Below are 56913 nucleotides of genomic sequence, written 5' to 3' on the forward strand. Positions count from 1 at the left end.
CGGGATCGCTGCACGAACGGATAAGACTGCCCGGAACTTCCACGCTGGGCTCTGCCTCGCAGCGACTCTGCAATGGGTTTAGCAACACGCCCTAGGGGGGGCAACGCCGACGTCACGAGTGCAGAGTCTCCGGCGACAGTGCCGTTCGCGCGCTCCCATGTCGGTGCCTGTCGTGGGGGAGTCCAGCATGGGCAGGTGCCAACTTGTGGGTGCGATCGGTCGTGCTCGTCGAGAGCTTGATCACGCGGGTGACGGCCCGTACTATCGAGTCACTAACGCATCTTGCGGGCCATGACTGATCGGAGTTCCCATGTCAGGCGCGACGTTCCCACGTTCCGACGATCACCTGCTCACCCCGGAGAACAGTGCACTGGTCCTGATCGACTATCAGCCCGAGCAGATCAACACGGTGGCGTCTGTCGACCACGATTCTCTCATGCTGAACGCTGAAACGATCGCACGTGCGGCGCGTGCGTTCGAATTGCCCGTAGTCCTCAGCACAGTGGGTGTTGAGATGGGCGTGAACCGGGGTACCGACGAGCGCCTGCTCGATGCTCTCCCGGAAACGGACGAGATCGACCGCACGACGTTGAATTCGTGGGAGGACGCAGACTTCCGCGCGGCCGTGGAGTCCACAGGCCGGCGCAAGATTCTCATGACGGGATTGTGGACGGAAGTCTGCGTCGCATTTCCGACGCTTGACATGATTCGCCAGGGTTACGAGATCTACCCGGTGGTCGACGCGATCGGCGGCGTCAGCGCCATGGCACACGACAGTGCGATGGACCGCATGATCCAGGCAGGGGCCCACCCGGTGACTGCCGTCTCTGCCGTGGCGGAGCTGCAGCGTGACTGGGGACGGGACGGAGCCGATCGTCTGCGGTCCATCTTGCAATGGTACTTCGGCCGGCGGCAGGACGGGTGAGGTCGTTCGTCTGAGCCACGTGTTGGCTGGGAACACCTTCGACGCCAGCCGACGCCAGAGGTGACTGTGGCCGGGCGCCGCAGTCAAGGCATACCGAGAAGTTGGACCGTGCCCCGAGGAGACGTAGTGGAGCCATTCGCCCTCATTCCTGTCGAGCAGCTCTCCCGCGAGGAGCCCGTGGGCCGTCTGGTCGAAGGTGTCGACCTCGTGGCCCTTCGGGACGTCACCGACAGCCCTCGGTTCTACTACGGCCGATGCCAGCACCGAGGGGCGTTGCTCGCGGACGGGCATTTGGAGGGTCAGCACCTCGTGTGTACACTCCACGGTTCGACCTATGACTCCGAGACGGGTCGCAATGTGCGGTTCAAGGGTGCCGATCTCCAGTCCTTCACCTCTTGGGTGGAGGGTGGGACGCTGTACGTCGACGCCTCCGAGGTCCGGAGCTGGCGACAGGAGAACCCTCAGCCCTTCGACCGCAGTCGATACCAGGGGACATACGCGCCGACCAAGGGCATCGATGCAGAACCTCACGTGGCGAGCATTCAGTCTTTGGCGGAAAGGGGTCTCGATGGCGTCGGGCACCATGGCGAGGTTGCCGCCATGGGAGTCCCGCGCCAGGACCTGCCGCAGTGGGACGATATCCAGCTGCTGACTGCGCAGCTGGACAGACCGCCGTTGCTCGACGATGCTCCCGTGACCACGGATGTCGTCATCGGCCCGGGTGCAGCACGGCCTTTGGACCTTGCTGGACCCCTGCTGGTGTCAGACATGAGTTTCGGCGCGCTGTCAGCAGAATCGAAAGTTGCCATGGCCCGCGGGGCGGAGCGAGCGGGCACCGGCATCTGCTCAGGCGAGGGCGGTGTCCATCCGGAGGAGCACGCCGAGAACAGTCGATATCTCTATGAGTTGGCGTCGGGCAGGTTCGGGTTCTCTCAGGAACGAGTCTCGGCCAGCCGGGCTTTCCACTTCAAGCTGGGTCAGGCCGCCAAGACCGGCACGGGCGGCCACCTACCTGGACATAAGGTGACGCCGGAGATCGCCGAGGTGAGAGGGCTGGTCCCCGGTCAGGATGCGATATCCCCCTCGCGTTTCGTGGACCTCACGACGCCGGCCGACTTTGCTGAGGTCGCTGCCGAGATTCGGGAGTTCACCGGAGGCATCCCGGTCGGAGTGAAGCTGTCTGCGCAGCACATCGAACAGGATCTCGACGCTGCGTTGGCCATTGGGGTGGATTACGTGATCCTGGATGGCCGGGGCGGGGGAACGGGTGCTGCCCCTCTGCTCTTCCGTGACAACATCTCAATGCCCACGATTCCTGCGCTCAGCCGAGCTCGTCGGCACTTGGACGCGTCCGGCGCCGATGACGTCAGTCTGATCATCACCGGTGGACTGCGAGTCCCGGCTGACTTCATCAAGGCTTTGGCGCTGGGTGCGGACGCGGTGGCCCTGGCCAATTCCGCCATGCAGGCCATCGGTTGTGTGGGTATGCGGGCTTGTCACACGAATAGCTGTCCCGTCGGAATCGCCACCCAGAAGCCGCATCTGCGGTCTCGGTTGCCCGTTGAGGAGGCATCTCAGCGGCTGGCGCGGTTCATCACTTCCTCCGTCCATCTGATGACGGTGATGGCTCGGGCATGTGGGCACGACTCCCTGCGATCTTTCACTCCGGATGATCTGACCTCGTGGAATCCGACGACCGCTGCATTGGCCGGCATCGATTTCGCAGGGCCGGACCCCGATCGGTCAGGTCCGCAGAAGTCGGCCTGATCTTGTTCGACGGCACGAGAACCGACCACACCATGTGAGGTGACACGAGACGATGCAGACCCCCGTACCGGATTACCTCCAGGAGCTCCTGGAGGACATCATGTCCGACCGACGTGGCCACGTGGCCGACTACATCCCGGTGCTGGCTGAAGCAGAGCCTGACCAGTGCGCGGTCGCCCTGTCGACGGTCCATGGGAGCACGTATTCGGTCGGTGACGACGACGTCCAGTTCTCGGTCCAATCGATTTCGAAGCCGTTCGTGTATGCCGCGGCGCTCGAGGCGATGGGGGGCGATGCCGTAGATGGGAAGGTCGGTGTGGAGCCCTCTGGCGAGGCGTTCAACGAACTGTCCCTTGAGACCGGGACCCACCGGCCGAAGAATGCGATGATCAATGCGGGCGCCATCACGGTTCACAGCCTCTTCACCGCTGCGTCGGGCGATCACTCCGAGCGCGCCGCTGCCGTGACTCGGTTCCTTTCCCGCCTTGCCGGTCGCGATCTGTGTCTCGACGAGGAGGTCTTCCACTCGGAGCTGCAGACGGCGCATCGGAACCTCGCCATTGCGCATATGCTTCGGACGTATGACGTCTTGGCAGAGGACCCCCATGACGTCGTCCGTGGGTACACCGCGCAGTGCTCTGTCGCCGTGACCGTGAAGGATCTCTCTATGATGGCGGCTACCCTCGCCAACAGGGGGCGTCAGCCCAGGACGGGAGAGCAGGTTGTCAGCCCATGGGTAGCGCGTCGCACCCTGAGCGTCATGGCCGCCGCAGGGATGTACGACGGTGCCGGATCCTGGCTGACGTCGGTCGGCATCCCTGCTAAGAGCGGCGTGTCGGGTGGGCTGATCGGAGCCCTGCCTGGACAGGTCGGTGCAGCGGTCTTCTCGCCACGACTGGACGTCCAGGGCAACAGTTCTCGTGGGATTCGAGCCTTCTCGCGCCTTTCCGCTGACATGGGGATGCACCTGTTCGAATCTGAGGTACGCACCGACTCGGTGATCCATGGATGGTCCCAGGACTCTGACGGGGCGACGGTTCGACTGCAGGACGAGCTGCGCTTCACCGGAGCGGAAGTCTTGTTGAACCGACTGGAGGGGATACCGGCGGGCTCAGCACCCGTCCTGTTCGATCTCTCGAATCTCCATGCTGTGACGGATGTCGGGCGTCGGATGCTGCTGGAAGGTATGCGTAGACTCCGACTTGACGGGCACTCTATTCACCTGCATGACCCCCAGGGCCGACTGCCAGAACCTGATATGGGAGACGGGACCTTCCCCGAGCTCGTCGAGGAGCGGTGACCCATCTGTGCCAGGTCATAGAAGGCGCGCCAGAACCGTTCCTCCATCCGTTCCCAGGATCATCGATGGTGGGGGCACCGACGCTGTCCCGGAGGGAACTCCCCATCAACCCAGCCGACAAGGAGCTGAATCCATGAACACGAACGACGACTCTCACCGGGTCTTCCGCGATGATTCGAAGGGCCGATTTGAGATCACTGTGGAGGGAAAGACGGCGGGCTTCACCTACTTCGTCACAGCAGGCTCCCCAGGGGTCGCCGAGCGCGTCTTCTATCATACCGAGATCGCTGACTCCTATTCAGGCCAGGGCCTGGCGTCGAAACTCGTTGCGGAGGCCATGGACGATTCGGCGCAAGCTGGGACGAGCGTGGTGGCGGTCTGTCCGTATGTGAAGCGCTGGTTGGACTCGCATCCTGAGCACCCGGTGGGCCGGACATCGGCTACGCCTGCGCATCTGAGTCTGATCCCCCGAGCCTGATGGGGCGACCGCACGGCCACCTCCGTGCATGCACGTCGCGCTGTGTGCCACCATCGCAGAAAGGACCCGTGTGAAGCTGGCAAGGTCACTGGTGCGACGATTCGTCCACGCGTTGAGAGCCCTCGTCCCCATCCTCTGCGTGGTGGTCCTCTTTCAAGCGGCCGTCTTCCGTCAGATTCCAGACGGCTGGTACTCGATCGTGGTCGGCCTTCTCATTGTGGCCGCCGGGATCGCCTTCTTCCTCGAAGGGCTCGAGCGCAGCGTGTTTCCGGTCGGGAAGTCCATCACGAATAAGCTTGTGAAATCTGCCTCGATGTGGAAGTTGCTTCCCTTCTGCTTCGCCATTGGAGTGGCGGCCGTCATTGCGGAGCCGGCCCTGATCTCTGTTGCGGATCAGGCAGAACTCGTCAGCGAGGGTCGCCTCGACAGCCTCGTGCTGAGAGTGGTGATCGCGCTGAGTGTGGGTGCCGTGATGGTCCTCGGCGCCCTACGAGTGTTCCTGGGGTGGCCGCTGCACAGAATATTGATCATCGGCTACGGCGCTGTGATCGCACTGACCATCGCCGCACCTCCGGAGGTGGCGAGTCTCGCCTATGACTCGGGAGGGGTCACGACCAACATCGTGACCGTGCCGCTCATCGCTGCGATCGGGATCGGTATGGCCGCGTCGATCAGCGGTCGCAGCAGACTCCGTGACGGCTTCGGGCTCGTGGCGCTGTGCGTCATGGTTCCTATGATCAGCGTGCAGCTCTATGGCATTCTCGTCTACCAGTTCGGCGGGGCGGACACCGTGAGAGTCGATGAAGCGCAGGACTCGGGCGTCTGGTGGTTGGAGCTGCTGGTGGGCTTGGGGACCGTGGTGCGTGACGTGCTTCCGGTCATCCTCGTGGTGCTCGTCTTCCAGTTCGTCATCCTGCGCCGCCGACTGGGGAACCCTGTCCAGGCGACCGTAGGCTTCGGCATGGTCATTCTCGGGCTCTATGGGTTCATCGTCGGACTCGAGATCGGACTGCTGCCGATGGGTCGTCGAATGGCCGAGCAGCTCATCGACACGGATGTCCAGCTGCTCATCGTCGCGTTCGGTGTCCTGATCGGATTCGCCACCACCATGGCTGAACCCGCACTCATCGCCATCGCAGACGAGGCCGAAGAGATCTCTGAGAAGCGGTTGCGCGCGGGGACGCTCCGAATCCTCGTGGCCTGTGGCGTGTCCGCAGGAATAGGGATCGGGGTGCTTCGGATCCTGACGGGGGCACCGTTCGTCATGCTGATCGCCGGACTGTACCTGCTAGCGATCGTCCTGCTGATGCTGGCTCCGAAGGAACATGTCCCACTGGCGTTCGATCTCGGTGGAGTCACCACCAGCGAGATCACCGTTCCTCTCATCACCGCTCTAGGCATCGGGTTGGCTTCTGCGGTTCCCGGCAGAGACATGCTTATGGACGGATTCGGCCTGATAGCTTTCGCATCAGTCGGACCGGTCCTTGCGGTGCTCAGCTACGCTGTCATCGTTCGACTCACGGCGCGCACCGCCTCGCGCCCGACGATCCCTGTCACTTCGAAGGAGGCATGATGTCCCAGAAGGCCGTATTCGTCATCATTCCCGACGACCAGGAGGAGAAAGCCATCTCTCTCGTGGAGGACGCCGGAGCCACTGGTGTCACCGCCCTGTCTGCGCGGGGAGTCGGACGACAATCACGGAAGACGTTCTTCGGGGCGCGATTCGCCGGTGCGCAGACCGCGCTGGTGATGCTCCTCCCGGAGGACAAAGTGAAGCCGATCATGTCCTGCCTGGACGAGGTCATCTATGACGGCGACGACTCCCATGGGATCTGCTTCGCTGTGCCTGTCGAGCAGATTTCTCTGTCGCAGCTGGGCGGCGACGCGTCCTGAGGGATTCGCCGCGGGTGATCCGCGCGTGGATACCCCGGTGGGCTTTCTCCGACGAGGGCTGCCGCCACAGGAGAAGTGCTGTGCCCGTCGATGCCCTCTGAACGCACAGGACTGACACCCTGTGCGTTCAGAGGGCATCTGCTCCTGACTCAGCACAGCGTCTTGAGCCGGTCCCAGCAGCGACTTCCGCTCATGCGGCTCCTCCCGTGGCCAGCCGCATCATGTCGGTGTCGAGTCTGATCTCGGTCTCCTTTCCGCCCGCGCTGCCAAAGGAATGCTGGTACTTGTCCCAGGACGATTCCCGCAGCCGATGCTCGAAGCCGATGCTCATCTGGAGGAATAGCTCTCGGCCCGCCCGCTCGATGCGTGCGGAGAGAGCGCTGTCGTTCCAGTCCTCGGTAGACGCGAACAGGGAGGTCGGCGCCGTCATCGTCCGCAGGTAGGCGAAGAAGGGGCGCATCTGGTCATCGACGACCAGAGCATGGCGGGCTGTGCCGGCAGTGGCTGCGAGGGCAACGGGCTTGGCGATGAGCAGGTCGTTGTCCAAGATCTGAAAGAAGCTGGAGAACAGGCCGCTGGGTGCGGCCTTGTACACGGGGGTGCTGACGACGATCCCGTCAGCGTCCCTCAAGATGGCGATCGCGCGTTGCAGCCCTTCACCGAGGAATTGCGAGGTGATGGCGACCATGACTTCCTCAGCGAGGTTCCGCAGCTCAATGACGTCTGTCCGCACGGCGGTTCCCTCAGCCCGTGCCGACTCCGAGACGGCGGCGGCCGTACGATCGGCGAGCATCCGAGTCGATGACGGGTCGCCGGCTCCGGCGCTGACCACCGCCAGGCGCAGGGCATCGGAGACTCCTTGGGGCGTTGAGTTGTGGTCGCCGTCTGGTTTCTGTTCCACAGGGGTCATGGATTCGTCCCTTCTGAGAGTTTGCGGCACAGCCGTTCCAACTGCGCGATCTCGTCGCGGTCCAAGCGCGCACGCATGGCACCCGCGACGTCGACGGCGTGCCTGCGGCCGACGCGCCTCTGGACCTTCCTGCCTTCATCGGTGAGAGACAGTCTGGTGGCTCTCCGATCCTCTGGGTCAGGTCGCCGGGCGAGCAGACCCCGCGTGACCAGTCGGTCCACCAGCCGTGAGAGTGCAGGCTGGCTGAGCAGTACGTGCTGATGCAGCTCGCTCAGTCGCTGCGGGGCCTCACATTTCGACAACGAGTAGAGCACGTCGTACTCCTTAATGGAGATCTCGTCCCAGGCATCAGCGGCTGTCAGCTGCTTCATCAGCGCTGAATGGGCGCCAAGTAGTGCTTCCCAGGCATCATTCGCTCGGCGTGCCCAGGCGGTTTCCTGTGCGCTCGCCATGCTCAATGTGCTCCAGTCAGAGAGCCGTCGGTGTCCTGGTAGGGGGAGCCGCCGGTGACGTTGTCGCCGCGGTTGGCGTTGGGGCGGGGTTGGCGGGGCGCCGTGTCGCCGTACTTGGTCTTCACCCGGGCAGCGTGGGTCGGCGCTTCCGGCACGCCTGGGGCGCGTTTGGCGGCAAGCTCCTTGCGCAACACCGGGACCACCTCGGAGCCCAACATCTCGATCTGGTCCAGCACGGTCCCCAGTGGAAGGCCGGCGTGGTCGATGAGCCACATCTGGCGCTGATAGTCACCGAAGTGTTCACGGAAGGTCAGGGTCTTGTCGATGACCTCCTGCGGAGAACCCACCGAGAGCGGGGTCTGCTCAGCGAAGTCCTCCAGCCGGGGCCCGTGGCCGTAGACCGGCGCCTCGTTGAAGTAGGGGCGGAACTGCTTGAAGGCGTCTTGGGAGTTCTTGGCGATGAACGCCTGGCCACCCAGTCCCACGATGGCCTGTTCCTGAGTGCCATGACCGTGAGCCTCGTACCGTTGGCGGTAGAAGTTGATGAGTTGGATGTAGTGCTCCTTGGGCCAGAAGATGTGGTTGGCGAAGAATCCGTCACCGTAATACGCAGCCTGCTCAGCGATCTCGGGGGTTCGGATGGAGCCGTGCCAGACGAACGGGGCGACGTCGTCGAGCGGTCGAGGGGTAGACGTGAACCCCTGGAGGGACGTGCGGAACTTCCCTTCCCAATCGACGACGTCGTTGTGCCACAGCTCGTGCAGCAGGTTGTAGCTTTCCAACCCCAGTGGTAGGGACTGACGGATGTCGTGACCGAACCACGGGTAGACGGGAGCAGTGTTGCCGCGGCCCAGCATCAGGTCCATGCGGCCATCGGCCAGGTGCTGGAGCATCGCATACTCCTCGGCGATGCGCACTGGATCGTTGGTGGTGATGAGTGTGGTCGAGGTGGACAGGACCAGGTTCTTCGTCCTTGCCGCGATGTGGGAAAGCAAGGTCGCTGGTGATGACGAGAAGAACGGCGGGTTGTGGTGCTCGCCGATGGCGAACACGTCCAGCCCGACCTCTTCGGCCTTCTCGGCGATTGCGACGGCAGATTTGATGCGCTCAGCTTCACTGGGGGTGTAGCCGGTCGTGGGATCGCGGGTGATGTCGCTGACGGAGAAGAGTCCGAACTGCACGGCACTATCCTTTCGTTTGCATATATTGCGTATGCATTCAACAACATGAGGTGGGTTCTGGCTATTCCCGCCATGGGGTGGTCCGACGAGACGGCGGGGTCGAGCCGACGGTGGACGGATGTCGTCGGACGTGTGTCAGCGGGGTGACTGCGGTCGGATGAGAGTTTCTCCGAGCCTGCGAATCGATGGCACGGCTCGGGCTCCGTTGGCGCGGACGCGGGCGTCTGCCACGTCCTGCCGCGAGGCCACTCCGGGGAGGCCCCTGCCGTGCTCGGTGGTGAGCGTGACGATGATGCTCACCAGGACGAACGTCGACGCGGCAGCGGTCCCCGGGCTGGGCATCACCATCAGCAGGCCGAAGCCCACCGCGCCAGCGGTCGCGCGGAGCGCTCTGGCCAGCGGCTCGTGAAGATCGGAGCCCGTGTAGCGCAGCTGCACGGCGACGTCGCCCACCGACCTGCCGGTGCCCAGGATGAGCAGCAGCCAGACAGCGCAGGCGGACAGCATGCCAAGCGTCGTCGGGGTCTCGCCGAGGGCCGCCTCGCGGTCGTCCAGGACGTACAGGAGGCCAGCCCGCAGAGCAATCGTCACGGCGGCCGCGAAGAGGACACCGAGGCCGTCGCAGAGCATCGCCAGCAGGCGCCGGCCCCGTGTGACCTCGCGGGGCATCACGGCCTCCACGTGGGCCCGGATGCCGCGGCGTTCGCGGGGGATGAGCACCGCGATGACGGATCCGCAGACGGCGCCCAGAGTGTTCATCAGCAGATCATCGACGTCGAAGACCCGGTAGGCACACGGGTAGAGGCCCCAGACGCCGGTCAGCTGAGTGGTCTCGATGACTGCGGACACACACAGACCCACCACTGCCGCCGTGGGGATCCCCCGGTTCCCCAGGAGCCGGATGAAGAAGCCCAGCGGCACGAACAGCAGCACGTTCAGCGCCAGCTGAAGCACGGCGGGGTCGGTGAGCGTGGCGCGCGGCGGGCCCAGCGCGCCTCGGACATCATCGACGAAGCGCAGCGGATCCAGATTGGTCCCTGCGCAGGTGATCGTCTCAGGCGAGGGCAGGGGCAGCAACGTATAGGACCAGATGGCCCAGAAATAGACCAGTGCGGCGAACCAGACGAACAGACGCGTCGCGCTCAGCCGCCCCCGCACCCGATAGCTGACTACGACGAACGGCACGAACAGCGCGACCGCGGCGGCGAAGCCGACGCCGATGGCCAGCGCCCCGAGGATGACCTGCTGCTCCACGGGGGAAGCCTATCGCCGGCATGCGGGCCACGAGCTCCGCAGGATCCGCGCGAACCGTTCGCCGATGAGCGCGTGTGTGGCAGTGTCCGGGTGGAGAGCGTCCGGCAGGGGAAGCCGTTCCGCGTCTCGGGGCCCATAGAGGGACAGCCCGTCGACCAGATGCAGATGGGGATCGTCCTGGGCGCGTTCGCCCACGATCCGGGCCAGCTCCGCACGGACGACCGTCAACGTCAGGCGACCCTGCTCGACCTCAGCAGGGTCTCCGGCGGCGTGGAAGACGCGGCGCACGACGCCGTCAGGCCCCGCGTGATCAGTGGCGACCACGGGCCCGGGAGTGTGCTCCTGGATGCCGCACCACAACGGGGTCACCACATGCAGCGGGGTGGTCGGATGGCCGTCACGGATCGTGTCCAGGAAGCCATGGACCGCAGGGGAGAAGCTGCGCAGCCGGAACACATCGCCGTTGACCACGTTGATGCCCAGCTTCAGCGTGATCACATCCGCCGGCAGGTCCCGGATGGTCCGCGCGGTGAACTGGTCGAGCATCGCGTTGCCGGCCAGCCCCAGGTTCACCAGGTCGAGGCCTGCGGCCTGCGCCGCCACCGCCGGCCAAGTCCGTGACGGTCCCTCGGCGTCGGATCCGTGACTGATGGAGCTGCCGTGGTGCACCCACCGCGGACCGTCGGAGGGGGCCGGCGCCACTGGAGCATCCGCATGGATGTCCACCAGCTCCGCCGGCTCCTCATACGGCAGCCAGATCTCCACCAGCTTGTCGCCCGCGGGGAGCAGTCCGTCCGGGGCCGATCCGGAGACGTCCACCTGCCACAGCCCGGGATCCTCTGCCGTCCGGACTGGCTCCGACCCACGCTGCTCGAGCGGCTGAGCGACAGGACAGCTCAGCAGGGAGCCGTCGACCAGTACGTCATGCAGCGGAGCCGGGCGAGTGGGATCATCCCGGGCCCCCAGGTCGGTGGGCAGCACGGTGACCATCAGCCGCCGGGCCGCCGTGCGCAGCCGCAGCCGCACTCCTGCCGGCGCGGCGGCCACAGCCGCTGTGCCCGGGTCATGGATCTGCCGCCGGGCCGGCGTCGGAAGCCGGTGCGGGACCACTCCGCGGAGACCCGGGGCGAGCTCCACCGCGCCGTGGACGTGAAGGGCTTCGATCGGACACGTCAGCGCAGAATCACAGGACACGTCGGTCATGGATCGACAGTCTACTGAGCCCTGCGGCGTGGACGGGTCCGGCTCCGCTCGACGGACGGATCAGCGGGAGCGGCCTCGCACCGGCTCACGGTCAGAGCGTGTCAGCAGCGACCGCAGGCCGCCGGCGGCCAGTCCGGTCACCGCACCGACTGCCACACCGGTGAACAGGCTGGACACCGTGGCGGCCCCGCGGGTGATGAGGACATGCGCCGCCGGCGGCAGATCCTCGAAGTTCCCGCCCAGCCGCACATCGGCACCCGCCACGTTGAGGTCCCAGAGGACCAGGTGCAGGACGGCGAGCAGCACGCCGTACACCGCGCCCACCGCGAGCAGAGCCAGGAACGGACGGCGCAGACGCATCACGACGGCGACCGCCACCCACACCAGCGGCGGCCCCACGGCCAGAGCAGCATTGAGGACCGAGCCCGGCGTGATCAGGTGCAGGTCATGCAGTACCACACGGGGCACGGCCAGGAGGGCCAGGGCGACGGCGCCGTACCAGGGCAGCGACGGGCCGGTGCGCCCAGCCAGCCCGTCGGGCGGAGGGCGATGCGGCGATGCGGGGTTCTGCGAGGTGTCCATGGGAACCAGCATCGCCTCGGGGAGAGGCCGGCCGAATCCGTCTTCAGGCGAGAGACCGGATCGCCGCCAGGCGACACCCCAGACCTCCTGGGGCGATCACCTCTGGCCCAGGCCCGGCCTACACTGGGCCCATGGCACAGGCGGACCCCGAGGACGAGCGACGGGGCGTCGGCATGACCAGGCCGCAGGGCCTGGACATCGCGATGGCGCTCGCGGTCACCGCCACCCTGTCGATCATGATCTCAGCGGACCAGGCGGGGGACCGTGCCCCGGACGTTCTCGCCTACCTCTGGGCCGCCGGGCTCGGTGCGCTGATGCTCGTGCGCCGCAGCCACCCGCTGCTGGTGCTCTGGCTCACCGTGCTCGGCCTGTTCGCCTACTACAGCATCGGCTATCCGGTGGTGGGACTCAGCGTGCCCACCGCTGCGGCCCTGTTCTCCGCCGCCGAGCAGCGTGGTCCCCGCTGGCCGGCGCTCGCCGCCGTCGTGCTGCTGCTGGTCAGCTACACGGCGCGGCTCCTGCAGGGCCAGGATCCGGTCCAGATCCTCGGCTACGAGGCGGCGGGACATGTGGCGCTGATGGCCGCAGCGATCGCTCTGGGCGATGCCCTGAGGACACGCCGCCGTCTCCAGCGCCGCACCGACGAGCTGGTGGAGACCAGCGTGCGCCTGGAACGCAGCCGAGCCGCCCGTCAGCGCAGTGACGACCGCACGGCGCTGGCTCGGGAGCTGCATGATTCGCTCGGACATCAGATCTCCGTGATCACCCTGCATGCCGATCTGGCCCGAGAGGCCGCCGAGGACGATCCCGGCGCCGCACAGGAGGCCATGGACGTCGTGGCTCGCACCGGCCGCACCATGCTCGATGAGCTGCGCAGCACGGTCCGCCAGCTCCGGAAGGAGGCCGATGGGGACGATGCGGAGGACCCTGACCACGCCGCTGTCGCCGTGAGCGCCCCGTCCAGAGTGCCGCCCACGCTCCACGGCCTTCGGCGATCCGTCATCCCGGCGCTCCCGCTGCGCATCAGCTGTCACATCGAGGTCCCGGTGGCGCTGCCGCCGGCCCGGGAGGCGGCGGCCCATCGGATCGCCCAGGAGGCGCTGACCAACATCGTCCGGCATTCCCGGGCCGAGGAGGCTCGGCTGTGGATCGGGCTGACGGACGGCGGACTGGGGGTCGAGGTCGAGGATCCCGGGCCGCGGCGGGATCCTGCCGCCGCGCACCACGGAAGCCGCCCGGCGGCCGGTCATGGGCTGCAAGGCATGCGGGAGCGCGCGGAGGCCTGCGGCGGATCGCTCGACGCGAGACCACAGGCCGACGGCTTCTTGGTGCGGGCCCTGCTGCCGCTGTCTTCGGACCCCGAGGAGCATCGCCGCCCGCCTGCTGCCCCAGGGAGGACACCGTGACCATCCATGTCGTGCTCGCCGATGATCAGGACCTCGTCCGGGCGGGGATCCGGGCGCTGCTGGCCCGCGGAGCGCAGGAGGGCGGCGCCTCCGGGACTCTGGGCGACGAGCCCCTGGAGGTCGTAGGGGAGGCCGTCGACGGCGACGACGCGCTGCGCGTGGTCCGTCGGACCCGCCCTGATGTGGTCCTGATGGACCTGCGCATGCCCGGCACCGACGGAGTCGCCGCCACGCGAGCGATCCGCGCCGACCCGCAGCTGGACGGTGTGCGCGTGCTCATCCTGACCACCTTCGACGACGACGCCGACGTCCTCGACGCCGTCCGCGCCGGAGCGGCCGGATACCTGCTCAAGGACACGCCCGCCGAGCAGCTGAGGGGCGCGGTGAGGACCGCTGCCGAGGGCGGAAACCTGCTCTCTCCGCAGATCGCACCCCGCCTCATGGAGCACGTGGCAGCGCTGCCGAGCCCTGCCGGCGACTCAGATGACGGCGCCGGACTCGATCTCAGCGAGCTGACCGACCGCGAGCATGAGGTGCTGCGCGCGGTGGCCCAGGGCCTGACCAATGCCGAGATCGGTGCCACCCTGCATCTGAGCCCGGCCACGGCGCGCACCTACGTGAGTCGGATCCTGCACAAGCTCCATGCCCGAGACCGCACCGAGCTGGCCATCCTCGCCCATCGGGCGGGACTGGGGCCTCCCGAGCCCCGGGGCTGAACCGGATCCCGTGCCTGATCCCCGTGCCCGAGCCCTTACCTGCTGCGTTTCCCCGCCGTTCACCTGCTCACGTCAGTCTGGAGTCCTGTGACCCCTTCTTCACCGTCCCACGGCCCCGCCCGTGCTCATGACGGCAGTGTCCTCGAGGTCTTCCTCGTCTTCCTCCGTCTCGGGCTGACGTCCTTCGGCGGCCCTGTGGCTCACCTCGCCTACTTCCGCGAGGCCTTCGTGGAACGCCGTCGATGGCTCAGCGAGAAGGCGTATGCGGACCTCGTCGCCCTGTGCCAGTTCCTGCCCGGCCCGGCCTCCAGCCAGGTGGGCATGGCCCTGGGGCTCCAGCGGGCCGGCTGGGGCGGCATGGCCGCGGCCTGGTTCGCCTTCACGATGCCGTCGGTGGTCCTGCTGGTCGTCGTCGCCTACGGGGTCTCCGCCGTCGGTGACGTCTCCGACGCCGGGTGGATCCATGGGCTGAAGGCCGCGGCTGTGGCGGTCGTCGCCCACGCGGTGCTGGGGATGGCCCGGACGCTGACCCCGGACGCGGCCCGCGCCACCATCGCGGCGCTGGCGATGATCACCGTGGTGCTGGTCCCGCACCCGTTCATCCAGGTCGCTGCGATCGCCGCGTCAGGAGTGATCGGTCTGGTGTGGCTGCGGCCCGAGACCCCGCAGGCGCGGGAGGAGGATGCCTTCACCGTGGCCGTCTCCCGCCGTGTCGCCGCCGCCGCGCTGGTGCTCTTCGGGATCCTGCTGGTGGGCCTGCCGCTGCTGGTGGCCGCGGCCGGGTCAGCGGCCTGGCACGGAGCGGCCCAGCTGGTGGACCTGTTCTACCGGGCCGGCGCCCTCGTGTTCGGCGGTGGACACGTGGTCCTGCCGCTGCTGGAAGCCGAGACGGTCGGTTCGGGCCTCGTGGACCCTGAGGTCTTCCTCGCCGGCTACGGCGCGGCCCAGGCGGTGCCGGGGCCCCTGTTCACCTTCGCCGGATACCTGGGGGCCTCCACCACCTCCGGTCCCAGCGGCGTGGTGGGGGCGCTGATCGCGGTGGCGGCCATCTTCCTTCCCGCGGCACTGCTGGTGGTGGGCGCCCTGCCCTTCTGGGAAGCGCTGCGCGGCGCCCCGCTGGCCCGACGCGCACTGACCGGTGTCAACGCCGGGGTGGTCGGAATCCTCGCCGCCGCCCTGTATGACCCGGTCTTCACCGCCGGAGTCCTCGACGTGGGTCCGGGGGCCCTCGGGCTGGTCGTCGGGGCATTCATCGCGCTGAACAGCTGGAGGGTGCCGGCGTGGGCGGTCGTCCTCGTCGCCGGCGTGCTGGGGTGGCTTGTGCTGTGACGGGCCCACGCGCCGTCGAGAGGCGATCAGCCGGGAACGTGGGTGTGAGGGCGCCCACCGCGCTGGACTAGACTCGATCATCGGCACGGGGTGCCGCGTCCCCGCAGGGGACCTGGCTGAGACCACACCCGTTGAACCTGCACCTGATCATGCTCGCGAAGGGATGCCCGATGACCTCACCCGCCTCTGCACCGCGCCGCTCCCCGTCAGGCGTCCGGGAGATCCCCAACGTGCTGTCCATCGCCGGGACGGACCCCACCGGCGGGGCCGGCATCCAGGCCGACCTGAAGAGCTTCGCCGCCCACGGAGCCTACGGCATGGCGGTGGTCACCGCACTGGTGGCGCAGAACACCGAAGGTGTCCGTGACATCCACCTGCCGCCGGTGACGTTCCTTCGTGCGCAGCTGGACGCTGTCAGTGACGATGTCGCTCTCGATGCGGTCAAGGTCGGCATGCTCGGCACCGTGGAGGTCATCGAGACCGTCGCCCAGTGGTGGGACGGCCTGCCGGACCGACCGTGGCTGGTGGTGGACCCGGTGATGGTCGCCACCTCGGGGGATCGGCTCCTCCAGGCGGATGCCGAGCAGGCGCTCATCGAGTTCCTGCACCGTGCGGACCTCATCACCCCGAACATCCCCGAGCTGGCTCTGCTGGCCGGGCAGGAGCCGGCCGCCGACGCAGCGACGCTGGTCCGGCAGGCGCGGAGCGTCGCCGACGCCCACGGCGTGGTGGTCCTGGCCAAGGGTGGACACTTCGACGACGACGAGGTCGAGGACATCCTGGTGCATCCGGCCGACGACGACGGCGCGCGCCCGGACGAGGGCCGGCACGTCTCCGAACGGGTGCGCACCACCAGCACCCACGGCACCGGCTGCTCGGTGTCCTCCGCACTGGCGGCGCTGCGGGCGCGAGGTCTCAGCTGGGATGAGGCCGTGCCCCAGGTCAAGGTGTGGATGACTGAGGCGCTGCGCGACACGCAGCGCCTCAACGTCGGGCACGGGCACGGGCCCATCCAGCACTTCGCCCAGCTGTGGGGGACGCAGGGCTGATCCGGACGCTGGACCGGCTCGCAGACGACGGACCCGCTGGGTGCCTGGACGCCGGCCGGTTGCCGCTCTGTGCGCGGCTCAGTTCTGCTGCGAGGAGGCCTGCTGTGCGATGTCCTCCCACTTCCACGCGGCGCTGGAGGCCTGTTCTCCGGGGAACTCGCTCTCGGGCACGTCCTCGTCGGGGAACCACGGTCCGGTGCGAGGGCGGTCGGCGGCGGCCGGCGTCGGACCGGTCGCACCCTGCCCGGAGCTCGGCGCCTGTTCCTTCAGGGCGGTGACGCGATCCCGGATGTCCGCCATCTGGCGGTCCAGCGCGGCGGCCTTCTCGGCAGCGTCGCGCAGCTGGTCGTGGATGTCGTCAGGGACCTCACCGGAGTAGGTGTAGTAGATCTTGTGCTCCAGGGAGGCCCAGAAGTCCATCGCCACCGTGCGGATCTGCACCTCCACGTAGACGAACTCGGTCCGGTTGGAGAGGAACACCGGAACCTGCACGATCACGTGCAGGCTCTGATACCCGTTCGGCTTGGGGCTGCGGATGTAGTCCTTGACCTCCACCACGCGCAGGTCCGGCTGGCTGCACAGCATCTCGGCGACCCAATAGGCGTCGGAGACGAAGGAGGTGGTGATCCGGATCCCGGCGATGTCGCGGATGGAGCCGCGGATGCCCTCCAGGGTGGGCTCGCAGCCGTAGCGCTGGACCTTGTCCAGGATCCGGTCCAGTGACTTCAGCCGGAAGTTGACGTGCTCGATGGGGGAATAGTCCCGGGTGTGCTCGAACTCCTCGCGCAGCACGTTGATCTTGGTCAGCACCTCGTCTATGCCGAACTTGTAGTGCAGCTGGAACTCGGTGAGCTGGCGGCGGATGTCGACCATGCGCGGCACTGCCCCGGTGGTGCCGTTCTTGCCGGCGTTGGTGTGCAGCTGCCGCAGCAGCTGCTGGTAGGTGTCGTCGTCGGCGACGGCGTCGGTGCGGGCGATCGCGGCGCCACGGGTGCGGCCTGCCTGGCGCGGGGGCTGGTCCTCCGCGTCGTCGGCGCGCGTCGGGCCGTCCGGGCGAGAGCGGCCGGGGGAGGGAGAGTGCTGCTCACGGGGGGAAGGGCTGGGCCCATCGGCAGACAGGAGACGGCTGTCGGCCTCAGTGGACTGGCCAGTGGACATGGTCACTCCTTCGTATTCCGTCCCGGCGCGTCGATACGAGCCGGGGTGTCGAGTCGGTGCAGCTCGACCCCTTCGATTGTCGACCCTAGGAGCGGAACCTGTGAAGTTCCTCGACGCATGTGGCCGAATCGAGACCTGGGAGCTGTTCTCCGCGGACCGCGCGTGGTGCTGCTCATGCCGATGCTCACCTCGATGCTCACCTCGCTGCTCAGGCCGATGCTCAGGCCGCCGGCCTACGTCGCGGGACGCCTCAGCCCTCTGCCACCGCCTGGTCCCGGTGCTGGCCGTACGCCAGGCGGTCCGCGGAGATCTGGTCCAGCACCAGATCGGTGACCAGACCCGCGGCCAGGGCCCCGCGCAGCGCGGGCACCTTGTGGGGACCGTTGACCACGCACACGCGCCGCGGCACCTCCACGAGCTCCGTGGGCACCGGTCCGGAGCCCCTGCTGTTCAGTGCGATGTCCTCCCAGCTGCCGTCGGCCCGGAGGAACACGGTGCACACGTCACCCACCACCTGCTCGGCGCTGAGCGCGTTCAGGTCGTCTCGGCTGAGGTATCCGCCGGAGTAGACCTGGGAGGCCTGGCCCTCCGCGAAGGTCCCGACCCCGAAGACCGCGAGGGAGGCGCGGCGGTGCATGTCCAGGATGCGGCGGGTCGAGCGTTCCCGCCACAGCGCCTTCTTCGTCTCCTCGTAGTCGAAGAACGCCGGCACGGCGAACACGTGGGCCCGGGCGCCGTAGGCCGCGGCGAACCGCTCCACCACGCCGATTCCGGTCCCGAGCGGAGCACCGATGCCTTCCGGCTCCGAGTTCACCGCGCCGTTGAGCTGCACCACATGCAGGTCGGGGACCTCGCGCCGGTTCAGCCGCGCCACCACCGAGGTCATCGTCTGGCCCCAGGCCACGCCCACCACAGCTCCCGGGGTGACGAGCCGGTCGATGAGCCCGGCGGCCAGCACCGAGACGCTGTCGCTGCGACGTGCGGGGTCGTCCCCGCGTTCGGAGACGGCCACATGGGCGCGCACCCCGTAGAGCTCACCGATCCGGTGCTCCAGGGCGCTGGTGCGGTCCACCGGGGGATGCAGCGAGATCCTGACGATGCCCTGCCGGCGTGCCTGCTGCAGGAGCCGGGACACGGTGGAGCGGGAGACGCCGAGCTCCGCCGCGACGGACTGCATGGTCCGATGCTCGCCGTAGTACATCCGTGCAGCGTGGTACTCCGCCTTCTCGCGGTATGAGGCCTTCATGGTGTGCAGTATGCCCCAATGGTGCACGTTTGTGCAGAATGCTTGAGAAGATGCGCTGGACCCGATGAGATGGACCACACATCACCGTCCACGTGACAAGGAGATCGCCGGTGAGAGCAGAGCCGCTCAGCACAGAGACCCGCCGCGAGGCCCTCGAGGCGATGGCGGGGACCAGTCCCGAGGACCCCTTGGACGTCCTCGTCGTCGGCGGTGGAGTCGTCGGCGCCGCCGCAGCCTTCGACGCCGCCACGCGCGGACTCCGCGTCGGCCTGGTGGAGTTGCAGGACCTCGCCCAGGGCACCTCGTCCCGCTCCTCGAAGCTCGTTCATGGCGGGCTGCGCTATCTGCAGATGCTCGACTTCAAGCTGGTCTCTGAGGCTCTCCGGGAGCGCGACCTGCTGCTGAAGCACACCGCGCCGCATCTGGTGCGGGCCCTGCCGTTCGTCTTCCCGTTCGAGAAGCGCGTGCTGGACCGAGCGTTCATCGGCTCCGGGGTCTCCCTCTATGACGCGATGTCCATGCGTCCCGGGGAGAAGCGCCCGGTGCCGTTCCATCGGCATCTCTCCCGCGCGCGGCTGCGGCAGCGCTTCCCGGGCCTGGACCATGACAAGTTCATCGGCGCCCTGGAGTACTACGACGCCCAGGTCGACGACGCGCGGCTGGTCATGACGCTGGCTCGCAGCGCCCACAGTCTCGGCGCCCTGGTGGCGACCCGTACGGAGGTCATCGAGTACCTGCGTGCGGGTGCGGCCGACACCGCAGACGCCGAGGCCGCCGCCGCCGAGGATGCTCCCGTCCAGGGAGTGGCCGTGCGAGACCGCGAGACCGGTGAGCGCCTCGAGATCCATGCGCGGGAGACGGTGCTGGCCGCCGGCGTCTGGACGGGTCGGCAGCAGGAGGCCGCCGAGGTCCCGTCGGGGCTGAAGGTGCTGGCCTCCAAGGGCATCCACATCACTGTGCCGAAGGACCGGATCTCCGCCGACGACCATGTCGGCGTCATCACCCAGACCGAGAAGTCCGTCCTGTTCATCATCCCCATGGGGCGCTACTGGTCCATCGGCACCACCGACACCGCGTGGCATGAGGACATCGACACCCCTGCGCCCACCGCGGAGGACATCGACTACGTGCTCGAGCACGCCAATGCGGTGCTGGAGTCCGACCTCAGCCGTGACGACGTCATCGGCACGTGGGCCGGCCTGCGTCCGCTGCTGCAGCCGGTGGAGACCGACGAGTCGAAGAGCTCCAAGGTCTCCCGCGAGCACACCGTCATGCGTCTGGCCCCCGGGCTCTCCGCCGTGGCGGGAGGCAAGCTGACGACCTACCGGGTCATGGCGGAGGACGTCATCACCTTCGCCCTCGGGGACCGGCAGGTCCACCGCGAGAGTCTGACCCATGCCATGCCGCTGCTCGGCGGGCAGGGATACAGCGAGTGGGAGGCCCGGGCGCCGGAGATCGGTCAGACCCACGGCTGGTCGGACGAGACGGTGGACCGGCTGCTCAACCGATACGGCTCGCTGCTTCCGGAGCTGCTGGCCCTGGTCGAAGAAGACCCTGCTCTCGGCGAGGAGGCGCCCGGCACCGGGGGGCACCTCCGGGTGGAGTTCCTCTATGCCGCCCGTGCCGAGGGCGCCCTCCACCTGGAGGACCTCCTCGAGCGGCGCACCCGGGTCTTCCACGAGGTCCCGGACCGCGGGTTGGGCGCCATGGACGCCGTGATCGAGATCGTCGCACCGGCCCTGGGCTGGGACGAGGCCGCTGTCGCGCGTGAGAAGCAGGCCTTCACACAGGTGGTCGAGGCGCACCTGGCCGCTGAACGCACCACCAGCGACGCCGAGGCGGCTGCGCTGGTGGCGGAGGCCACGCCGGACTACCTCGCTCGGTGACCCTGATCTGACGTCGCCGCCCGGCAGGAGTCGGCGGCGACGTCCGGGTGTCTCGCCCGTCCCTGATCGGACGGGCAGAGGTCCACCCTGAATGGACTGTGAGATACAGCACAGCCAAACGGCGAAATGTTCGTCCGCTCACAGGTATCATCATCCGCACCTCGTTCAATGATGAATGGCAATAGGAGAGGGACCAATGGAAACGATCTTCCTGTTTGAGATCATGGGCACCGCGATGCTCATCCTCATGGGTGCCGGCGTGGTCGCCAACGCGATCCTGGCCGGGACCAAGGGGCTGGGCGGCGGCTGGCTGCTCATCAACTTCGGCTGGGGCCTCGGCGTCTTCGCCGGTGTCTATGTGGCCTACGGGTCCGGAGCCCACATCAACCCGGCGGTGACCGTCGGCCTGATGACCTCCGGGGCTGAGGAGTTCGCCCCGGGCATCGCGGCCACCGTGCCGCATATGTTCGCCTACTTCGCGGCCCAGCTGATCGGTGCCTTCATCGGCGCGGTCCTGGCCTGGCTGGCCTACAAGAAGCACTTCGACGCCGAGACTGACGCAGGCAAGATCCTCGGCGTCTTCTCGACCGGACCGGAGAAGCGGGCCTACGGCTGGAACGTCGTCACCGAGGTCATCGGCACCTATGTGCTGGTCCTGCTGGTGCTGATGTTCGGCGAGACCCCCTCGGAGCTCGGCCCGCTGGCCGTGGCGCTGGTCGTCGTCGGCATCGGTGCCTCGATCGGTGGTCCCACCGGCTATGCGATCAACCCCGCCCGTGACCTCGGTCCCCGCATCGCCCACGCGCTGCTGCCCATCGGCAACAAGGGGTCGAGCGACTGGGCCTACTCCTGGGTGCCCATCGTCGGCCCGATCCTGGGCGCGATCCTCGCCGGAACCACCGTCCAGGTCCTGCCGCTGCTCAGCTGAGCTCCGCACGAGGGGGCTGACGCGCCGCCCAGTCTCCAGGCAGACTGAAGACATCACGACCAGCAGTCCGACCAGCAGCCGCACAGCGCGGCACATTCCCCTGGGAAGGAACCAGACCCATGAACGACTACGTCCTCTCGATCGACCAAGGCACCACCTCCACGCGAGCCGTCGTCTTCGACCACGGCGGACAGATCGTCGGCAGCGGGCAGAAGGAGCACGAGCAGATCCTGCCCCGCGCCGGCTGGGTCGAGCACGACCCGCAGGAGATCTGGCGCAACACCCGCGAGGTCGTCGGCCTGGCTCTGGCCGACGCCAACATCAACCGGCACAGCCTCGCCGCCGTCGGCATCACCAATCAGCGGGAGACCACCGCCGTCTGGGACCGCCACACCGGCGAGCCGGTCCACAATGCCATCGTCTGGCAGGACACCCGCACCCAGGCGATCTGCGACGAGCTCGCAGGCGACGTCGGTCCAGAGCGCTACAAGGAGCGAGTGGGCCTTCCGCTAGCCACCTACTTCGCCGGCCCCAAGATCCGCTGGATCCTCGACAATGTCGAGGGGGCTCGGGAGCGTGCCGAGGCCGGCGACCTGATGTTCGGCACCATGGACTCCTGGCTGGTGTGGAACATGACCGGCGGCCCCAACGGCGGAGTGCACATCACTGACGTCACCAACGCCTCGCGCACGATGCTGATGAACATCGACACCTTGGACTGGAACGAGGAGATCTGCGCGGACATGGGGGTCCCGACCTCCATGCTTCCGGAGATCCGCTCCTCCTCCGAGGTCTACGGCCATGGCCACAAGCAGGGTCTGCTCATCGACACCCCGATCTCCGGCATCCTGGGTGACCAGCAGGCTGCCACTTTCGGTCAGGCATGCTTCGAGCCGGGCATGGGCAAGAACACCTACGGCACCGGAAACTTCATGCTGATGAACACCGGGGAGGACGTCGTCCGCTCCGAGAACGGCCTGCTGACCACGGTGGCGTACAAGATCGGAGAGCAGAACACCATCTATGCCCTCGAGGGCGCCGTGGCCGTGACCGGATCCCTGGTCCAGTGGCTGCGCGACAACTTGGGCATCATCCGCAGCGCTCCGGAGTCGGAGGAGAAGGCCAAGAAGGTCGAGGACAACGGCGGGGCCTATATCGTCCCGGCCTTCTCCGGGCTGTTCGCCCCCTACTGGAAGTCGGATGCCCGCGGAGTGATCGTGGGTCTGACGCGGTACGTCAACCAGAACCACCTGTGCCGGGCCGCCCTGGAGTCGGTCGCCTACCAGAGCGCGGAGGTGGTGGAGTCCATGGACGAGGACGCCGGTCGCCCTCTCACCGAGCTGAAGGTCGACGGCGGCATGGTCGTCAACGAGACCTTGATGCAGTTCCAGGCAGACATCCTCGGCGTGGACGTGGTGCGCCCGCAGGTCATCGAGACCACGGCGCTCGGCGCCGCCTATGCGGCGGGGCTCGCGGTCGGCTTCTGGAAGGGCACCGAGGAGGTCACCGCGAACTGGGCGGAGGACAAGCGCTGGAGCCCGACCATGGACGCCGCCGAGCGCGAGCGGTCCCTGAGGCTGTGGAAGAAGGCCGTCGAGCGGTCCTTCGACTGGGTGGATGAGGACACGGCCTGAGGCGCACCCGGGCGCGGCCTGACCATCACGACGGCGGGGCTGATCTCTTCGAGGAGGTCAGCCCCGCCGTCGTGTGTCCCGACGTACGTGCGCGACGTGCTCCACGCTGTGCCGGATCGTCCCGGTCAGAGCTGCCTCGTCCTGCCGGGTCAGCAGGTCGCTCGGAATCATCCAGGAGCCGCCGACGGCGAGGACGGAAGGCAGTCCCAGGTAGTCAGGGAGGGTCCGGGTCGTCACCCCTCCGGTGGGCATGAATCGCACCTGGGGGAACGGGGCGCTGAGTGCGCTGATGGCCTCGGGGCCGCCGGAGGTGGCGGCGGGGAAGAACTTGACCGTGGTCAGGCCCATCTCGAGGGCAGACTGCACCTCCCTGGCGGTGACGGCTCCGGGGATGACGGGCAGTCCGTGGGCGGCGGCGCGGTCCACCACGGCACGGGACAGTCCCGGGGAGACGATGAACTGCGCTCCGACCGTCGCGGCCCGGTCCACCTGCTCCGCAGTGACGATCGTGCCGGCCCCGACCAGCAGATCAGGCGTTCGGGTGAGCGCGGCCACCGAGGACTCAGCGGCCGCCGAGCGAAAGGTCACCTCGGCGACGGGAAGCCCGCCGGCGATCAGCGCGCGGCCCAGAGATGGCGCGTGGTCGGCGTCGTGGAGCGTGACCACGGGGACCACGCCGTGGTGGGCGATGGTGGCGAGCGCGTCGGTCATCGTCGACCTGTCCATCGGGCGTCAGAGTGGCCCGGTTCACTTTTCGAGCGAAATGATCATATCATTGGCGGCAGGCGGTGCCGCCTCGGGCGGCTCGCCTCCACCTTCAGCGTCGACCCAGGAGGCGAGACGGGATGCTCATCCTTGCCCTCGAAGCGAGCACGACCTCGGCGAAGACCATGCTCTTCGACACCGAGACCCAGGAGGTGACGGTCCGGACTCGCCGATTCGTCATCGGGGGAGAGGATGCGGCCGTCCGGGAGGCGGAAGGGATCTTCGTCCAGCTGGTCCAGCTCGGTGCCGAAGCGGCCGCCGGGCGCTCGGTGGACATGGTGGCGCTGTCCGGAACCTGGCACGGCCTGACCGTCCGCGAGCCGGACCTGAGCCCCATCACCGGCGTGCAGGAATGGCCCTACACGGGAGCCCAGGATCTCTGTGCCGACCTCCGTGCGGACAAGGAGTTCACGCGATGGTTCTATGAGCGGACCGGCTGCATGGTCAATGCGATCTACCCGGCCTTCAAGCTCATGCTCCTGGCCCGCCAGGGCATGGACCTGACCGGCGGTGTGGTCATGGACCAGAACAGCTACACCTTCGCCCGACTGACCGGTCGCCGCTGGACCTCCTACTCCCAGGCCTCCGGCACGGGACTGCTGAGCACCTCCTTCGATGACTGGGACCACGAGGTGATCCGTCGACTTGGCCTCGACGGCATCGAGCTTCCGGAGCTCCATGACGGCGCCGACACCGCGCCGCTGACCGCTCAGGCGGCGAGCATGCTCGGTGTGGCGGCCGGGACCCCGGTGGTCGTGCCTGCCCCGGACGGGGGCCTCAACCAGGTGGGGGAGGATGCCACCGAGCCTGGGCGGATGACCTTCTCCATGGGGACCTCGGGAGCCCTGCGGTTCGCCGTCGGCGGCCCCTCGCTGTCACCGCGGATGAGCACCTGGGCCTATCGCTCGCCCACCGGCTGGCTCTCCGGCGCAGCCGCCTCCGGATGCACCAACTGCGTGGACTGGGCCAAAGGCCAGCTCTTCGGCGGCGCGATGACCTTCGACCAGCTGGAGCCGATGCTCAGCGCCCGGGAGAGGGATCTGCCGCTGTTCATGCCGTTCCTGTTCGGTGAACGCTGCCCCGGCTGGCAGGACCAACGGCGCGGGGGCTTCCTCGAGCTGCATCCCCGGCACAGTCGCGCAGACATGTATCAGTCCGTCCTGCATGGCGTGACGTTCTCTCTGCTCCACTGCTACCGGGAGCTGACGGCGCTCAACGGCGAGCCGGAGCGGATCATCCTCTCCGGCGGCGTGCTCTCCTCGCCGTTCTGGACCCAGCTGACCGCCGATGTCTTCGGCGTGGAGATGGAGATCTCGGCGCTGCAGCACAGCTCCACGGTGGGCGCGGTGAAGATGGGACTGCGCGCGGCCGGCGTGGAGAGCGCGCAGCCTGCACTCACAGAGGCCCGCAGGAGCACGATCACCCCTGATCTGGCCCGGACGCGTCGATACGCCGCTGAGTTCGCCAGGTACCTGGAGGGCTACGCCCGCACCAGCCCGGCTGAAGATGTCTCGGGAGGTGCCGCATGAAGGTCCTGGTCACCCCGACGTCCTTGAGCCGCACGCCGGAGGACCCGGCGCTGCGCCGGATCCGAGAGGCAGGGGCCGACGTCGTGCTCAACCCCCACGGGCGGCCGCTGAGCGAAGCTGAGCTCATCGCCCTGATCGCCGATGTCGATGGGGTCGTGGCCGGGCTGGACGACTACACAGCTCGTGTCATCGCAGCGGCCCCCCGTCTGACGGTGATCTCCCGCTACGGCGTGGGCACCGACCGGGTGGACCTGGAGGCGGCGCGGGCGGCCGGCGTCGTCGTGACGAACGCCCCGGGGGCCAATTCCCAGTCGGTGGCCGAGCTGACGGTCGGCCTGATGTTCGCGGTGGCACGCCGCATCCCGCGTCTCGACGCCGCCGTCGCCGCGGGGGACTGGCCCCGGGCCGACGGTGTGGAGCTCGGCGGGCGTCGGCTGGGCGTCATCGGACTCGGTGAGATCGGGCGGCAGGTGGCTCGTGCCGGCGCCGGACTGGGCATGGAGGTCCATGGCTGCGACCCCGCCCTGGACGATGACCGCATCCGTGAGCTTGGGATCGTCCCCGGCTCCGTCGACGAGGTGTGCCGGCGGGCCGATGTGCTCAGCCTGCATGTGCCGCTGACACCGAGGACCCGCCATCTGGTCGACGCACGCCGCCTGGACCTGCTGCCGGACGGCGCCATCGTGGTCAACACGGCCCGGGGAGGACTCCTGGACGAGCAGGCCGCGCATGCGGCGCTGGAGGAGGGGCGGCTCCACGGCGTGGCAGTCGATGCCTATGAGACCGAGCCGCCCCGGGAGTCTCCGCTGATCGGTCACCCGCGGGTCGTGGCCACTCCGCACACCGGGGCCCACACTGCTGAGGCCGTGCACCGGATGGCGCAGGCCGCCGTGGGCAATCTGCTGGACGTCCTGCAGGGCCGGGACTGCCGCCACCGCGTGGTCTGAGCGGCAGGTCTCACAGGTGACCGACCGGCGGCAGAGGCTCAGGGCAGGACCCGCACCTCGGCGAGGATGGTCTCGACGTAGGCGCGCACGTGATGTTCCGCAGCGTCCGGATCGCCGCGCACGATGGCTCCGGCGGCCTCGACGTGGTTGTGCAGCGCCTCGTGGACGGGATGGGCAGGGGTCAGGCCGGCGTCCTGACGGCCGGTCAGGACCTCGGCGATGGGCTCCTTGATGGCGGTGAGCATGAGATTGCCGCAGGCGTCCAGCAGGCAGTCGTGGAAGGCGATGTCGGCGGCGAGGTATTCGGGGCTGTCGCCCCGGCCGGCGGCTCCGAGCCGGTCGAGCTCGGCGGCGAGCCTGCCGATCTCGGCGCGCTGGTCCTCCGTGGCGCGCAGTGCGGCCAACCGTGCGGCGGCCGGCTCCACGGCCAGGCGCAGCTCGGTCAGCGCGACGATCTGCTGCGCCCGCGCCGCGCTGCGCAGCCTCCAGCGGATGAGATCGGGGTCCAGGACGCTCCAGCTGCTCATCGGCGCGACGGTGACCCCGATGCGGCGTTTGGAGGCGACCATGCCCTTGGCCTCCAGCACCCGGACCGCCTCGCGGATCACCGTCCGCGACACCCCGTACTCGGACTCGAGCCCCGCGAGAGTCAGCACGGTGCCCGGGGCGAGCTCGCCGCCGGCGATGCGGCGTCCGAGGTGGTCGAGGACGGAGTCGTGTGATGCCACGGGGCCTGCCTTCTGGGGGAGAGGTCCTGCTGCGGATGCTGGTGGGGGATGCTGGTGGGAGGGGCGGATCACCACCACACTAGGACACCACGATGGGGCCGTGACGGCTGACACGCATAGGTATGACCAGTGGTTGCGAAAAGTGTGATCTATGTGGCAGGCTCGGCTCTGTTCACGGCGTGTGAGGCAGGACACGGTCCTCCCCGCCGCGTCGTCCCGCAGATCAATGGAGATACACATGGACAACTGGACGCAGACCCTGGGCACCGGTCCGCTGCTGGCCATCGCCGTCGGCGCCGTCGCGCTCATCCTGCTGCTCATCATCCGCTTCAAGGTCCACGCCTTCATCACCCTGGTGGTCGTCTCGGCGCTGACCGCGATCGTCGCCGGCGTGCCGATGGCCGCCATCTCGGAGACGCTCATGGACGGCTTCGGCTCGACCCTCGCGTCGGTGGCGATCCTCGTGGCGCTGGGAGCCATGCTGGGTCGGCTGGTGGAGCACTCCGGAGGGGCGAAGGCCCTGGCGGATCGGATGGTGACCACATTCGGGGAGAGCAGGGCGCCGCTCGCGCTGGGAATCGCCTCCCTGATCCTGGGATTCCCGATGTTCTTCGACGCCGGCCTGGTGATGATGCTGCCGATCGTCTTCGCCGTCGCCCGACGGGTCTCCGGCAACAGGTCGGTCCTGCTCTTCGGCATCCCCACCGCCGCCGCCTTCTCCGTGATGCACGTCTTCCTGCCGCCGCATCCCGGCCCTGTCTCGGCCACCGAGTTCTACGAGGCGAACCTCGGACTCGTCCTGCTGGTGGGGCTCATCATCGCGTATCCGCTGTGGTACCTGGCAGGAGCCGTGTGGGGCCGTCTGGTGGGGGAGCGCATCATGGTGCCCGTCCCGAGCCTCTTCGGCGACGTCGACGACGACCAGCCGCACAACCCGCCGCGGGTTGCGACCGTCATCGGCCTGCTGCTGCTGCCGATGTTCCTGATCTTCCTCAACACCGGCCTGAGCAGCCTGGCCTCGGTCGGCGTGGTCAGCGACGAGGACCTGTGGGTCCAGACGCTGACGTTCCTCGGCACCTCGGCCATGGCCCTGCTGATCACCGTGATCGTCGCCACCGTCGTGCTGGGCCATCGCCGCGGTGAACAGGGCTCGGCACTGGAGAAGCTGCTGGACTCGGCCCTCGGCCCGGTCTGCTCCGTCATCCTGATCACCGGTGCCGGCGGCATGTTCGGCGGGGTGCTCCGAGCCTCGGGTATCGGGGATGCTCTGGCGGACTCGCTCAGCGGCATCGGGCTGCCCGTCATCGTCGCCGCCTATCTCATCGCGGTGGCGCTGCGTCTGGCCCAGGGATCGGCCACCGTCGCCCTGGTGACGGCGGCCGGCCTCGCCGCCCCGGCCGTGCTCGCCGGCGACTTCAATGCGCTTCAGGTCGCCTGCATCGTGCTCGCTACGGCCGCAGGCTCCGTCTTCGCAGGACACGTCAACGACTCGGGCTTCTGGCTGGTCGGTCGCCTGATGGGCATGGACGTGAAGACCACCCTGAAGACCTGGACCGTGCAGCAGGCGCTGCAGTCCGTCCTCGGCTTCCTGCTCGTGGGCATCGTCTACCTGGCCGCCAGTGCCGTCTGAGAAGGGGGATCATGACTGATCAGCACATGCAGCGACCTGCGGAGTCCGCAGGCGATGACCCGGGGTCGACCGTGCCCACCGGCCCTTCGGCCCTGTTCGACGTCGCGGACCGGCTGGCGCTGGTGACCGGGTCCTCCCGAGGGCTGGGTCGGGCCTTGGCGCTGACTCTCGCCGACGCCGGGGCCCGCGTGGTGGTGCACGGCCGGGACGCTGAGGCCCTCGAAGCCGTGCGGGCTGAGGCCTCGAGTCGATCCGGTCGCGAGGCAGTGTCGGTCCGCTTCGACGTGACCGACGTCGCGGCCGTCCGGGCCGGGCTGGAGGAGCTCATCGCGGTCCACGGCGTCCCCGACATCCTGGTCAACAACGCCGGCCTGCAGCGCCGCGCGCCGTTCGAGACCTTCGATCCGGAGGACTGGGACGCGCTGGTCGCCTCGAATCTGGACAGCGTCTTCTACGTCTCGCGGCACGTGGTGCCCGGGATGGTCGCCCGCGGGTCGGGCAAGATCGTCAACATCGCCTCGGTCCAGTCGATGCTGGCGCGGGAGACGATCGCCCCGTACTCCGCCACCAAAGGAGCCGTGGCACAGCTGACCAAGGGCATGGCCGCCGACCTGGCGCGCCATGGGATCCAGGTGAATGCGATCTCGCCGGGCTACTTCGCCACGGAGATGAATCGGGCGCTGGTGGAGGACGAGGCGTTCAGCTCCTGGCTGGTGGCCCGCACGCCGGCCCGACGCTGGGGTTCCTTCGAGGAGCTCTCCGGTGCGCTGCTCTTCCTGACCTCTGAGGCTTCGAGCTTCGTGTCCGGGCAGAACCTGTTCGTCGACGGCGGCATGACGGCGGTGGTCTGATGGACAGGCCCAGCGAACGGGATCCCTGGACGACGGGGGAGGCGGGGTCGCGTGAGGTGCGTGCGCTGTTCATCGACGGCGCCGAGCAGGCGCAGGTGCGTCGGACCGTGGTGCCGCCGCCGTCCCCGGGCCAGGTGCGCATCGCCGTCCACCACGTGGGGGTCTGCGGATCCGACCTGCACTACTTCCAGCAGGGGGCCAACGGCGCCTTCGAGGTGTGGGAACCGCTGATCCCGGGGCATGAGCTCTCCGGAGAGGTGGAGCACGACCCGTCCGGGGGCTGGGCGCCAGGAACGCCGGTGACGGTGCATCCTGCGCGGTTCGGGACGCGGGACCCCCGGATCGCCGAGGCGCCCCATCTGTGGCCGGACGGATCGTATCTGGGCAGCGCGTCGACCTGGCCTCATACTCAGGGGGCGCTCACCGAGCTGCTCCTGGTGGACCGGGAGATGGTGCGACCGCTCCCGCGGGAGCTCCCGGTGCGCCGGGCCGTGCTCGCGGAGCCGCTCGGAGTGGCCCTGCATGCCCTCGCCCAGGCGCGGACGGTGGGTGCCGCGGTGCAGGGGGCACGGGTGCTGGTCGCCGGCGCCGGGCCCGTCGGTCTGCTGGCGGTCGCAGCGCTCCGCGACGCCGGGGCCGCTGAGGTCACGGTGGCCGATGTTCTGGCGGAGCCGTTGGAAAGGGCGCGCGGCCAGGGCGCCGACGGCGCGGTGGACGTCTCGCGGGAGGAACTCCCTGCCAGCGCGTACGACCTGGTGCTGGAGTGCTCCGGTGCCGCGGCGTCGATCTCGGCGGTGCTGAAAGCAGTGCGTCCTGCGGGCGTCGTGGTGCAGGTGGGAATGGTGCCGGCTGAACCGCGACCGGTGGATCTGGCGCCGTTCATCGCCAAGGAGGTCCGCTACGTGGGCACCTTTCGGTTCCATGAGGAGATCGACGCCGCCGTGGAGATGCTGGCCAGACGCCCGGAGATCGAGTCGGTCATCACCCATGAGCTCGACCCAGGGGATCCGGCGGTGCTGTTCGCCGCCGCCGGGGACGCCCAGGCGTCTGGGAAGGTGATCACCGCCCGGTGGAGCTGAGCGGAGGCCTGTGCCCCTGATTCCGCCCGCCCGACCCTGCCTCGGACCGGCCGCAGCACAAGATGTTGCGGCCGGTTCTGCGTCTGCGGGGCATATCTTCCGTCCCAGCGGGTCGACACGCCGCGACACGCGGTGAGAAAAATCATCCTTCCCGTGGAGGGGCCGATCTCCACAGCTGTGGACCACCGGGGTGCGTCACGCAGGGATCCGCATGAATCCGCGGATCCGTCGGTCCACAGGGGCTGTGCACTCGCCGGTGGACGAACTACACTGGTGTGAGTACAGCATCTAGTGGTGACTACCGTGCCCCGACCCAAGATGTAGTATTGAGGCATTGCTTCCACAGGAACACCCGACGACGACGCCCGCCCCTCGCAGAGGGCGGGAGAGAAGGGGAGGACCATGTCCGTCACCGTCTACACCAAGCCCGCATGCGTCCAGTGCAACGCCACCTACCGCGCCCTGGACAAGAACGGTGTCGCCTACACCTCCGTCGACATCTCGCAGGACCCGGAGGCGCTGGAGCGCGTCCGCACCATGGGCTACATGCAGGCCCCTGTCGTCATCACCGAGGACGACCACTGGTCGGGCTTCCGGCCGGACAAGATCTCCGGTCTCGCCGCGCGCGCCGAGGCCACCTCGGTCGCCTGATCTCTGACACCGCGAGCGGGGTGGAGAGAGTCTCCCCGCGCATGGACACCCGGCAGGAATCAGTGCGGAGCAGCACCTGAGAACCATCGAGGAGCAGCAGCCATGACCGCAGCAGCCGTGGAGGCGGCCGGCCCCGCCGGCGCCGCGGGCGCCCCTGCGGACGGCGGCCCCGGCAGGACGACGGCGGCATCCCTGATCTATTTCTCCTCGGTCTCGAACAACACCCATCGTTTCGTGGAGAAGCTGGGTCTGCCGGCCGAGCAGGTCGCCAGACTCCCGCTCCACACCCGAGAGGAGACTCTGCAGGCCACGGAGCCCTTCGTCCTGGTCCTCCCCACCTATGGGGCGGACGGCGGACGGGGCTCGGTGCCCAAGCAGGTCATCAAGTTCCTCAACGTGGAGTCCAACCGGAGACTCCTGCGTGGAGTCATCGGCGCAGGCAACACGAATTTCCACGAGAGCTACTGCATCGCCGGGGACATCGTCGCCGCCAAATGCGGTGTCCCTCATCTGTACAGGTTCGAACTGATGGGCACTGAGGACGACGTGTCCACCGTCCACCAGGGATTGGAAGAGTTTTGGAAACAGCAGTCACGCCGCTGAAGGACCGTGAATCGCACGCCGGTGCCGCCGGAGAGCAGCTCGCCAAGGAGCTGCCGCCGCAGTGGCAGGGGCTGAGTTACCACGAGCTCAATGCCATGCTGAACCTCTACGGCTCGGACGGGAAGATCCAGTTCGAGGCCGATCAGTTGGCCGCGCGGCAGTACTTCCTCGACCACGTGAACACCAACACCGTGTTCTTCCACGACCTGGACGAGAAGCTGAAGTACCTCGTCGAGAAGGACTACTACGAGGTCGAGACCCTCGAACAGTACAGCCGGGAGTTCATCAACCGGCTCTGGGAGACCGCCTATGCCCGAAAGTTCCGCTTCCCGACGTTCCTGGGCGCCTTCAAGTTCTACACCTCCTATGCCCTGAAGACCTTCGACGGCAAGCGGTACCTCGAGCGCTTCGAGGACCGGGTCTGCATGGTGGCCCTGCATCTGGCACGCGGCGACGAGCAGCTGGCGATGGACATCATGGAGGAGATCGTCTCCGGGCGCTTCCAGCCGGCGACGCCGACTTTCCTCAACGCGGGCAAGAAGCAGCGCGGCGAGCTCGTCTCCTGCTTCCTGCTGCGCATCGAGGACAACATGGAGTCGATCGCCCGCGGCATCAATTCGGCGCTGCAGCTGTCCAAGCGCGGCGGCGGGGTCGCCCTGTCGCTGACCAACATCCGTGAGCACGGCGCTCCGATCAAGCAGATCGAGAACCAGTCCTCCGGCGTCATCCCGGTGATGAAGCTGCTCGAAGACTCCTTCTCCTACGCGAATCAGCTGGGCGCCCGCCAGGGAGCCGGTGCCGTGTACCTCAACGCGCACCATCCTGACATCCACCGATTCCTGGACACCAAGCGGGAGAACGCGGACGAGAAGATCCGCATCAAGACTCTTTCGCTCGGCGTCGTCGTCCCGGACATCACCTTCGAGCTCGCCAAGCGCAACGAGGACATGTACCTGTTCTCCCCGTACGACGTCGAGCGGGTCTTCGGCAAGCCCTTCAGTGAGATCTCGGTGACCGAGAAGTACTACGAGATGGTCGACGACGCGCGGATCCGCAAGACGAAGATCAACGCTCGGGAGTTCTTCACCACCCTGGCGGAGATCCAGTTCGAGTCCGGGTACCCGTACGTCATGTTCGAGGACACGGTGAACCGGGCCAACCCGATCAAGGGCCGGATCACCATGTCCAACCTGTGCTCCGAGATCCTGCAGGTCTCCGAGCCCAGCGAGTACAACCCGGACCTCGGCTACGCCACGGTGGGCAAGGACATCTCCTGCAACCTCGGCTCGCTGAACATCGCCAAGACGATGGACTCCCCGGACTTCGGGCAGACCATCGAGACGGCGATCCGTTCGCTGACCGCGGTCTCGGACATGTCCTACATCGACTCAGTCCCCTCGATCGCGGACGGCAACCGCCGCTCGCACGCCATCGGCCTGGGCCAGATGAACCTGCACGGCTATCTCGCCCGGGAGCGGGTCTTCTACGGATCCGACGAGGGCCTCGACTTCACGAACATCTACTTCTACACGGTGCTGTTCCACGCACTGCGTGCCTCCAACCGGCTGGCCATGGAGAAGGGTGAGGTGTTCGACGGCTTCGAGGACTCGACGTACGCCTCCGGCGAGTTCTTCGACAAGTACACCGAGCAGGTCTGGGAGCCGCAGACCGAGAAGGTCCGCGAGCTGTTCAGCCACGTGCACATCCCCACGCAGGCCGACTGGCGCGAGCTGAAGGCCTCCGTGATGGAGCACGGCATCTACAACCAGAACCTGCAGGCCGTGCCGCCGACGGGCTCGATCTCCTACATCAACAACTCGACCTCCTCGATCCACCCGGTGGCCTCGAAGATCGAGATCCGCAAGGAGGGCAAGATCGGGCGCGTCTACTACCCGGCGCCCTTCCTGACCAACGACAACCTGGAGTACTACCAGGACGCGTACGAGATCGGATATGAGAAGATCATCGACACGTATGCGGCCGCCACGCAGCACGTGGACCAGGGCCTGTCGCTGACGCTGTTCTTCAAGGACACCGCCACCACCCGCGACATCAACAAGGCCCAGATCTACGCGTGGAAGAAGGGCATCAAGACGCTGTACTACATCCGTCTGCGTCAGCTCGCGCTCGAGGGCACCGAGGTCGAGGGCTGCGTGTCCTGCATGCTGTGAGGTTCGGCGGCGGGCCCACCGCGGAGCCCGCCCCGGACGCCCGACACCGCGCTGATCGACACCGCGCTGATCGACACTGACGGAGAGACGAGGGCTGGGCCGAACGGACCCGCCCGGACGAGAAGAGAGACCTCACCCGAGATGACCACATCAGCATCTGCGACGACCTCCTCGACGCTGCTCGACCACGTCGAGGCCATCAACTGGAACCGCATGCCGGACGAGAAGGACGGCGAGGTCTGGAACCGTCTGGTCAACAACTTCTGGCTGCCGGAGAAGGTGCCCCTGTCCAACGACGTCCAGTCCTGGGCGACGCTCACCCCGGAGGAGCAGACCCTGACCATGCGGGTCTTCACCGGACTGACCCTGCTGGACACCATCCAGGGCACGGTGGGCGCGGTCGCGCTCATCCCGCATGCGCTGACCCAGCATGAGGAGGCGGTGTACACGAACATCGCCTTCATGGAGTCGGTGCACGCGAAGTCCTACTCCTCGATCTTCTCCACCCTGTGCTCCACCAAGGAGATCGACGACGCCTTCCGCTGGTCCCGGGAGAACCCGAACCTGCAGCGCAAGGCTCAGATCGTCATGGACTACTACCACGGGAACGACGGGCTGAAGAAGCGGGTGGCCTCCACGATCCTGGAGTCCTTCCTCTTCTACTCCGGCTTCTACCTGCCCATGCACTGGTCCGCCCACGCGAAGCTGACCAACACCGCCGATGTCATCCGTCTGATCATCCGTGATGAGGCGGTGCACGGCTATTACATCGGCTACAAGTACCAGCGCGCGCTGGAGGCCGAGACTCCGGAGCGGCGTCAGGAGCTGAAGGACTACACCTTCGATCTGCTGTTCGAGCTCTACGAGAACGAGGTGCAGTACACCCACGATCTCTACGACGGCGTCGGGCTGAGCGAGGACGTGAAGAAGTTCCTGCACTACAACGCCAACAAGGCGCTGATGAACCTCGGCTACGAGGCGATGTTCCCCAAGGACGTCACCGACGTGAACCCGGCGATCCTCTCCGCGCTGAGCCCCAACGCCGATGAGAATCACGACTTCTTCTCCGGCTCGGGCTCCTCCTACGTCATCGGCAAGGCCGTGGAGACCGAGGACGAGGACTGGGACTTCTGACGTGACCGTGCAGTCCGGGGGCTCGCAGCAGACGAAGGATGAGACGACAGAGCTCGCTGACGGAGACTTCTTCTATGAGTCTCTCGGCGAGGGCCGGTTCCGCTCCACCATCCATGCCCAGGGGGCGTGGAACCCGCATGAGCAGCACATGGCTCCCGCCACGGGACTCCTTACGCATGCGCTGGAGAGCTTCCATCCCCGTGACGATCTGCGGCTGGCGCGCCTGAGCCTGGACATCCACGGCATCATCCACGCGGGCGAGATCGAGGTGGTCACCCGGATGATCCGTCCGGGGCGCACCATCGAGCTCGTCGAGGCGGAGATGATCGCTCAGGGGCGCACCGCGGTGGTGGCGCGAGGCTGGCGACTGAAGACCTCGGACACCGCCGAGGTCGCGGCGAGCGAGGACGAGGCCGTGCCGGGTCCCGATCTGATGGAGCCCTGGGAGGGCATGCAGGTCTGGCCCGGCGGCTACATCCGCTCCCTCGAGATCCGTGTGGGGGAGGAACATCGCCCCGGTCGCGGCCTCACCTGGCTGCGCAACCCCTATGAGATGGTCTCCGGCGCGGAGACGTCGTCGCTGGTGCGCCTGCTCGGGATGGTGGACACCGCCAACGGCGTGGCGCCGCGGGTGCCTCCGGGGCCTGAGTCCTGGATGTTCCCCAACGTCGACCTGCAGATCCACCTGCATCGGACTCCGGTGGGACAGTGGCTGGGCGTGCAGACCCGGCAGACCTTCGGTGCCGACGGTGTCGGCCTGACCTCGTCGGTGCTGCACGACGTTGAGGGCCCGTTCGGCCGCGCCGAACAGATCCTCACCGTCCGACCGCTGTGAGGAGCTCCCGACGCCGGACGCGTCCGTCCCAAGAGCTGCAGCTGCATCGACTGGCGGCGTCCCAGGGTGCTGCGGCCGACCTGGCCGGGGCGATCTCGCTGCTCCAGCGCACGCGATCCGGCGGCACCGCCCCGATGCTGCGGATCTATCGCCCTCGCCCGACGGTGGCCTTCGGCCAGCGGGACCAGCGGCTGCCGGGCTTCGACGCCGCCTCCGAGGCGTGTCGGCGACTCGGATTCGAGCCTCTCGTGCGGCGGGCCGGCGGGCGGGCCGCCGCCTATCATCCGGGCTGCCTCGTGGTGGACCACATCGAACCCGACGACGATCCGATCGTGGAGTCCCAGGACCGCTTCGCCGCCTTCGGCGAGCTCCTCACTGACGCGCTGACCGCCTGCGGGCTGGAGGCGCGCCTGGGGGAGATCCCGGGGGAGTACTGCGCCGGACGGGAATCCGTGCACGCGGTGGGCCGGGGAGACTCCGGTCCGTGGGCGGCGGATCGGCGCGTCAAGGTCATCGGCACCGCCCAGCGCGTCATCGCCACCGGCTGGCTGTTCTCCTCAGTGATCGTGGTCGAAGGAGGTGCGGAGGTCCGCCGCGTGCTGGGGGAGGTCTACGCGCATCTGGGCATCCCCTGGGATCCTCTGACGGCGGGATCCGCAGACGAACTCCTGCCCGGCCTGACGGTGGACGCCGTGGAAGAGGCGGTGCTGGACGCCTATCGGAGCCATTGGACGCTCCTCGAGGAGGAGAAGACGACGCCGGACCTCGGCTGAGTCCGCGGCGCACTCGCCCGGGGAGTCCGGTGAGCGCGGGAGTCCGGTGAACGTGGGAGTCCGGCCTCAGAGGCTGAGCGCCTGGGGCAGCTCGAGCACGATGCTCACGGCCACCAGCAGATAGAGCAGCACCATGACCACCCACCACCAGTCGGCGGTCAGGCGGCGCAGGGCCTCAGAGGCCGGGATGACGCCGGCGAGGATGTTGCGGGCGGTCACCGCCACCGTCAGAGGGATCACCGCCGCCCAGACGATCATGCAGTACGGGCACAGCGCACCGATGGCGTAGACGGCCTGCGACCACAGCCAGACGCAGAAGCCGAAGGCGAAGAGGACACCGGCCTGGAGCCCGGACCAGTACCAGCGCGGGGGGCGGAGCCCGGCCCACAGCGTGATGCCGATCGCGATCACTACGGGGAAGCCCACCACGCCGATGAAGATGTTCGGGAAGCCGAAGGTTGCGGCCTGCCAGGAGTTCATGACCTCCCCGCAGGAGACCCATGGATTGATGTCGCAGGCGGTGGAGTGCTCGGCGTCCTGCCACAGCTGGATCCGCTCGTAGAGGAGCAGGAAGCTCGCCACCGCCCCGACGAGTCCGGTGATCACCAGCCACAGGCCCACCGCAGGACGGCTGAACGGGCCGCGCGCCTGAAGGGTGCGGCCGCCGTCGGGGGCCTCCACGGTCGCGGTCTTCTCCACTGCCATGTCCAGCATTGTACGGGCCGAGGCTGAACCGTGAGTCCTCCGGCCCAGGGCATCAGCCTGCCGGGGGACCGAGTGCGGGTGTGCGATACTGAGAATCACCGACGCCCGGACCACACCCGGGGGTCGGACGAGCTTGACTGCTCCGACAGCTGCATATCCGCACCACATGCATGGGCCAGGCGACGCCGGCACCCGTCGTGGACGAGGGACGCCCCCGAGTCTGCACGGATCCGACGAGACGATGGACGACACAGCGCAAGATGCCGCCGCCGACGCCCCAGGAGCCCTCGCGGGCCCCAATACTGCACGCGGGCGGAAGCAGCACGGAGTGAGTGTTCGCGGACAGGCCGTGAAGAGCGCACAGCGAAGGACGCTGTCAGCGCCCGGCATGGTCCGCGAGGCTGCGAGACAGGTTTTTGCAGACATCAAGGATGTGCCCCGGTCGCACCCGCTGTGAGAGAGCGGGAGGGCGTGACCGGAGGAATGACCGTACAAGCAGCCGGCGCGAGGGTGGGTGTGGCAGCCTCGGCGTCGGCATGGAGCAACAGAACAATGTCGCACACAGACACGCCGAACGACGCGGCGTCGACACAGGACACCGTCGGCGCGGACATCTTCAACCCGTTCAGCCCCCCTCCGGCGGACGCGTCGGCCGAGTCGGCAGAGGCCACGAGCGCAGCCCAGCCGGACACCGACACGCCCGAGCCCGCCACGGACAGCGGCACGGACTCCGGCACCGGCGGCGACACGCCGGCCCGCGGGACTGCCGAGGACGCTCCCGCTCAGGAGGCCGCCGGCCTGGCGTCCGATGCCGCGACCGAGGAGGACGAGGAGTCGGACCAGGACGCGCAGACTGCCGAGGAGGCCCCGGCGGCCGACCCCGTCATGGTCCTGTTCCAGGCCCCCGACCTCTCCGTGGTGGAGAAGGCGCGACGTTCCCGTCCTTCTCGGGAGGACGCGGCAGCCGCCGACGCGGAGTCCGATGACGACGCTCGGGACCGGGACGCTTGGGAGGACCAGGACGACCGAGGGGACGACGGGGCAGACTCCCGCGATGACTCAGTCGGCGAGTCCTCGGGCGGATCTGGCGCCGATGACGACGGCTCCGGCGGACAGCGGCGGTCACGGCGCAAGCGCCGCCGCGGTGGTCGGGGTCGCAGCCGACAGTCCTCGGAGAACTCCGAGACGCCCGAATCATCGGCCAGCTCCGAGGCGTCGCCGTCCGGTGACTCCGGATCCTCCGCTCAGAGCGGGGCCGGAGATGGTGAGAACGGTGAGGAGCCCCGCGACGCCGAGGGCGAGGTGGTCCGCAAGCGTCGGCGCCGTCGCCGTGGTTCGGTGGACATGGAGGTCGCCGGCGGCGAGGGTGACGACCCGGAGCACACGGTGACGCGCGTCCGCGCGCCCCGCGAGGTCTCGGAGTCCTCAGCCCCGACGAAGGTCGCCAGCCTCAAGGGCTCGACGCGCCTGGAGGCCAAGCGTCAGCGTCGTCGTGCTTCCCGGGAGACCGGACGTCGGCGTCAGGTCATCACCGAAGCGGAGTTCCTGGCTCGCCGCGAGTCGGTGGACCGGAAGATGATCGTCCGGCAGAAGGGCGACCGGATCCAGATCGGCGTCCTCGAGGACGGAGTGCTCGCCGAACACTACGTGTCGAACACCCAGCAGGACTCCCTCATCGGGAACGTGTACCTGGGCAAGGTCCAGAACGTGCTGCCCTCCATGGAGGCGGCCTTCGTGGACATCGGCAGGGGCCGCAATGCGGTGCTGTACGCCGGTGAGGTCGACTGGGACGCCGCCAACTTGGACGGCGCCCCCCGGAAGATCGAGAACGCGTTGAAGTCGGGCGACTCGGTCCTGGTCCAGGTGACCAAGGATCCCGTCGGCCACAAGGGGGCACGGCTGACCAGCCAGGTCTCGCTGCCCGGACGGTACCTGGTGTTCGTGCCGGGCGGCTCGATGACTGGCATCTCACGCAAGCTGCCGGACACCGAGCGGTCCCGTCTGAAGAAGATCCTCAAGGAGCAGATGCCGGACAACGCCGGCGTCATCGTGCGGACCGCCGCCGAGGGCGCCTCCGAGGAGGAGCTCACCCATGACATCAACCGGCTCCGTGCCCTGTGGGAGACCATCCAGGCTCAGAAGGCGGACCGGAAGGTCCTCGCCCCGGAGCTGCTCTACAGCGAGCCGGACCTGACCATCAAGGTCGTCCGCGACGTCTTCAACGAGGACTTCTCCTCCATGGAGATCCAGGGTGAGGAGACCTGGGACAGCGTCGAGGCCTACGTGACATACGTGGCGCCCCACCTGCTGGACCGGCTGCACCGCTGGGACCCTGAGGAGCAGAAGGCGGACGACATCTTCGCCCACCACCGCATCGACGAGCAGCTGGCCAAGGCGCTGGACCGCAAGGTCAACCTTCCCTCCGGCGGCTCCCTGGTCTTCGACCGGACCGAGGCGATGACTGTGGTCGACGTCAACACCGGCAAGTTCACCGGCTCCGGCGGGAACCTCGAAGAGACGGTCACCCGGAACAATCTGGAGGCCGCCGAGGAGCTGGTGCGGCAGCTGCGCCTTCGGGACATCGGGGGCATCATCGTCGTCGACTTCATCGACATGGTCCTGGAGTCCAATCGGGACCTGGTGCTGCGGCGGCTGGTGGAGTGTCTGGGGCGGGACCGGACGAAGCACCAGGTGGCCGAGGTGACGTCTCTGGGTCTGGTCCAGATGACGCGCAAGCGCATGGGGACCGGCCTGCTGGAGGTCTTCTCGGAGCCCTGTGAGCACTGCGCGGGTCGCGGGCTGATCACCCATGGGGAGCCGGTCGGCCATGTGCCCTCCTACACCTCCCAGGGGGAGGCACGCTCCGGCAAGGGCCCGAAGAAGCGTCGCAAGAAGGGCGGGAAGGCCTCCTCCGGGTCCGACCAGCAGACCTCCGGCGAGCCGAGCGCCCAGGAGCGCGAGAAGCAGGAGAAGGCTCGTCAGGCGCTGGCCCAGGTCGCCGCGGCGACGACAGGACATACCGAGGACTCCTCGGACGAGACGTCCGGCGGCTCCGGTTCCGGCGGGGGCCAGGACACGTCCGGGCAGACGCGGGAGGACTCCGGCGAGCAGCAGGGCTCGGGCCGGCGACGTCGCGGGCGCAAGCCCCGCCGCGCCACCGGCGGCGGTAGCCTCGCGGCCGCCGGGCAGGATCAGGCCGCACACGGCCACGGCGGGCAGGACGACCAGAAGCCGCAGGAGGTCGCCGGCGGCGGAGACACCCCGGTGCTGACGATCGGCGGCGAGCCGGTCCCGGTGCCTCGAGGGGGCGAGGAGACCGCGGCCCCGTCGTCCGACGAGCGTGCCGCCACGGTCTCGCTGGATTCGCTGGACGAGGCCCTGGCCTCCCGGTCCGAGGCGTCCTCGGCAGACGAGGGTCCCTCGCGGCGCACTGCCGACTCAGAGGCCTCCGGCCGCCCTCGGGGGCGCCGGCGTCGCCGAGCCGCAGGCTCCGCTCAGGGTGCCGCCGGTGAGGTGCAGGAGGTCTCGGCCGAGGTCACCGGGCCGAGTCGGACGTTCAGCAGCACCGAAGCGGGGTCCGCTGACTCCGCGGATGCGCAGGCCGGCTCGGGATCCCGGGGCGGGCCGGCCGGTTCAGGAGCCGGTGAGCCGGTGATGCTCGGCGTGGGTGTCAGCGCGGAGGAGATCAGCCAGACCTCCTCCGACGGCGGCTCGGAGTCGGAGACCGAGAACGGTGACGCGCCCTCGACATGATCGGCGTGTCGGAGGGGCCGCTCAGTTGCTGCTGGGCGGTTCTTCCCGTAAAGTAGATCCCTGGTGTCATCGGCACCAGCAGGTCTTCTGTGCTCGGAGATGAACGAGTAGACCGCCAGTCAGACGATCCGCATTCCTGAGATGCTCAGGCGTGATGCGAATCCCGCCTGACCGTGGTCGAGTCCTCGTGTCCGACCAGATCAGGAATTTGTCCATATTTGTCATCGAGAGAAGTGAGTCCCAAGTGGTGTACGCGATTGTCCGCGCTGGCGGCCGCCAGGAGAAGGTTTCCGTCGGAGACCTCGTGACCCTTGACCGCGTCCCCGCCGAGGCAGGCAGCACCATTGAGCTGCCGGCAGTGATGCTGGTGGACGGGGACAAGGTCACCACCGCAGCCGACGACCTCGCCAAGGTCACGGTCACTGCCGAGGTTCTGGAGAACGTCCGCGGCAAGAAGGTGGTCATTCACAAGTTCAAGAACAAGACCGGCTATCACAAGCGCCAGGGTCACCGTTCTGAGCTGACCCGCGTGAAGGTCACCTCCATCGCCTGAGCGGCGAGACGACGCACGCTCATCCCGTTCCACACAACCATCCAGCTGAGAGGCAGGCAGACCTATGGCACACAAGAAGGGTGCGAGCTCGACTCGCAACGGCCGTGACTCGAACGCACAGCGCCTCGGCGTGAAGCGTTTCGGCGGCCAGACCGTCAACGCCGGTGAGATCCTGGTGCGCCAGCGCGGCACCAAGTTCCACCCCGGCACCAACGTCGGGCGCGGCGGGGACGACACCCTGTTCGCCCTGGCCGACGGCGCCGTGGAGTTCGGCAGCCGCCGCGGCCGCAAGGTCGTCAACATCGTCCCAGCCGCACAGTGAGTGCGGCGCCGGGCTGAGCTGGGCGCCTTGCGCCCTGCGGGCCCGGACGACTGACTGACAGCAGATCGAGGACGGGCCATCACGGTCCGTCCTCGATCTGTCTTAACAGCCGGAGATGAGACCGGCCCATCGGCCCCTGAGAAGGAGCATCACCATGGCACACTTCGTCGATCGCGTCGTGCTGCACGCCGCAGGCGGTGACGGCGGGCACGGCTGCGTGTCCGTCCACCGGGAGAAGTTCAAGCCGTTGGGCGGCCCGGACGGGGCCGACGGCGGCGACGGCGGCGACGTCGTGCTCGTCGTCGACCCGCAGACCACGACGCTCCTGGACTACCACCACCGGCCGCATCGTCGGGCGGAGAACGGCGGCGTCGGCCAGGGTGGCCTGCGTCACGGGCGGCGCGGAGCGACTCTGGAGCTGCCGGTGCCCGACGGCACAGTGGTGAAGGATCGCGACGGCACCGTGCTGGCGGACCTCGTCGGCGCCGGGGCTCGGCACACGATCGCCGACGGCGGACAGGGGGGCCTCGGGAACGCCGCGCTGGCCTCCAAGAAGCGCAAGGCCCCCGGCTTCGCGCTGCTCGGAACCCCCGGCGAGGAGCGCGAGGTCGTCCTCGAGCTGAAGACCGTCGCCGATGTCGCCCTGGTCGGGTTCCCCTCGGCGGGCAAGTCGAGTCTGATCGCTGCGATGAGCGCGGCCCGCCCGAAGATCGCGGACTACCCCTTCACGACCCTGGTGCCGAACCTCGGTGTGGTGCAGGCGGGTGAGACGAGGTTCACCGTCGCCGACGTGCCCGGCCTCATCCCCGGCGCGGCGCAGGGCCGGGGTCTGGGACACGAGTTCCTACGGCACGTCGAGCGCTGCGCGGCACTGGTGCACGTGTTGGACTGCGCCTCCCTGGAGACCGACCGTGACCCGCTGAGCGACTTCGAGGCGATCGAGGCGGAGCTCGCGGCCTACGCGCCCGACGCCGTCGTCGATGCCTCCGGGCACACGGGCGAGGCCGCGATCCCGCTGAATGAGCGTCCGCGTCTGGTGGCGCTGAACAAGACCGACCTGCCGGATGGGGAGGCGATGGCGGACATGGTCCGCGAGGAGCTGGAATCCCGCGGTCTCCGGGTCTTCGACGTCTCCGCGCTGAACCGGTCCGGGCTGCGGGCGATGGGCTTCGCCATGGCCGAGATCGTGGAGGAGGCCCGCCGCCAGCGGGAGGCGCCCTCCGCTCCCGTGCAGGTCACGGTCCGACCGAAGGCGGTGGACTCGAAGCCGTTCACCATCACCCGCGAGGAGAAGGGCGGAGAGCCGCTCTTCCGGGTGCGTGGGGCCAAGCCCGAGCGCTGGATCCAGCAGACCGACTTCAACAATGACGAGGCGGTGGGCTATCTGGCAGACCGCCTGGCGAAGCTCGGCATCGAGGACGAGCTCTTCCGCCAGGGAGCGACTCCCGGAGACGCCGTGGTCGTCGGGGGAGAGGACGGCGTGGTCTTCGACTGGGAGCCGACGATGGTCGGTGGAGCCGAGCATCTGGCTGGACCCCGGGGGAGTGATCTCCGCTTCGAGGATACGAACCGTCCCACCCGGGAGCAGAAGCGTGCCGAGCAGCAGGCCCGCCGTGACGCCAAGGCCGCGGTGCGGGCCGAGATGGAGGCCCAGTACGCCCACTGGGATGCTGAGGAGGACGAAGGCGCCGGTGGGGACGAGGGCGAGGTGGAGGTCGTCTACACCCACGGCGATCCTGAGGAGGACCTGCGCATCGAGCACGGTGGACGCTCTGCCGAGGAGGCGGAGGAGGCGGAGGAGACGGGGGAGGGCCGTCGATGAGCACTCCTCGCCTGACCCAGTCGGTCATCACCGAGCGTTCCGAGATCACCCGCGCCCGACGGCTCGTGGTCAAGGTGGGTTCCTCCTCGCTGACGACCCTCGACGGCGGGATCTCCGTGGACGCGCTGAACCGCCTGGTGGACGCGCTGCAGCTGCTGCGTTCCCGAGGGACGCAGATCGTGCTGGTCTCCTCCGGAGCGATCGCGGCCGGACTGGCCCCGTTGGGACTGGAGCGTCGGCCCCATGACCTGGCCACCCAGCAGGCCGCGGCCGCCGTGGGACAGGGACTGCTGCTGGCCCACTACAACCGGGCGTTCGCCCCGTACCGGACCACGGTCTCGCAGGTGCTGCTGACGGTGGAGGACCTGATCAGGCGCACCCACTACACCAATGCCCTGCGGGCGATCGAGAAGCTGCTGAGCCTCGGATCGGTGCCGGTCGTCAATGAGAACGACGCGGTGGCCACCCATGAGATCCGTTTCGGAGACAACGATCGCCTCGCGGCACTGACGGCGAACCTGATCCGCGCCGACGGCCTCGTGCTCCTCTCCGACGTCGATGCCCTCTACGACGGGCCTCCGGAGCAGGGCGGACGCCCTGTGCCCACCGTGCGGGGCCCCGAAGATCTGGAGGGGGTGACGCTGGGCCGACGTGGCAAGGCCGGCGTCGGCACCGGAGGCATGGTCACCAAGGTCGAGGCTGCGCAGATCACAGCCGGCAACGGCATCCCGGCGATGCTGACCTCTGCGGCGCAGGCTCCGCGGCTCTTCGCCGGCGAGGATGTGGGCACCTATTTCGTGGCCCAGGGCCGCCGCCGCGGTGCGCGTTCGGCCTGGCTGGCGCATCTGGCCCACGTCAAGGGACGCCTGACCATCGACGACGGTGCTGTCGCCGCCGTCGTGGACGGGCGACGCTCACTGCTGCCGGCGGGGATCCTGCGGGTCAGCGGCGAGTTCGAAGCCTCAGACCCGGTGGAGATCGCCGACCCGCGAGGCGTGGTGCGTGCCCGCGGACTGGTGGGATATGCCTCCACGGAGCTGCCCGGCATGCTGGGACGCTCCACGGCGGACCTGGGCCGGGACATGGGAACCGACTACGAGCGACCGGTGGTCCACACCGATGACATGGTGCGCGTGCCGGTGCTGGGTGGATGACACTGCTGAGAGGACGATCCCCGACGGCGACGGCAGGACCGACCACCGCATGTGACGCCCGGGGGTGGTCCCCGGGACGACGAGGACTAGGCTGGAGAGCATGAGCGAGAAGCAGAGCACGGAGCAGCAGACCACGGAGCAGCAGACCACCGAGAAGCTGACCACCGAGCAGGACGCGGGCCGGGAGTTCGAGGGCGAGACGACCCGGACCGAGGACCAGGACCTGCCAGGAGCGATCCGGGAGCTGTCCGCGCGTGCCCGTGCGGCGTCGAGACGCCTCGCTCAGCTGGATCGGGAGCGGAAGGACCGGACGCTGGCTGCTGTGGCCCAGGGGCTGCGTGAGTCGCGGGCCGCCCTCATCGAGGCGAACCAGAAGGACCTGGATCGCGGTCGGGAGTCGGGGCTGAGCCGTGCCCTGCTGGACCGGCTGGCCCTCGACGAGGCACGCATCGAACAGCTGGCCGCCGCCGTGGAGGAGATCATCGCCCTCGACGACCCTGTGGGTCGCGTCGTGCAGGGTCGCACGTTGCCCAACGGCCTGCGGCTGAGTCAGGTGACGGTTCCGCTGGGCGTCATCGGGGTCATCTACGAGGCCCGCCCCAATGTGACGGTCGACATCGCCGCACTGGCGCTGAAGTCCGGCAACGCGGCGCTCCTGCGCGGCGGCTCGGCGGCGCAGAGCACCAATGAGACGCTGCTGGCCGTGATCCGGGACGCCCTGCGGGCCACGGCGGCGCCGGTGGACGCTGTGCTGAGCATCGATGCGCACGGACGAGACGGTGCGACCGAGCTGATGACGCAGGTCGGCTCGGTGGACGTGCTGATTCCGCGCGGAGGCCGGGAACTGATCCAGCATGTGGTGCGCACCTCCCGTGTGCCGGTCATCGAGACCGGTGAGGGCAACGTCCACGTGTTCGTCGATGCCAGCGCCGACCCGTCGATGGCTCGAGACATCGTGGTCAACGCCAAGGCGCATCGGCCCAGCGTGTGCAATGCCGCGGAGACCCTGCTGCTGCATCGGGACGCGGAGGCCGCCGGCCGTGAGGTGCTGCGCGGTCTGCTCCGTGCCGGCGTGGATCTGCATCTGGACCCCCGAGCCCAGGAGTGGCTGCCGGTCCAGGAGCCGGAAGATCCGGCGCGCAGCGGCGTCGAAGGACAGGTCCTGGAGCTGACGGACGAGGACTTCGCCACTGAGTACCTGGATCTGCAGATGGCCGTGGGCGTCGTCGACTCCCTGGAGGAGGCGATCGAACACATCGGCCGGTGGAGCACCGGACATACCGAGGCGATCATCACGGATTCGGTGGCCCATGCGGACCGGTTCGTGGCGGAGATCGACGCGGCGGCGGTCGTGGTCAACGCGTCGACCCGGTTCACCGACGGCGGAGAGTTCGGCCTGGGGGCCGAGGTGGGGATCTCGACGCAGAAGATGCATGCCCGCGGCCCCATGGGCATGGGCGAGCTGACCACCACCAAATGGATCGTTCGCGGTGAAGGTCAGGTGCGTGGGGCCCGTGCCGAGAGCTCCGCGCTCCCGGGATCCTGCCCGGGGGACTGACGCGCCGACGGTAGACGCCTGCCAGGGCCTTCGGTAGCGTATGTGATGTCGGCCACTCCTTCGCGAGCGGCTGACCACCGCAGACGACGAAGGAGTCATCATGAACCTGGGCGACTACGACTGGCTTGGGCTGGTCGAGAAGGTCGTCATAGCTCTGGTCATCCTTCTGGTCACATGGATCGTGGCCAAGGTAGTCCGATGGGCTGTGGCGAAACTGGTCAGAAGCGTTCCTCTCCTGCAGCGTGGAGGTGATGGCGGCCAGTCCTTGGGCGAGGGGCTCGGCCAGATCGCCTCATTGCTGATCTGGCTGTTCGGTCTGGTGGCGGTCCTGCAGGTGTTCGCCCTGGAACAGGTCCTCACCCCGGTGCAGGAGCTGCTGCAGGTCTCTCTGGGCTTCCTGCCCAACATCATCGCCGCCGGTGTGATCTTCTTCATCGGTGTGGTGATCGCCCGCCTCGTCAAGCAGCTCATCGAGGCGACGGTCGGCAGGGTGAATTTCTACGGGCTGGCGAACCGGGCCAGGTCTGCCGCTGACCGCACCAGTGAGGCGGCAGGGGCTCCGGGTACGGCGGCACCCGCGGGGCAGAGCGGTCCACCGCCTGGCCAGGCGCCGGGTGGCGCCTCAGCCGAGGCCGTCGACGTCAATCGCAGGATCACCTCGACGATCGCCAACATCGTGTTCGCGATCATCGTCATCGTGGTCGGCATCGCCGCTCTGCAGGTACTGGGCATCTCGGCGATCTCGGAGCCTGCCACCGCGATGCTCGACATGATCCTCAACGCCATCCCGGCGATCATCGCCGCAGCGCTGATCCTCGGCGTCGGCGTCCTGATCGCGAAGTTCATCGGAGGCCTGCTCGAGTCGACCTTGGGCAGCATCGGCACCGACCGGTTCGCCGCCACCTTGGGCGTCGAGCCGCAGCAGTCCAGTGTCTCGTCGATCCTCGCGAAGATCGGGCAGGTCGCGATCGTTCTCTTCTTCGCCATCATGGCGGCCAGGGCTCTGAACTTCCCGGAGATCACGCTGATCCTCAACGAAGTCCTGGCGCTCGGCGGCCGGGTCCTCTTCGGCGCGATCATCATCGGAGTCGGCTTCTTCATCGCCAACCTCCTGGCCCGCACCGTGGGAGGCGGGACCGCGAGCACGATCATCCGCTACGGCACGCTCGCGCTGTTCGTGGCCATGGGTCTGCAGTACATGGGCATCGCGGACTCGATCATCAATCTGGCCTTCGGCGCCGTCGTCGTCGGAGGGGCTCTGGCCGCGGCCCTGGCCTTCGGCCTGGGAGGCCGGGACACGGCGGCCCGCACCCTGAAGAGGCTCGAGGACAACAGGGCGAGCACGTCGACGCCGGCAGCCGCGAGTGCCGACGCCACCCGACGGACGGGCGGCGCAGCCCAGGCCGGCGGCGGAACAACAGGGTCGACGGGCGGAACAGGGTCGACCGGACGCCCTGCGACGCCCCCGCAGTCGCCCCCGAGGACGCCGCCGCAGTCGCCTCCGGGGACTCCACCGTCCGCGCCGCCGCAGGCTCCATGAGGCTGCCGCTGACGCGAGCCTGACAAGGGGTCGGTTCGACCTGTCGGCGCATCGGATCGCTCCGGTGCGCCGACAGGCGAGTCGGCCCCGTCTTCGCGTAGACTTGCGGTGTTCTGAATCGTCCGTAGAGGGAGAGGCATGCTCAACCCGCCGTTCGCCGCCGAGATGCTGGCCGCCGAGGCTGAAGAGGAGATCGCCCTCTTCATGCCCGCCGAGTGGTTCGGCATCATCATGTTCATCGTGCTGATGCTGCTCCTGCTGATCACCGTCGGATTCTCCAGCAAGAGCAAGAGCCCCGCCGCCCGGGAGCACGAGGACCACTGAACGCAGTGCCTCCACAGTCCGCCGCCACCTCCGACCCCGGACGCCGCAGGATGCGGCTCGGGCTCATGGGTGGGACCTTCGACCCCATCCACCACGGTCACCTGGTGGCTGCCAGCGAAGTCGCCAGCGAGTTCGAGCTCGACGAGGTCATCTTCGTCCCGACCGGCCAGCCTTGGCAGAAGGCGGAACGTGATGTCACCGCACCGGAGCACCGGTACCTGCTCACTGTGATCGCCACGGCGGCCAACCCCCGGTTCACCGTGTCGCGGGTGGACATCGATCGCGGAGGACCGACCTTCACGATCGACACGCTCCGGGATTTCCGCCACCACTATCCCGAGGCGGATCTGTTCTTCATCACCGGGGCGGATGCGATGGCACAGATCATGTCCTGGAAGGACGTCGACGAGCTGTGGGAGCTGGCACACTTCGTGTCCGTCACTCGGCCTGGCTACGTCTCCGAGGACTTCGGGCGCACCGATCACATCTCGCTCATGGAGATCCCGGCGATGGCGATCTCCTCCACCGACTGCCGAGAACGTGTCCGGGACGGCAAACCGGTCTGGTATCTGGTGCCGGACGGGGTGGTGCAGTACATCGGGAAGCACAGGCTGTACCAGGATCTCTCCAGTGCAGACGAGTCGTCTGTCACGTCCGGCGAGGCGGCCAGGGGCGAGGACGACTCCCGGCATAGCATGGACGAAATCCCGCAACCCCGGACGACACACAGTCCGCAGGAGGCTACGACATGAGTGCAGAGAACCCCGAGCAGGGCGACGGCGGCGATCTCCGCGCCCGCTATCTGCCCGTGTCCCGGAAGGAGCTGCGCCGTCGTCGTGAGGCTGAGCTGGCCGCCCAGCAGGCCGACGGGCGTCCCTCGGGGACCCAGGACGGCGGCTCCGTCGACACGCCTTCTGACGAAGATTCTCAGCCGACGCCCCCGGCTGGGCCGGTCTCTGCCGCCGTCGTGCTCGACGAACAGACCCAGACGGCGAGCACGCCCGTGGTGAGTCCCCACGACCAGGCAGACGCCGCGGTGCTCGATGCTGACGATGACGAAGCGGTTGCCGGCAGCGAGGATGCCGCCGGTGAGGACGGCGCGGCTGACGACAGTCAGGGCGTCGAGGACGTTGCGGCAGAGGTCACCGACGTGACGTTGCCGGCGGTTCGGGAGGAAGACGCAGCCCAGGACCTGGCCGACAGCGAGGACCTGGTGGACAGCGAGGGCCTGGTGGATGTGGATGCCGCGGAGACCGGAACTCTTGAGGTGGTCCCCGTCCCCCCTTCCGAGGACGGCGACCAGGCTGAGGCATCGGACGCCGACGATCTCGACGACGACGATCTCGACGACGACGACGGGGATGACGACGGCGATGACTTCGACGGCGACGATCTCGAGGATGCCGACGACGTCGGCCTCGGAGCCGGCGACCCCGGCGGTGAGACGGCCGACGCGGGTCTGCCTGAGGACGAGGCAGATGATGCCGACGACGTGGACGACGACGCAGATGACGCGGACGACGACGAGGCGGACGGCGGGGAGGCCTCCGAGGATTCGCCGGAGGAGACGGCACCCGTGCCCGCGTCGCGCAAGGCACGGCGCCTGCTGAGAGAGACCGGCAGCCTCCAGGCGCTGACCGATGACAAGCTGCAGGAGATCGACCAGCTGACGGCAGCGATCGCGACGCAGTCGGCCCAGGACCCGCATCGGGTGGATCCTGAGCTGCTGAAGAAGCAGCAGGCACTCGCTGCCAAGGCCATGCAGGCCAACCAGGAGCGCCGTCGTCGGGAGATCGAGGAGGAGGAGCGTGACCGCCGACGTCGTCGTCGGGAGCGGCCTGAGTCTGAGGTCATCACCCGCAAGGCGCTCCGCGCCTACGCCACCTCGGACGACCAGGAGTACGTGGACGTCCCCACCGGGGAGATCGACCCGATCGAGGCCAGTGGCGCCCACGGCCTCGAACTTGACGACATGGTGGAACAGACCACCCGGCAGGCCTCCCGGCAGGCCCTGCTTCTCTGGCTGGTGATCATCCTGGCAGCATTGCTGCTGATCGCCGTCGGCGTCGTCCTGTTCACCGTTCTCTGACACGACCACACCACACTTCGGCGGGGATCTGCCGACAACTGAGGAGCTTCGACTCGACGTGACCATCTCTGATGCGGTCCTGACCGAACTGCGCACAGCCGCCGCCGCGGCTGCGGACAAGCTTGCCACAGACATCGTGGGCCTCGACGTGGGGGAGAGGCTGGGCATCACCGACGCCTTCCTCCTCTGCTCGGCGCCGTCAGAGCGTCAGATCGGGTCGATCGTGGATGAGATCGAGCGTCAGCTGCGTGAGCAGCACGACTCCGCGCCGCTGCGCCGGGAGGGACGGGGGTCCGGCACGTGGGTGCTTCTCGACTATGGGCATCTCGTGGTCCATGTGCAGCAGGAAGAGGAGCGCGTCCTGTACGGGCTGGATCGTCTCTACGCGGATGTGGACCGGGTGGATCTGCACCTGCCAGAGGCCGGACCAGCCGCAGCGGGCGAGTGATCGCCCCAGGTCAGGAGCCGATGGCGATGTGGCGAGCGCCACGTCATCCCGATTTGCATCGGCACTGGGCGGATGAGTAAAGTATAGGAGTCGCCACGGCGGCGGAGAGAAAAACATGCGGGGGTATGGCGCAGCTGGTAGCGCGTCTGCATGGCATGCAGAAGGTCACGGGTTCGAGTCCCGTTACCTCCACCGATAGATGAATTACCCAGAGATGCCTCGTCAGATGACGGGGCATTTCTGCGTCTGGAGATGATCCGCTCCCAGAGGGGTGCAGGCGGGCTCACCCCGCGGCGGCGCTCGCCTCCTCGATTCGCACCTCAAGTCCGTCGAGCACCAGGTCGAGGCCGTGGATGAACTCTCTCCTCTCGGTGACCTGCGTCGGCTCGTCCGTCTCGGGGAAGACGCTCGAGGCGAGCATCTCGGCCACCTGGGGGAAGCGGTCCGCTGTGACGAGCTGCGTCAGCGCCGACCCGTACTCGTGCTCGGCCTCAGCCTGGGCCTGACCTGCGGGGCGGCCGTCGTGGAGGTCCTGCATGAGCAGGATGGACTGCCGCACGAAACCGCTGAGCAGAGTGATCACGCGGATCTTCTCGCGCCACGTCAGCCGGGTCGCGGCCAGGGGTTCGAGACCACGTTCCAGCCAGGCGATCTGATGTGGGCCTGACGGCGCGCGATGCACCGGGATCCGAGGGATCCATGGGCGCCGGACGTACAGGTCCCAGAGGTCAAGCGCCCATTGGCGCAGGCCGGGGCGCCATCCGCCAGGGGGTGCCGACGTGCCGGGCAGTTCGCTCGCGGCATCCATCATCAGGTGGAGCAGATCCTCTTTGGAGCCGATGTGCCGGTACAGCGACATGGCCGTGACGCCCAGCTGGTCGGAGATGCGGGGCAGAGTCACTGCATCCAGGCCTGACGTGTCAGCCAGCTCTACCGCCGTCGTGATCACCGTCTCGAGATCCAGTCTCGGCTTGCGTCCCTGACGCGCCTGGCTCGCAGGGAGCCGCCACTGGCGGCGCATGAGGTCAGGCACGGTGCTGTCGTTCATGGTCCCGATCCGGTGGCTGGTCCGCCCGATGGCTTCGGGCGCGTCCCAGGATACCTGAGGCCACTTAGTATACGAGATATAGTTTAGCTGTCATAGTTACCGTATGGCCCCAGAGTCTCCCCAGACGGCGCGCAGCGCCACACACCAGAGGCTGCATGACGTCGACGCCCTGCGCGGCTTCGCCCTGCTCGGCATCTTCGTCGTCAACGTCACTTTCATGGCATCGGCCTACCCGGGGAACCTGGTGGACGACCCGTCGTTCTCGTCGCCGGTCGACCACATCGCACGCTTCCTCGTCGCGGTGCTGTTCTCGATGAAGTTCTACCTCCTGTTCTCCTTTCTCTTCGGCTACAGCTTCGTCCTCCAGATGGAGGCGTCCCGACGAGCGGGGAAGGCCTTCGTCCCGCGGATGCTGCGCAGGATCCTCGGCCTCTTCCTGCTCGGGGTCGGGCATATCGTGGTGCTGTACGGCGGAGATGTGCTGACCACATACGCCGTGGTGGGTCTGATCCTGGTGGCGATGCACCGCGTGAGAGACGTCGTCGCACTCCGCGCCGCCGGGGCGATCTACGCCTTCGTGCTGCTGTCCCTGATCATGAGTGCTCTGTTCATCGATCGCTCAGCGTTCATGCCCGAAGAGGCTCAGCGGTTGATCATCGCCGCGGAGCAGACTCAGCTCCTGCTGGGCGGTCCCGCCGACGTTGTGTCGCACCACCTCAGCGGACTCGATCTGCTGGTGGTGCAGGCGGCATCACTCCAGGGACCCACTGCCCTGGCGATGTTCCTCCTCGGGATGGTCGCGGCACGACGCGGCCTGTTCACCACGCTGAGCGAACGCCCTCGTCTGCTGCGGCAGGCCCAGGTCGTCGGTTTCCCGGTGGGCCTCGGCGGAGGCATCGTCTACGCCCTCCTGGGCGCCGACAGCAACACAGTCGCCGTCGCCGTGAGCGTCGCGACGGCGCCGTTCCTGACCGCCGCCTACGTGTCGACCCTGGTGCAGCTCATGCACCGGGCGGCCTGGATCCGCGAGGCGTTCGCGCCGGTCGGTCGGATCGCGCTGTCGAACTATCTGGCGCAGTCGGTGGTCGGCGTCCTCCTGTTCACCGGAGTCGGACTCGGGCTGGCCGGCCGAGTGTCGCCGCCGCTGCTGATCCTGACGGCCTGCATCGTGTTCGCCGGGTCCGTCGTGGCGAGCCGATGGTGGCTGCGGCGCCATCGATACGGACCCGCGGAGCATCTTCTTCGCTGGTTCACGAACTGGAGCCGCCCGAGCAGTCCGCGAGCGACCAGACCGCTGACACGCTGAAGGAGCCGTTCCGTCATGGATGTGATCACCGCGAAGACCACGGGCGAATGGGAGCGCTGGCTCGAGGCCCATCATGACACCACACCGGAGGTGTGGATCCTGATCGGCAAGCGGGCCTCCGGCATCCCCTCGATCCAGCCGGAGGAGGCGACCGAAGCGGCCCTGTGCTTCGGATGGATCGACAGTCACCGGCGCGCCGTCGACGACAAGACCTATCTGCAGCGCTACTCGCCCCGTCGTCGTGGAAGCCGTTGGTCAGCGCGCAACGTCGCCCTGGCGGAGAGACTCATCGCTGGGGACCGCATGCGGCCCGCAGGGCTGGTCGAGTACCAGAAGAGGAGGCCGCCCGATCCCTGAACGCCTCGGAGAGCCGCGGCCCCACAGACGACCGAAAGGAACACCATGCTCCACGGATTCACCACCATCAACTTCTACGTCGACGACGTCGCAGGCGCCGCGAGCTGGTACCGGGAGGTGCTGGGCATCGAGCCCTATTTCGTCCGACCGTCGAGGGAGGACCCGGCCTACGTGGAATTTCGGGTCGGCGACCAGGATGCCGAACTCGGCCTGATCAGCAGTCAGTACCGTCCCGGAGGTCATGGAGAGGCCCGGCCAGCGGGAGCGGTCATGTACTGGCATGTGGATGATGTCTCCGGCGCGGTCGGGCGCCTCCTCGAGCTCGGCGCCACGGAGCTCGAACCTCCGACGCCACGAGGCACCGAAGGGTGGGAGACCGCCCAGGTGGCCGACCCGTTCGGCAACATCCTCGGCCTCATGTACAGCCCACACTTCCTCGAGCTGCGAGATCGCCGAGCAGCCGAGAGCTCGCGGGACTGACCTCCAGGCATCGGCTCCTCGGCTGCTCGCAGGGACCGTGGCGTGTGACGACCGGATTATGTCCTGCGGAAGGACTAGAGTTGACCTCGGCGGCCGGATCGATCGCGCCGCCACATGTCGTCGACACCGCACAGGAGTACACGTGGACCACAGGATTCTGGGCAGGACTCGTCGGGAGGTCTCAGCCATCGGCCTGGGGACTTGGCAGCTGGGAGCGGACTGGGGCGATGTGGAGGACTCCGCCGCCCTGGCCGTCCTGGATGAGGCCGCCGAGTCAGGGGTGACCTTCTTCGACACTGCCGACGTCTACGGGGACGGGCGCAGCGAGACCCTCATCGGGCGCTGGCTCCAGCAGAATCCGGCATGGGACGGAACCGTCGCCACGAAGATGATCCGCAGGGCGCCTGAGCCCGACCTCGCGCACGCCACCTACGACAACTTCCGTGCATGGACGGACCGTTCCCGCCGCAACCTCGGAGTGGACACCCTGGACCTGGTCCAGCTGCACTGTCCCACCAGCGACGTCATCGCCTCCGATGCGGTCTATGAAGCCCTCGACCGCCTCGTCGAAGACGGTGCGATCGCTTCCTACGGCGTCAGCGTGGAGACCTGCCGGCAGGCCCTCGACGCGATCGCGCGGCCCCACGTGGCGACAGTGCAGATCATTCTCAACGCCTTCCGGCGCAAGCCCCTGGATGAGGTCCTGCCCGCCGCCCAGTCCGCCGGCGTCGGGATCATCGCTCGGGTTCCTCTGGCCAGTGGGCTCCTCAGCGGCCGCTACACCACCGAGACGGTCTTCGCGGAGAACGACCATCGCAGCTTCAACCGCGGCGGGGAGGCGTTCGACGTCGGGGAGACGTTCTCCGGGGTGGACTATGCGGCCGGCGTGGAAGCAGCCGCGACGTTCTCGGAGCTGGCCCGCGGCGTCGGTCTCGAGCCGGCGACCGCCGCGCTGGCCTGGGGCGCTCAGCAGGAGGGCGTGAGCACTGTGATCCCGGGTGCCCGTTCCACGGAGCAGGCTCGGGCCAATGCCGCCGCCGGAGAGGTCGAGCCGCTGTCTCAGGAGTTCCTGGATGCCGTCCGGGACCTCTACGACACGACGTTCCGGGAGGTCATCCACCCCCGCTGGTGACGGCGTCGGTGGGGCGGATTCAGCGTCTCCAGGCGGAGAACGTGCTCTCCAGCGCACCGTGGAGCTCTCGGTGCATCCGCCGCCGATGCTGATGCTCAGCCACCAGGGGAGAGGGGCGCGTCGGCACCTCCGACGATGTCGCCGCAGCGGCTCCTGCCGTGGGTGAGTCCTCCCCAGCGTCCTGAGCGGGGCGCGACTGGTCCGCCAGCGGTCGGATCTGGTGCCGATGGAGCACGGTCTCGGCCGCTGCGCGGGCCGCGTGGCGTGCCGCGGCGTCCTCGCCCCCGCGGACGTGCAGGACGTCCATTCCGGCGGCGTCCGCCAGCAGCTGTCGCCACACTCTGCTGGTGGCTCCTCCGCCCACCGTCGGCAACGTGGGCTGGCGCAGGTTCAGCTCGTCGACGCCGCAGGCCAGGGAATAGGCGACGCCACCGAGGACCGCCAGGTAAAGGTCGACCGCGGTCGTCTCCGGAGTGATCCCCACGAACGCTCCGCGGGCCGCCGCGTCTCTGACCGGGTAGCGTTCCCCGGTCAGAGACGGCAGGCAGAGGGGGCGCGGCGCCAAGACGCCGAGTCGGGTGGCCGCAGCCTCGTCGGCCTCCTGCGGGGTGGCTCCCGCCAGGAGCTCTCGGCGCGCCCATTCGGCCACGGTCCCGGCAGACTGCACCGCCGCGATCCTCAGGTCCGCGTCACCGGAGAGGGCCAGGCGATGTATGGGCGAAGCCGTGTCCGCCGGGCGTCCCACGTCGTGATCACCGGTGACGGCGGCGATCCACCCGGAGCCGCCCAGGGAGACGTAACCCCGGCCGGGGGAGTCCCCGCTCACCCCGTCGGTCGAGGCGCCGGCGTCGCCCAGACCCAACACCACCGGTGTGTCCGCGGCCAGTCCGAGCTCGGCCGCGTCCTCGGAACGGAGGCGGCAGGCCACGCTGCCTGGCCCGACGAGAGAGGGGAGGAGGTCCGGGAGGCCTGCGGCCAGGCGCGCTGACCGGCTGCGGCTCTGCAGCGCCCGGAGTCCGCCGGTCCACCAGCGGCGGGACTTCAGCTCGAGCAGCCCTGTGGTGGAAGCGGTGGTGGGGTCGGTCAGCGCCGGCGCGCCGAGGCGGCGGGCGATGGCTGCGGCCGGCCCGAAGACGACGTCGGCGGCGTCCTCGAGGACATGGGGTCGGTGACGGTCCAGCCAGAGCAGCTTCGGCATCAGTCCGCTGGCGTCCTGGAGGCTGCCGCTGCGTGCCGCCCAGTCGGGAAGGTCCCCCGCCAGCTCGTCGAACTCCTCGTGGGCGCGGACGTCCGAGTAGAGGATCGCCGGGGCCACGGGCAGGCCTGCCG

General features: G+C 68.2%; 52 protein-coding genes and 1 tRNA gene (1 of these 53 only partly in view). 40 read left to right on the forward strand and 13 right to left on the reverse strand.

All coding sequences use genetic code 11. The features are described 5' to 3' along the window. The first annotated feature begins 310 nt into the window (after positions 1-310). The 6 genes from ABD658_RS01345 to ABD658_RS01370 all read left to right on the forward strand — a co-directional run bounded on the left by ABD658_RS01345 (position 311) and on the right by ABD658_RS01370 (position 6363). The gene (locus tag ABD658_RS01345; RefSeq protein WP_344682749.1) at positions 311-925 is read left to right on the forward strand and encodes a hydrolase; all 615 of its coding nucleotides are present in this window, start codon (positions 311-313) and stop codon (positions 923-925) included. Between the two features lie 126 nt (positions 926-1051). Beyond that, positions 1052-2692 carry a glutamate synthase-related protein gene (locus ABD658_RS01350; RefSeq protein ID WP_344683104.1) on the forward strand — a complete coding sequence of 547 codons (1641 nt, stop codon included), beginning with the start codon at positions 1052-1054 and terminating at the stop codon, positions 2690-2692. Positions 2693-2744: 52 nt separating this feature from the next. Continuing rightward, complete coding sequence (locus tag ABD658_RS01355) at positions 2745-3992, forward strand: glutaminase (protein WP_344682751.1); 1248 nt, start codon at positions 2745-2747, stop codon at positions 3990-3992. 133 nt (positions 3993-4125) lie between these two features. Beyond that, the gene (locus ABD658_RS01360; protein WP_344682753.1) at positions 4126-4470 is read left to right on the forward strand and encodes a GNAT family N-acetyltransferase; all 345 of its coding nucleotides are present in this window, start codon (positions 4126-4128) and stop codon (positions 4468-4470) included. A 28-nt stretch (positions 4471-4498) separates the two neighbouring features. Beyond that, positions 4499-6043, forward strand: a complete 1545-nt coding sequence (locus ABD658_RS01365) for a DUF1538 domain-containing protein (protein WP_344682755.1) — start codon at positions 4499-4501, stop codon at positions 6041-6043. Next, a complete protein-coding gene (locus tag ABD658_RS01370; protein ID WP_344682757.1) occupies positions 6040-6363 on the forward strand; it encodes a P-II family nitrogen regulator in 324 nt (107 codons plus the stop codon). The genes ABD658_RS01365 and ABD658_RS01370 overlap by 4 nt, the downstream gene beginning before the upstream one ends. A 190-nt stretch (positions 6364-6553) precedes the next feature. Here the strand turns inward: ABD658_RS01370 and ABD658_RS01375 are convergent, their stop codons facing one another. The 6 genes from ABD658_RS01375 to ABD658_RS01400 form a co-directional block, all read right to left on the reverse strand. Next, the gene (locus ABD658_RS01375; protein WP_344682759.1) at positions 6554-7273 is read right to left on the reverse strand and encodes a CE1759 family FMN reductase; all 720 of its coding nucleotides are present in this window, start codon (positions 7271-7273) and stop codon (positions 6554-6556) included. Beyond that, on the reverse strand, positions 7270-7725 hold the full coding sequence (locus ABD658_RS01380; RefSeq protein ID WP_344682761.1) for a MarR family winged helix-turn-helix transcriptional regulator: 456 nt from the start codon (positions 7723-7725) through the stop codon (positions 7270-7272). Before ABD658_RS01380 ends, ABD658_RS01375 begins: the two co-directional genes overlap by 4 nt. A gap of 2 nt (positions 7726-7727) precedes the next feature. Continuing rightward, on the reverse strand, positions 7728-8906 hold the full coding sequence (locus ABD658_RS01385) for an LLM class flavin-dependent oxidoreductase (RefSeq protein WP_344682763.1): 1179 nt from the start codon (positions 8904-8906) through the stop codon (positions 7728-7730). A 135-nt stretch (positions 8907-9041) separates the two neighbouring features. Further along, on the reverse strand, positions 9042-10160 hold the full coding sequence (locus ABD658_RS01390; protein ID WP_344682765.1) for a VanZ family protein: 1119 nt from the start codon (positions 10158-10160) through the stop codon (positions 9042-9044). A gap of 9 nt (positions 10161-10169) precedes the next feature. Next, positions 10170-11363 (reverse strand): GDSL-type esterase/lipase family protein, encoded by a 1194-nt coding sequence (locus tag ABD658_RS01395; RefSeq protein WP_344682767.1) that lies wholly within the window; start codon positions 11361-11363, stop codon positions 10170-10172. Between the two features lie 60 nt (positions 11364-11423). Further along, the gene (locus ABD658_RS01400) at positions 11424-11945 is read right to left on the reverse strand and encodes a hypothetical protein (RefSeq protein ID WP_344682769.1); all 522 of its coding nucleotides are present in this window, start codon (positions 11943-11945) and stop codon (positions 11424-11426) included. Between the two features lie 131 nt (positions 11946-12076). Here ABD658_RS01400 and ABD658_RS01405 point away from each other — a divergent pair, with 131 nt between their 5' ends. From ABD658_RS01405 to thiD, 4 genes are all read left to right on the forward strand, one after another. Beyond that, on the forward strand, positions 12077-13351 hold the full coding sequence (locus ABD658_RS01405; protein WP_344682771.1) for a sensor histidine kinase: 1275 nt from the start codon (positions 12077-12079) through the stop codon (positions 13349-13351). After that, positions 13348-14067 (forward strand): response regulator transcription factor, encoded by a 720-nt coding sequence (locus ABD658_RS01410; protein ID WP_344682773.1) that lies wholly within the window; start codon positions 13348-13350, stop codon positions 14065-14067. Before ABD658_RS01405 ends, ABD658_RS01410 begins: the two co-directional genes overlap by 4 nt. A gap of 87 nt (positions 14068-14154) precedes the next feature. After that, a complete protein-coding gene (gene chrA / locus ABD658_RS01415; protein WP_344682775.1) occupies positions 14155-15396 on the forward strand; it encodes a chromate efflux transporter in 1242 nt (413 codons plus the stop codon). Positions 15397-15566: 170 nt separating this feature from the next. After that, complete coding sequence (gene thiD / locus ABD658_RS01420) at positions 15567-16445, forward strand: bifunctional hydroxymethylpyrimidine kinase/phosphomethylpyrimidine kinase (RefSeq protein ID WP_311024241.1); 879 nt, start codon at positions 15567-15569, stop codon at positions 16443-16445. A gap of 78 nt (positions 16446-16523) precedes the next feature. On the opposite strand, the gene ABD658_RS01425 is transcribed toward thiD, so the two are convergent. Both ABD658_RS01425 and ABD658_RS01430 read right to left on the reverse strand, forming a co-directional pair. Then, positions 16524-17603 (reverse strand): GTP pyrophosphokinase, encoded by a 1080-nt coding sequence (locus ABD658_RS01425; RefSeq protein WP_344682780.1) that lies wholly within the window; start codon positions 17601-17603, stop codon positions 16524-16526. 250 nt (positions 17604-17853) lie between these two features. After that, on the reverse strand, positions 17854-18849 hold the full coding sequence (locus tag ABD658_RS01430) for a sugar-binding transcriptional regulator (protein ID WP_085437277.1): 996 nt from the start codon (positions 18847-18849) through the stop codon (positions 17854-17856). Positions 18850-19010: 161 nt separating this feature from the next. On the opposite strand from ABD658_RS01430, the gene ABD658_RS01435 reads away from it, so the two are divergent. From ABD658_RS01435 to glpK, 3 genes are all read left to right on the forward strand, one after another. Further along, the gene (locus ABD658_RS01435; RefSeq protein WP_425574453.1) at positions 19011-20735 is read left to right on the forward strand and encodes a glycerol-3-phosphate dehydrogenase/oxidase; all 1725 of its coding nucleotides are present in this window, start codon (positions 19011-19013) and stop codon (positions 20733-20735) included. Between the two features lie 196 nt (positions 20736-20931). Continuing rightward, the gene (locus ABD658_RS01440) at positions 20932-21663 is read left to right on the forward strand and encodes an MIP/aquaporin family protein (protein ID WP_344682785.1); all 732 of its coding nucleotides are present in this window, start codon (positions 20932-20934) and stop codon (positions 21661-21663) included. 119 nt (positions 21664-21782) lie between these two features. Then, a complete protein-coding gene (gene glpK, locus ABD658_RS01445; RefSeq protein WP_344682787.1) occupies positions 21783-23297 on the forward strand; it encodes a glycerol kinase GlpK in 1515 nt (504 codons plus the stop codon). Positions 23298-23354: 57 nt separating this feature from the next. Here the strand turns inward: glpK and eda are convergent, their stop codons facing one another. Beyond that, complete coding sequence (gene eda, locus ABD658_RS01450) at positions 23355-24008, reverse strand: bifunctional 4-hydroxy-2-oxoglutarate aldolase/2-dehydro-3-deoxy-phosphogluconate aldolase (RefSeq protein ID WP_344743673.1); 654 nt, start codon at positions 24006-24008, stop codon at positions 23355-23357. A gap of 134 nt (positions 24009-24142) precedes the next feature. Between eda and ABD658_RS01455 the strand changes: the two genes are divergently transcribed. Continuing rightward, positions 24143-25591 (forward strand): gluconokinase, encoded by a 1449-nt coding sequence (locus tag ABD658_RS01455; RefSeq protein WP_344682789.1) that lies wholly within the window; start codon positions 24143-24145, stop codon positions 25589-25591. Next, on the forward strand, positions 25588-26538 hold the full coding sequence (locus ABD658_RS01460; RefSeq protein ID WP_344682791.1) for a phosphoglycerate dehydrogenase: 951 nt from the start codon (positions 25588-25590) through the stop codon (positions 26536-26538). Before ABD658_RS01455 ends, ABD658_RS01460 begins: the two co-directional genes overlap by 4 nt. A 38-nt stretch (positions 26539-26576) precedes the next feature. On the opposite strand, the gene ABD658_RS01465 is transcribed toward ABD658_RS01460, so the two are convergent. Then, positions 26577-27266 carry a FadR/GntR family transcriptional regulator gene (locus tag ABD658_RS01465; protein ID WP_311024247.1) on the reverse strand — a complete coding sequence of 230 codons (690 nt, stop codon included), beginning with the start codon at positions 27264-27266 and terminating at the stop codon, positions 26577-26579. Positions 27267-27504: 238 nt separating this feature from the next. Here ABD658_RS01465 and ABD658_RS01470 point away from each other — a divergent pair, with 238 nt between their 5' ends. The 9 genes from ABD658_RS01470 to ABD658_RS01510 all read left to right on the forward strand — a co-directional run bounded on the left by ABD658_RS01470 (position 27505) and on the right by ABD658_RS01510 (position 36993). After that, positions 27505-28896, forward strand: a complete 1392-nt coding sequence (locus tag ABD658_RS01470) for a GntP family permease (RefSeq protein ID WP_070162613.1) — start codon at positions 27505-27507, stop codon at positions 28894-28896. A 26-nt stretch (positions 28897-28922) separates the two neighbouring features. Continuing rightward, positions 28923-29747, forward strand: a complete 825-nt coding sequence (locus ABD658_RS01475; protein WP_070162615.1) for a glucose 1-dehydrogenase — start codon at positions 28923-28925, stop codon at positions 29745-29747. Beyond that, on the forward strand, positions 29747-30826 hold the full coding sequence (locus ABD658_RS01480; protein WP_344682797.1) for a zinc-binding dehydrogenase: 1080 nt from the start codon (positions 29747-29749) through the stop codon (positions 30824-30826). Before ABD658_RS01475 ends, ABD658_RS01480 begins: the two co-directional genes overlap by 1 nt. A gap of 402 nt (positions 30827-31228) precedes the next feature. Beyond that, positions 31229-31477, forward strand: coding sequence for a glutaredoxin-like protein NrdH (gene nrdH, locus ABD658_RS01485; protein ID WP_344682799.1), 249 nt, complete (start codon positions 31229-31231; stop codon positions 31475-31477). 102 nt (positions 31478-31579) lie between these two features. Further along, on the forward strand, positions 31580-32080 hold the full coding sequence (gene nrdI, locus ABD658_RS01490; protein WP_344682801.1) for a class Ib ribonucleoside-diphosphate reductase assembly flavoprotein NrdI: 501 nt from the start codon (positions 31580-31582) through the stop codon (positions 32078-32080). A gap of 50 nt (positions 32081-32130) precedes the next feature. Further along, the gene (gene nrdE, locus ABD658_RS01495; RefSeq protein WP_425574454.1) at positions 32131-34251 is read left to right on the forward strand and encodes a class 1b ribonucleoside-diphosphate reductase subunit alpha; all 2121 of its coding nucleotides are present in this window, start codon (positions 32131-32133) and stop codon (positions 34249-34251) included. Between the two features lie 141 nt (positions 34252-34392). Then, on the forward strand, positions 34393-35385 hold the full coding sequence (nrdF, locus tag ABD658_RS01500; RefSeq protein WP_311024251.1) for a class 1b ribonucleoside-diphosphate reductase subunit beta: 993 nt from the start codon (positions 34393-34395) through the stop codon (positions 35383-35385). 1 nt (position 35386) lies between these two features. Further along, positions 35387-36220 (forward strand): thioesterase family protein, encoded by an 834-nt coding sequence (locus ABD658_RS01505; protein WP_344682804.1) that lies wholly within the window; start codon positions 35387-35389, stop codon positions 36218-36220. Further along, complete coding sequence (locus ABD658_RS01510; protein WP_344682806.1) at positions 36217-36993, forward strand: lipoate--protein ligase family protein; 777 nt, start codon at positions 36217-36219, stop codon at positions 36991-36993. Before ABD658_RS01505 ends, ABD658_RS01510 begins: the two co-directional genes overlap by 4 nt. A 66-nt stretch (positions 36994-37059) precedes the next feature. On the opposite strand, the gene ABD658_RS01515 is transcribed toward ABD658_RS01510, so the two are convergent. Continuing rightward, a complete protein-coding gene (locus ABD658_RS01515) occupies positions 37060-37698 on the reverse strand; it encodes a vitamin K epoxide reductase family protein (protein ID WP_344682808.1) in 639 nt (212 codons plus the stop codon). A 552-nt stretch (positions 37699-38250) separates the two neighbouring features. Here ABD658_RS01515 and ABD658_RS01520 point away from each other — a divergent pair. The 12 genes from ABD658_RS01520 to ABD658_RS01575 all read left to right on the forward strand — a co-directional run bounded on the left by ABD658_RS01520 (position 38251) and on the right by ABD658_RS01575 (position 51453). Continuing rightward, on the forward strand, positions 38251-41451 hold the full coding sequence (locus ABD658_RS01520; protein ID WP_344682810.1) for an Rne/Rng family ribonuclease: 3201 nt from the start codon (positions 38251-38253) through the stop codon (positions 41449-41451). 244 nt (positions 41452-41695) lie between these two features. Further along, entirely contained in the window at positions 41696-42004 is a 309-nt protein-coding gene (gene rplU, locus ABD658_RS01525; RefSeq protein ID WP_070158809.1) for a 50S ribosomal protein L21, read from the forward strand. A gap of 64 nt (positions 42005-42068) precedes the next feature. Next, positions 42069-42326, forward strand: a complete 258-nt coding sequence (gene rpmA / locus ABD658_RS01530) for a 50S ribosomal protein L27 (protein WP_070158810.1) — start codon at positions 42069-42071, stop codon at positions 42324-42326. 154 nt (positions 42327-42480) lie between these two features. Beyond that, the gene (gene obgE / locus ABD658_RS01535; protein WP_344743678.1) at positions 42481-44148 is read left to right on the forward strand and encodes a GTPase ObgE; all 1668 of its coding nucleotides are present in this window, start codon (positions 42481-42483) and stop codon (positions 44146-44148) included. Further along, complete coding sequence (gene proB / locus ABD658_RS01540; protein ID WP_344682813.1) at positions 44145-45302, forward strand: glutamate 5-kinase; 1158 nt, start codon at positions 44145-44147, stop codon at positions 45300-45302. Before obgE ends, proB begins: the two co-directional genes overlap by 4 nt. 100 nt (positions 45303-45402) lie before the next feature. Further along, on the forward strand, positions 45403-46860 hold the full coding sequence (locus ABD658_RS01545) for a glutamate-5-semialdehyde dehydrogenase (protein ID WP_344682815.1): 1458 nt from the start codon (positions 45403-45405) through the stop codon (positions 46858-46860). Between the two features lie 100 nt (positions 46861-46960). Continuing rightward, entirely contained in the window at positions 46961-48400 is a 1440-nt protein-coding gene (locus ABD658_RS01550; RefSeq protein ID WP_344682817.1) for a mechanosensitive ion channel, read from the forward strand. 138 nt (positions 48401-48538) lie between these two features. Beyond that, positions 48539-48724, forward strand: a complete 186-nt coding sequence (locus ABD658_RS01555; protein WP_344682819.1) for a hypothetical protein — start codon at positions 48539-48541, stop codon at positions 48722-48724. Between the two features lie 65 nt (positions 48725-48789). After that, entirely contained in the window at positions 48790-49476 is a 687-nt protein-coding gene (gene nadD / locus ABD658_RS01560) for a nicotinate-nucleotide adenylyltransferase (protein WP_425574455.1), read from the forward strand. Beyond that, positions 49473-50813 carry a hypothetical protein gene (locus tag ABD658_RS01565; RefSeq protein ID WP_344682823.1) on the forward strand — a complete coding sequence of 447 codons (1341 nt, stop codon included), beginning with the start codon at positions 49473-49475 and terminating at the stop codon, positions 50811-50813. Before nadD ends, ABD658_RS01565 begins: the two co-directional genes overlap by 4 nt. 58 nt (positions 50814-50871) lie before the next feature. Then, complete coding sequence (gene rsfS / locus ABD658_RS01570) at positions 50872-51261, forward strand: ribosome silencing factor (protein WP_344682825.1); 390 nt, start codon at positions 50872-50874, stop codon at positions 51259-51261. 119 nt (positions 51262-51380) lie between these two features. Next, a tRNA-Ala gene (locus ABD658_RS01575) sits at positions 51381-51453 on the forward strand. 91 nt (positions 51454-51544) lie between these two features. On the opposite strand, the gene ABD658_RS01580 is transcribed toward ABD658_RS01575, so the two are convergent. Beyond that, positions 51545-52309, reverse strand: coding sequence for a TetR/AcrR family transcriptional regulator (locus ABD658_RS01580; RefSeq protein WP_311024305.1), 765 nt, complete (start codon positions 52307-52309; stop codon positions 51545-51547). 103 nt (positions 52310-52412) lie between these two features. On the opposite strand from ABD658_RS01580, the gene ABD658_RS01585 reads away from it, so the two are divergent. The 4 genes from ABD658_RS01585 to ABD658_RS01600 all read left to right on the forward strand — a co-directional run bounded on the left by ABD658_RS01585 (position 52413) and on the right by ABD658_RS01600 (position 55584). Then, positions 52413-53615 (forward strand): DUF418 domain-containing protein, encoded by a 1203-nt coding sequence (locus ABD658_RS01585; RefSeq protein WP_344682830.1) that lies wholly within the window; start codon positions 52413-52415, stop codon positions 53613-53615. A 15-nt stretch (positions 53616-53630) separates the two neighbouring features. Beyond that, positions 53631-53972 carry a YdeI/OmpD-associated family protein gene (locus ABD658_RS01590; protein ID WP_344682832.1) on the forward strand — a complete coding sequence of 114 codons (342 nt, stop codon included), beginning with the start codon at positions 53631-53633 and terminating at the stop codon, positions 53970-53972. A 45-nt stretch (positions 53973-54017) separates the two neighbouring features. After that, on the forward strand, positions 54018-54452 hold the full coding sequence (locus ABD658_RS01595; protein WP_344682834.1) for a VOC family protein: 435 nt from the start codon (positions 54018-54020) through the stop codon (positions 54450-54452). Positions 54453-54594: 142 nt separating this feature from the next. Continuing rightward, the gene (locus ABD658_RS01600) at positions 54595-55584 is read left to right on the forward strand and encodes an aldo/keto reductase (protein WP_344682837.1); all 990 of its coding nucleotides are present in this window, start codon (positions 54595-54597) and stop codon (positions 55582-55584) included. 19 nt (positions 55585-55603) lie between these two features. Here the strand turns inward: ABD658_RS01600 and ABD658_RS01605 are convergent, their stop codons facing one another. Continuing rightward, positions 55604-56913, reverse strand: the 3' portion of a protein-coding gene (locus ABD658_RS01605) for an FGGY family carbohydrate kinase (protein ID WP_344682839.1). Its footprint extends 289 nt past the window's final position; the window shows 1310 of its 1599 coding nt (coding positions 290-1599); its start codon lies off the right edge, out of view; it ends in the stop codon at positions 55604-55606.

Origin of the sequence: Nesterenkonia aethiopica, from assembly GCF_039534665.1 — a bacterium.
GTDB classification, from domain to species: domain Bacteria; phylum Actinomycetota; class Actinomycetes; order Actinomycetales; family Micrococcaceae; genus Nesterenkonia; species Nesterenkonia aethiopica.

Excerpts from the sequence above, each read along its gene's own strand:
- ABD658_RS01345 (WP_344682749.1), top strand. The coding sequence starts at position 311 with ATGTCAGGCGCGACGTTCCCACGTTCCGACGATCACCTGCTCACCCCG.
- ABD658_RS01355 (WP_344682751.1), top strand. The coding sequence starts at position 2,745 with ATGCAGACCCCCGTACCGGATTACCTCCAGGAGCTCCTGGAGGACATC.
- ABD658_RS01360 (WP_344682753.1), top strand. The coding sequence starts at position 4,126 with ATGAACACGAACGACGACTCTCACCGGGTCTTCCGCGATGATTCGAAG.
- ABD658_RS01365 (WP_344682755.1), top strand. The coding sequence starts at position 4,499 with ATGCACGTCGCGCTGTGTGCCACCATCGCAGAAAGGACCCGTGTGAAG.
- ABD658_RS01370 (WP_344682757.1), top strand. The coding sequence starts at position 6,040 with ATGATGTCCCAGAAGGCCGTATTCGTCATCATTCCCGACGACCAGGAG.
- ABD658_RS01375 (WP_344682759.1), bottom strand. The coding sequence starts at position 7,273 with ATGACCCCTGTGGAACAGAAACCAGACGGCGACCACAACTCAACGCCC.
- ABD658_RS01380 (WP_344682761.1), bottom strand. The coding sequence starts at position 7,725 with ATGGCGAGCGCACAGGAAACCGCCTGGGCACGCCGAGCGAATGATGCC.
- ABD658_RS01395 (WP_344682767.1), bottom strand. The coding sequence starts at position 11,363 with ATGACCGACGTGTCCTGTGATTCTGCGCTGACGTGTCCGATCGAAGCC.
- ABD658_RS01400 (WP_344682769.1), bottom strand. The coding sequence starts at position 11,945 with ATGGACACCTCGCAGAACCCCGCATCGCCGCATCGCCCTCCGCCCGAC.
- ABD658_RS01405 (WP_344682771.1), top strand. The coding sequence starts at position 12,077 with ATGGCACAGGCGGACCCCGAGGACGAGCGACGGGGCGTCGGCATGACC.
- thiD (WP_311024241.1), top strand. The coding sequence starts at position 15,567 with ATGACCTCACCCGCCTCTGCACCGCGCCGCTCCCCGTCAGGCGTCCGG.
- ABD658_RS01425 (WP_344682780.1), bottom strand. The coding sequence starts at position 17,603 with ATGTCCACTGGCCAGTCCACTGAGGCCGACAGCCGTCTCCTGTCTGCC.
- ABD658_RS01430 (WP_085437277.1), bottom strand. The coding sequence starts at position 18,849 with ATGAAGGCCTCATACCGCGAGAAGGCGGAGTACCACGCTGCACGGATG.
- ABD658_RS01435 (WP_425574453.1), top strand. The coding sequence starts at position 19,011 with ATGGCGGGGACCAGTCCCGAGGACCCCTTGGACGTCCTCGTCGTCGGC.
- ABD658_RS01440 (WP_344682785.1), top strand. The coding sequence starts at position 20,932 with ATGGAAACGATCTTCCTGTTTGAGATCATGGGCACCGCGATGCTCATC.
- glpK (WP_344682787.1), top strand. The coding sequence starts at position 21,783 with ATGAACGACTACGTCCTCTCGATCGACCAAGGCACCACCTCCACGCGA.
- eda (WP_344743673.1), bottom strand. The coding sequence starts at position 24,008 with ATGACCGACGCGCTCGCCACCATCGCCCACCACGGCGTGGTCCCCGTG.
- ABD658_RS01455 (WP_344682789.1), top strand. The coding sequence starts at position 24,143 with ATGCTCATCCTTGCCCTCGAAGCGAGCACGACCTCGGCGAAGACCATG.
- ABD658_RS01460 (WP_344682791.1), top strand. The coding sequence starts at position 25,588 with ATGAAGGTCCTGGTCACCCCGACGTCCTTGAGCCGCACGCCGGAGGAC.
- ABD658_RS01470 (WP_070162613.1), top strand. The coding sequence starts at position 27,505 with ATGGACAACTGGACGCAGACCCTGGGCACCGGTCCGCTGCTGGCCATC.
- ABD658_RS01475 (WP_070162615.1), top strand. The coding sequence starts at position 28,923 with ATGCAGCGACCTGCGGAGTCCGCAGGCGATGACCCGGGGTCGACCGTG.
- ABD658_RS01480 (WP_344682797.1), top strand. The coding sequence starts at position 29,747 with ATGGACAGGCCCAGCGAACGGGATCCCTGGACGACGGGGGAGGCGGGG.
- nrdH (WP_344682799.1), top strand. The coding sequence starts at position 31,229 with ATGTCCGTCACCGTCTACACCAAGCCCGCATGCGTCCAGTGCAACGCC.
- nrdI (WP_344682801.1), top strand. The coding sequence starts at position 31,580 with ATGACCGCAGCAGCCGTGGAGGCGGCCGGCCCCGCCGGCGCCGCGGGC.
- nrdF (WP_311024251.1), top strand. The coding sequence starts at position 34,393 with ATGACCACATCAGCATCTGCGACGACCTCCTCGACGCTGCTCGACCAC.
- ABD658_RS01515 (WP_344682808.1), bottom strand. The coding sequence starts at position 37,698 with ATGGCAGTGGAGAAGACCGCGACCGTGGAGGCCCCCGACGGCGGCCGC.
- ABD658_RS01520 (WP_344682810.1), top strand. The coding sequence starts at position 38,251 with ATGTCGCACACAGACACGCCGAACGACGCGGCGTCGACACAGGACACC.
- rpmA (WP_070158810.1), top strand. The coding sequence starts at position 42,069 with ATGGCACACAAGAAGGGTGCGAGCTCGACTCGCAACGGCCGTGACTCG.
- obgE (WP_344743678.1), top strand. The coding sequence starts at position 42,481 with ATGGCACACTTCGTCGATCGCGTCGTGCTGCACGCCGCAGGCGGTGAC.
- proB (WP_344682813.1), top strand. The coding sequence starts at position 44,145 with ATGAGCACTCCTCGCCTGACCCAGTCGGTCATCACCGAGCGTTCCGAG.
- ABD658_RS01545 (WP_344682815.1), top strand. The coding sequence starts at position 45,403 with ATGAGCGAGAAGCAGAGCACGGAGCAGCAGACCACGGAGCAGCAGACC.
- ABD658_RS01550 (WP_344682817.1), top strand. The coding sequence starts at position 46,961 with ATGAACCTGGGCGACTACGACTGGCTTGGGCTGGTCGAGAAGGTCGTC.
- ABD658_RS01555 (WP_344682819.1), top strand. The coding sequence starts at position 48,539 with ATGCTCAACCCGCCGTTCGCCGCCGAGATGCTGGCCGCCGAGGCTGAA.
- nadD (WP_425574455.1), top strand. The coding sequence starts at position 48,790 with ATGGGTGGGACCTTCGACCCCATCCACCACGGTCACCTGGTGGCTGCC.
- ABD658_RS01565 (WP_344682823.1), top strand. The coding sequence starts at position 49,473 with ATGAGTGCAGAGAACCCCGAGCAGGGCGACGGCGGCGATCTCCGCGCC.
- ABD658_RS01580 (WP_311024305.1), bottom strand. The coding sequence starts at position 52,309 with ATGAACGACAGCACCGTGCCTGACCTCATGCGCCGCCAGTGGCGGCTC.
- ABD658_RS01585 (WP_344682830.1), top strand. The coding sequence starts at position 52,413 with ATGGCCCCAGAGTCTCCCCAGACGGCGCGCAGCGCCACACACCAGAGG.
- ABD658_RS01590 (WP_344682832.1), top strand. The coding sequence starts at position 53,631 with ATGGATGTGATCACCGCGAAGACCACGGGCGAATGGGAGCGCTGGCTC.
- ABD658_RS01595 (WP_344682834.1), top strand. The coding sequence starts at position 54,018 with ATGCTCCACGGATTCACCACCATCAACTTCTACGTCGACGACGTCGCA.